Consider the following 57,671-nt stretch of genomic DNA (forward strand, 5'->3'; position numbering starts at 1 on the left):
CACTATTTTTGGTGACGACTATGACACTAAAGACGGTACTAATGTCCGCGACTATGTTCAAGTTGAAGACTTAATTGACGCTCACATCTTAGCACTTAAGCATGTAATGGAAACTAACAAGTCTGATGTCTTTAACTTAGGTACTGCTCAAGGTTACTCAAACTTAGAAATCCTTGAAGCTGCTAAGAAAGTTACTGGCATTGACATTCCTTACACTATTGGACCAAGAAGAGGTGGAGATCCTGATTCCTTAGTTGCTGACTCAAGCAAGGCTCGTAAAGTCTTAGGCTGGAAGCCAAAGCATGAAAATGTTGACGATGTAATCGCAACTGCTTGGAACTGGCACAAGAGCCACCCAAAGGGTTACGAAGATAAGTAAAGGTAATATTTTATAACACACATTTTTATTTTACATACACAAAAAGCTGTCTATCAATAAATTAACGATAGACAGCTTTTTTTTGATTTACTTTTCATTTAAGCCTTGGTAGTAATTATATACTTCTTGACCAGCAATACTTCCCTCACCAACTGCAGTTGCAATTTGACGAAGTTCTTTAGCACGAACATCACCTAAGGCAAAAATGCCCTTCACTTTAGTACGCATATTGTTATCTGTCAAAATCCAGCCTTGTTCATCTGTAATACCAAGATCTTTAAAAGCAGCAGTTTGTGGTTGAATACCAACATAGATAAACACCCCAGCAACCTTAACTTCTTTTTCTTCACCAGTTTCTTTATCTTTATATTTGACCGCAGTTACTTTATTACTATCGCCGACAATTTCTTCAGTTTGAGCATTCCAGATAAACTTCATTTTATCGTTTTCAAAAGCCTTCTTTTGCAATTCGGCCTTGGCACGAAGTTGATCACGACGATGAATAACAGTTACAGACTTAGCAGATTGAGCCAAATATAGTCCCTCTTGAATAGCTGAGTCACCACCGCCAATTACTGCAACATCTTCGTCTCTAAAGAAAGCAGCATCACAAACAGCACAATAAGATACGCCTTTTCCAGCATATTCTTCTTCTCCTGCAACGCCAAGATGCTTATGAACTGCTCCGGTTGCAATAACTACTGCAGCCGCTTCATATTCACCTGAATCAGTCTTAATAATCTTTTGATTACCATCCTGCTCAATTTTTTGTACATCGCCATAAGCAAATTCAGCCCCAGCGTTCATAGCAGTTTGATACATCTTCTCGCCTAATTCAGGACCTTGAATATCAACAAAACCAGGATAATTATCAATACCAGCTGTATTATTCATCTGACCGCCATAAATTCCGCGATCAAGAATGACAACTTTTAAGTTAGCCCGAGCAGCATATAATGCAGCAGTTAATCCACCAGGACCAGCTCCAATCACAATTACATCATAATTTTTTCTCTCAGACATATTTTCGCCTCTATTCTTACTTTTTGTAAGTATATATTACTATGAGAAAATAAAAATTGCAATCCTTTTGCTTAAAGTTGAATTTCAGGCTTTGGAGTTCTTCCCATCATTTGTTTAATCTCATCTTCAACATTTGCGTTTTCATATAGAACACGATAAATTGCTTCACTAATTGGCATATCAATATTCTTTTCTTGAGCTAATTCGTGAACAGCTTTAACAGTAGTAGCTCCTTCAACAACTTGTCCCATATTCTCTAAGACATAATCTAAGCTCTTACCTTCACCAATTTGCTTACCTGCACGCCAATTACGAGAGTTAACTGAAGTACAAGTAACGATCAAATCACCAATACCAGACAAACCTGAGAATGTCATTGGTTTTGCGCCAAAATAATTTACGCCTAAACGTGTGATTTCTGCTAAGCCACGTGTCATTAAAGCAGCCTTAGCATCATCTCCATAGCCTTGTCCAACTAAGATACCAGCAGCAATTGCGATAACATTCTTAACTGCTCCACCTACTTCAACACCTACTAAATCATCATTAGTGTAAAAACGAACATAGTTATTTGAGAATACTTCTTGGATCTTCTTAGCATTCTCTTCGCTAGTTGAAGCACAAGCAATTGCAGTCAAATCTTTTTGAGCAACATTTTCAGCATGACTAGGACCTGAAATAGCTACAATTTTTTCACTATCATTTGGATAAATTTCTTCAGTTAAAATATCTGAAATTAATTTTTTGCTTCCTGGCTCAATTCCCTTAGTTGCAGTTACTAATAAAGGAGTAGCACCACTTTTATCTAATACTTTTCGTACATTCTTAGCAACAATTCGAACTGCCTTAGTTGGTAAAACAAACAAAACAATCTCCGCACCGTCTAATGCTTTTTCTAAATCTCCAGTAGCTGGTACATTAGGATTAAGTTTCCAATTTTTCATATAATGAGTGTTTGTATGGTGCTCATTGATTTCCTGATTAACGCTATCAATATTTCCATACAACACTACATCATTTCCATTATCAGCTAACATTGAACCAAGAACTGAACCCCATGATCCATTACCTAAAACTGCAATTTTTGCCATTTTCTTACCCAAACTTTCTATAAAAAATATTTCTTTCAATCTCTATTATACGGGTATTTTAATCCACTACCAGCTAAATACCATTTAGGTTTTATAACCTTTCGGCGATAAACCCAAAGAATAATTGCTCCAAAGAATAAAATCAAGCTTAACGCTTGTGAAACTCGAATCGTATTAGCAATATATAAACTATCCGTTCTCATTCCTTCAACAAAGAAGCGGACAGCAGCATACCAAATCACATAACTAAAAAAAACTTCCCCCCGTTTAAACAAATGTTTTCTATGCCTTAAACTCAAAATCAAAATTAAACCAACTAAATTTAAAGCCGATTCATATAAATAAGTTGGTTGATAATATGAACCATCAATATACATTTGTTGAATAATGAAGTGCGGCAAATGTAAACTTTCTAAAAATGATAAGGTAGTTTTAGCACCATGTGCTTCCTGATTCATAAAATTCCCCCATCGTGCAATTACTTGCGCAGCCATCACACCAGGAGCAATAATATCAAGCATCAAAAACGGGGGAAGCATTCTTTGATGACAAAAAACTAATAACACGATTAAGCCAGCTATCAAACCGCCATAAATAGCAATTCCACCATTCCAAATAGCAATTATTTGATCGGGATGTTGTGAAAAATATCCCCACTCAAAAACTACATAATAGATTCGCGCACCAATAAAGCCAATTGGAACTGCCCAAAGAAGGAAATCAATGAAGTCATCAGGCATAATTTGTCTTTTTTTTCCTTCATTAATTGCCATTAAAGTAGCAACCAAAACCCCAGTAGCCATTAAAATGCCATACCACTTAACCTGAATGGGCCCTAAATTAAAAGCTACTGGATTTAAAGCTAAACTCATTTCTTACTTTCACCTTCGTCTTTTTTCGAATTATCTGAAATTAATTCAGTAAGATTTTGCTCAAATTTCTGACTTGCATCATAGCCCATTTTCTTAGCTCTAAAGTTCATCGCAGCAACTTCAATAATAATTGCTAGATTTCGTCCAACTTTAACAGGAACCGTTACTTGAGGTACGTCTACTTCAAAAATTTCACGTGTCTTTTCATTAAAGCCCAAGCGATCATAGTTAGCTTTTGGATCCCAATTTTGCAAGCAAATTATTAATTGTATCTCAGTACTATCCTTAACTGCACCAGCACCAAAAAGATTCATCACATCAATAATTCCAATTCCGCGAATTTCCATTAAATGTTTCAAAATCTTGGGAGCTTCACCAACTACAGTCTTATCATCTTTTTGGTAAACATCAACTCGATCGTCTGCAATTAAACGGTGTCCTCTTTTAACTAAGTCTAAGGCTGTTTCTGACTTACCAACACCAGAATTTCCAATAATCAAAACACCCATGCCGTAAATTTCTACTAAAACACCGTGAATACTCTTTCTTGGCGCTAATTTTTCATCTAAAAACTGGGTAATCACACTTGATAAATGCGTTGTAGCCATATTGCTAGAAAAAACAGGGATCTTTTCTTTTTCAGCAGCTTCAAGCATTTCGGAAGGAATTGGCAGACCACGAGACACAATAAAACAAGGAGTCTCAGGAGTAGCCATCTTATTAAAAACACGTTCACGTAAATCATGGTCTAACCGTGCACTATAAGAAATTTCAGTTCTTCCTAAAAGCTGAATCCGATTTTTAGGATAAAAGTCGAAATATCCTGTTAATTCTAACCCCGGACGTGAAATATCTGAAGTATCAATTAACTTTTGACTTAAATATTCTTTTCCTTCAATAATCTTAAGTGAAGGTACATCTTTTACTAATTCGCTAACTTTAACTGCTTCAACCATTTTTATTGTCCTCTTTATCTTCTACGTCTTTGACTGAAACATTTCGTGCTTTCTTTCGCTTTTGATTATTGTTAGTCGGCTGCACTGGATTATGAATACCAGAATCAGTTGAATCTTTTTTATTACCTGAAAACTTAGCTATTAACCAAATTATCAAAACAACGATTAGTGCGGCCGGTAAAAGTCCAATAAAGAACTTAAACACGGAAAATAAGATACTCAGAATAACTAATGCAGCTAATACCAATATTAAAATAGTTACAAATCCCATAAGCTTTTTTCCTTAACATTTAGTTTGGATTTTTTTGACTTAAAAGCCACTGTAAATACGCATAGATAAAATCATCTAATTTCCCATCCATTACGCCATTCACGTCACTTGTTTCAAAATTAGTTCGATGGTCCTTCACCATATTATAAGGATGAAAGACATATGAACGAATTTGAGAGCCAAAACCAATTTCTTTTTGATTACCTTTGAGTTCTTCTGTTTGTTTCTTCTTTTTTTCCTCTTCTAGCTGGAACAATTTTGCACGCAACATATTCATTGCAGTTTCTCTATTTTGCAATTGAGAACGTTGCGCTTGTGATGATGTAACAATTCCAGTAGGTAAGTGAGTAATTCTAACAGCACTTGAAGTCTTGTTAATATGTTGACCACCTGCACCGCTTGAACGATAAACATCAATCCTTAAATCATCTGGATTAATATCAACTTCAATGCTCTGATCAATCTCAGGTATAACCTCAACCGAAGCAAAAGATGTGTGTCGTCTTTTAGCGGAATCAAAGGGAGAGATTCTGACTAGCCGGTGGACACCATTTTCCGACTTAAGTAATCCAAAAGCATTCTTACCTTGAATTCTGACACTTACACTTTTAACTCCTGCTTCTTCACCAGGTTCATAATCTTCGATTTCAAATTTCAAATTATGATTAGCTGCATAGCGTTGATACATTCTTAAAAGCATGTCAGCCCAATCCATGGCTTCTGTACCACCTGCACCAGGGTGGATTTCCATTAAAGCATTATGTTGGTCATATTTATCTGATAACAATAATGATAATTCATAATCATGAAAACTTTGTGATAATGAAAACATTTCTTTAGATAGTTCTTCACTTAACTCGGGATCTGGATCAGCTTTAAGTAATTCTAAGGCTGTCTGAGCATCTTCAAACTTCTCTTCTAGTCGTTTAAAATTTTCACTCTTTTCTTTCATCCGATTAGTTTCATTAATTAAACTTTGTGCTTGTTCTTGATCATCCCAAAAACCAGGTTCTGCCATTTTCTGTTCATTGATTGCAATACCCTCGTTTAACGAATCAAAGTCAAAGAGACCTCCTAAAATGCTCTAACTTAGGATTTAATTCATTTAATTTTGCTTGGATTTCACTAATCTCCATTTTTATATTCCTCACATCATCTAAATCACTTTTACTTTAATAATAGCAAAAAAGAGAGACATTATCTGCCTCCCTTTATTTTATCGACTAATGTTTTGTCGTATTTGAGCCTTCATGAATAGACGGGTGGCATCAAATTCGATATCACTGATCATTTCTTCAAACATTCTATAGCCTGCTTCTTGATATTCAACTAATGGATTAAGTTGTCCATATCCTCTCAAACTAATAGATTGACGTAATTGATCCATCGCATCAATATGATCAGTCCAGCGTTCATCTACGACACGCAAAATAACAACTTTTTCAAATTCTAGCATTTGCTCAGGATCAGCCAGTTGTTTTTCTTTTTCGGCGTAATTATCTTCGGCAATCTTGTAAAGACGCTTTTTCAGTTCTTCAGCACCTAAGTGCTTAATATTAAGTTTCTTAGTAGTTTCTTCATCAGTAATGGCCGATGAAATAAAGTCTCTTAATTGATCGTTACGCCAATCCTTTTTATCACCTTGCGTGTACATATCAACTTGATGATCGATAGTTCGTTTAATCATTGGCATTAACACAGGTTTCAATGTTTTTTCTTCAGAAATAACCTGCATTCTTTCCCCATAGATAATTTCACGCTGAGTACGCATAACATCATCATACTGCAAGGTCTGCTTACGAGTATCATAGTTATTACCTTCAACACGTTTTTGCGCTGATTCAACTTGTTTAGTGATCATACGTGATTCAATTACTTTATCATCATCATTATCAGAAATTCGATCAAGGAATAATTTTACTCGATCCCCGCCAAAGCGCTTCATTAAATCGTCTTCTAGAGAAAGATAAAATCTTGTTACACCAGGATCACCCTGTCGACCAGATCTACCACGTAGCTGGTTATCAATACGACGAGATTCATGACGTTCAGTACCAATAACTGCCAAGCCACCTAACTCTTTTACACCAGGCCCTAACTTGATATCAGTACCACGACCTGCCATGTTAGTAGCAATAGTTACTGCTCCTCTTTGACCAGCATTCATAATAATTTCTGCTTCTTTAGCATGATTCTTGGCATTCAAAACAGCATGTGGAATACCAGCTTGATCAAGCATTTTACTTAAGCGCTCAGAACTTTCAATCGCCACAGTACCAACCAAAACAGGTTGTCCTTTAGCGTGTCGCTCCTTAATTTCCTTTACTACAGCTTCAAATTTAGAATCTAAAGTTGGATACAAAATATCAGGTAAATCTTTACGAGCAATTGGACGGTTAGTTGGAATAGTAATTACTTCCATGTTATAAATTTCACGGAATTCTTCTTCTTCTGTTTTAGCTGTACCTGTCATACCCGCAAGTTTTTTGTACATTCTAAAGAAGTTCTGGTAAGTAATGGTTGCTTGAGTCTTTGATTCTTCTTGAATCTTAACTCCTTCTTTAGCTTCGATTGCTTGGTGAAGTCCATCAGAATAGCGACGTCCTTCCATTACACGTCCAGTAAAGGAATCAACGATCATGACTTCGCCATTTTGAACTACATAGTCAATATCTTTTAACATAATGTAGTTAGCTCTTAACGCTTGGTCAATATGGTGAACTAAAACTTGATTGTCAATATCATATAAGTTCTTTAAGCCGAAATGTTCACAAGCCTTTTTAATTCCTTGATTGGTCAAATTAATAGTTTTAGTTGGCCAATCAATCTTGTAATCACCGTGATCTTCATCATCATCCGCATCATCATCACTTTTATCTTCAGTTAAAGTCTTAACAAAACGGTCTGCACGAATATATTCACTATTAGCTTGCTCAGCTTGTCCAGAAATAATTAAAGGTGTTCTAGCTTCATCGATTAAAATTGAGTCAACCTCATCGATAATCGCATAGTTAAGCGGACGTTGTACCATTTGATCCTTGTAGACAACCATGTTATCTCTTAAATAATCAAATCCTAACTCAGAGTTAGTGGAGTAAGTAACATCGCAGTTATAAGCGTCTCGCTTTTCATCAGCAGACATAGAATTAAGGTTTAAACCTACAGTCAAGCCAAGCCACTTATATAGTTGGCCCATTTCACTTTCGTCACGGCTTGATAAATATTCGTTAACCGTTACAACATGAACGCCTTTACCTGTTAAAGCATTTAAATAAACAGGTAAAGTAGCTGTTAGGGTTTTACCTTCACCAGTCATCATTTCTGCAATATTACCGTAGTGAAGTGCAATACCACCAATGATCTGAACACGGAAAGGATATAATCCTAAAACTCTCTTAGCTCCTTCACGTGCTGTTGCAAAAGCTTCTGGTAAAAGATCGTCTAACGTCTCGCCCTTTTCTAAACGCTTACGAAATTCAGGTGTCTTTGCTTGTAATTGTTCATCAGACAATTTCTCATATTCATCTGCTAAAGATTCTACCTTAGTTGCTAATTTTTCAAATTTTTTTAATTCTCTTCTGTCATTGTCATAAATTTTTTTAAGAATATTAGCCATTTAATCGGTCCTTAAGTTTAAATTTTGTGCACAAATCTAAAATAATACTATGTAATTTTAACATTAATTTGGAAAAATGAGAAACCTACTATTGCAAGAAAAAGCCTCTTAAGCTAATTCACTACTTAAGAGACTATCAATTGATAAGATTATTTTAATTATTCGTTAGTTTCAATTAAGCCATAACGACCATCATTTCTGCGATATACAATACTTGTACCGTTAGTATCTGCATCTTCAAAAACAAAGAAGTCATGCCCCAATAAATCCATTTGCAAAACTGCTTCTTCTGCATTCATTGGCTTCAAATCTAAGTGCTTGTTACGAACAATATCAAATTCCTTAGGAGTCTTCTTTTCTTCTTCTAAGTCTTCATAGAAGAAGTCCTTCAATCCCTTTTCACGGCTCTTTCTATTAATACGAGTCTTGTATTTTCTAATTTGACGCTCTAATTTTTCAGAAACAAAGTCAATACTCTTGTACATATCATCAGTTGTATCTTCAGCACGTAAAACTAAATATGGAAGTGGAATTGTCACTTCGACCTTAGCAGTGTGGTCTGGGTAAACTTTTAAATTGATATGAGCAATCACATCAGAATTAATTTCGAAGTACTTTTCGAGCTTATCCAATCTCTTTTGAACATAATCTCTTAAGGCATCAGTAACTTCGATATTTTCTCCACGAACATTGTATTTTAACATTGTAGATTCTCCTTCCAACGTCTTATGACGTTTTTCTTTACACATCTAGTATAGCAAATTGTAAGCGGTTTTACTAATCATTTATCTACTAATTGTAAAACTATTTATTTTACAATTAGGATAAGCTTCTAATAACGCATCCCGAGCATGATATAATGTCCGTCCCGTTGTATAAATATCGTCTAACAACAAAATCTTTCCTCGGACATTTTTGTTTCTAATTGCTGAAAATGTCTGCTTAGTTAACAACCGCTCTTGTCTATTCTTTTCACCTTGAGCCTTTTTAGTATCCGCCTTAACCAATAAATCTGTCAAAGGAACTAGATTTTGATAAACAGAAGAAATTGTTTCAAATCCTCTTTTTCGTAAATGGCTGGGAGAACTAGGAATCGGGACATAATAATCAGCTTTTGGCAAAGAATTAACTAATTCAGCCAGTACATGACTCAAGACATAGTCGCCATAGCGTTTATACTGTACCATCAAATCATGAAAAGCTTCATTATATTGATATATAGCTTTATTGTCTAATAAATTGCCTGAGTATTTTTGTTGCCATATAACACAATCAGAGCACAATTCTTTTTTATTTATTTCTTTATTACAGCCTGAACATACGAGACCTCTCTTTTTAGTAAACTTTTGTAAGCAATCAGAACAGGCAAACTTTTCTTTAGGTTTAGCAAATGAAAAAATTCTTTCGTAATTAATTTGTCTCCTAAAGTTAGAATTACACAGTAGACATTTGCTCATCTATTCATCATCCTAATCTGTTTCATCGCTTCTTGGATACTTTTAGTATATTTGTGATAACAAAATAAGACTAATCCATCTCGATCATCAGCACTTCTCCCCACTCTTCCTGCAATCTGAACTAAGCTCGGCGTATTATAAATTGGATCATCAGCAGCAATTACGATTACTTGAACATGCTTAAAAGTTACTCCTCGTTCTAAAATCGTTGTTGTCAACAAAATATCTGTTTCTCGCCTGCGAAAACTAGCAACTTTTGCTTGTCGATCCTTATCGCCGGCATATACACTAACAATTTTACTTGTTTTAAAAATTGAGCTTAAATACTTTTCGTAAGTTGACAATTCTTTAATTCGTGGGACAAATATTAAAAGTGGCTTTTTCATATCAAGGATTTTCTTAATTTGCTTAATCAAAGTCGGGTGAACTTTTCCCTTATTTGAAATATAAGACTTAAAAAAATATTTTTCTTTAGGTACTGGCAACAATCCTTGATGAAACCGCCTTTTAAGCAAAGAATAATTTATTGTTTTATTCTTCGCTTGTCTTAATAACTTGGAATCCGGCGTTGCTGTTAGAAAAAAAGTGCAACCCACTTTCTTTACTGCGTTTTCTGCCGCAAAATGCAACATCTTATTTTCATAAAAGGGAAAAGAATCTACCTCATCAATTACAATTAAGTCAAAAGCTTGATAAAACTTTAAAAGTTGGTGTGTTGTACAAATCACGAATTGCTCATCCCTCACTTCGTGATGTTCACGTCCATGATATTTGCCAATTTTCACGTTTTCAAAAGCTGCTTGAAAACGTGGAAACAATTCGTCAACTACGTCAATTCTTGGTGTAGCGATCGCTATTCGGAAACCACCTTTTAAAGCTTCTTCTACTACCTTAAATAACATTTCAGTCTTACCAGCCCCAGTTACTGCGTGAATTAAATGATTACGCCTTTCTTTAAAAGAATTTACTAATTCCCTGGAGATCAATTCTTGCTGTTCAGTTAATGTTTCCCTCCAGCTTAATGGCGTAAGTATTTTAGGATAATTACCATTCTCAACATTTCGCTCTAGTTCATCCCCTTCTGTTATTCTCCCTAGTCCAATACACTCTCGGCAATATCGTCGCCCATCTGGTAATTTTGATACTGCTTTGGTATTACACCGCTGACAAATTCCATTTATCATTGCAGGAACTTTTGTCGTTTCGCCGTTTATGTTATGGTTATTCTGATCAGATATCCACTGGCGTCCTTTTAATTTGGTCATCAATATCACCCTATGTTAATTACGCACTTGGAGGCGATTTTTTGTCATCAAAACAATTAAATTATTTAACAATTAGTAAAGCTGGTCAGCATGAACTAATTATTAAGAAAAGTAAATTTATTTGTTCTTTAGCCCGTACTAAAACGGTTGAAGAAGCTCAAGAATTTATTGAGCAAATTTCTAAAAAATATCATGATGCTACTCACAATACTTATGCTTATACTCTTGGATTAAACGATAACCAAGTTAAAGCAAGTGACAATGGTGAACCTTCAGGAACGGCTGGAATTCCAGAACTTAAGGCTCTACAACTGATGAAGTTAAAAAATGTAACAGCAGTTGTCACCCGATATTTTGGCGGAATTAAGCTAGGAGCCGGTGGCTTAATTCGCGCTTATTCTAATTCCGTAACTGAGGCTGCACAAAATATTGGTGTTGTTAAGTGCGTTATGCAGCAGCGAATTCAATTTTCAATTCCATATAATCGAATTGACGAAATCAATCATTATTTAGAAGAAAATCGAATTTCAATCGCTAACCAAGAATATACTACGAATGTCACTATTCAAATTTATCTAGACTTAGATCAAATTCAAAAAGTTGAAGATGACTTAATTAATCTATTATCTGGAAAAGTAGAATTTAATAAACTAGATCAAAGATTCAACGAAATTCCTGTTACTGATTTCAACTTTCATGAGCAATAAAAAAGATTTACGTTAATATCAACGTAAATCTTTTTTATCTGTATTCTTTCTGTTTAATCGTCTAACCTTTACTTCAGGGTCCGCACGTTCCATTTTATTAATAGTTCGTTGCAAGAAATGCAGAAGCGGCTTATATTTTTCACCCAATAATCCAATAGTCTCAACAAAAAGTTCAACTGCAAACAATAAGCCTAGAATTAATAACCAAATTCCCCATCTAGGTGAAACTAATGAAAGAAGTGACACAAAAGAAAAAATAAGTGAAATCCCATAAATGGCTAAGACTGTTTGACGGTGTGTCAATCCCATTCGCATTAACTGATGATGCAAATGGTGCTTATCAGCCTGAGAAATATTCTTCTTATTCAATTTTCTGCGGATCATTGCATACACTGTATCAGTAATTGGAACACCTAAAATAAGAATTGGCACTAATAACGATACAAAAGTTACATTCTTTAGTCCTTTTAAAGAAAAGACCGAAATCATAAAACCAATATACAGCGCACCTGTATCTCCTAAAAAAATCTTAGCAGGGTGGAAATTATATGGTAGAAATCCTAATAAGCAAGCTGCTAACATAATACACATAATTGGAACATAGTGCTGCCAACTTTTTAGAAAGAAAAAGCCTACAATTCCCATCGTTACAAGAGAAATCAAAGTAACGCCAGTAGCTAGGCCATCGAGACCATCAATTAGATTAACAGCATTAGTTAAAGCTAAAATCCAAAAAATCGTCAGGGGAAAACTCCACCAACCTAGTTGAAGATGACCCAATAATGGCAAGCTTAATTCTCTAACTTTAATTCCAGCTAAAAAGTACACAACTAGGGACGCTATAAAGATTCCAAACATTTTTTGTCTGGGTTTTAGTTCTAAAATATCGTCAATTAATCCAGTCAAAATGATGACACTAGATGCTAGTAATACGGAAAAAAGCTCGTGAGTGGGGAAATCTTTCCTCAGCAAAACGAACTCTCCAATATTAAAAGCTACAAAGATCGCTAACCCGCCAATAGTTGGCATTGGCTTCTTATTAATTCGGCGAGCATTTGGATTATCAACTGCACCTAATACGAAAGCTAATTTTCTAATAAAAGGAGTTATAGCAGCAGTAATAATTACTAATAAGAATATTTTTACAATTGTTTGAAACATAACAATCTACTTTCTTAAACTTCTTTTTCTCATTATACCTAGACCCCAATCTAAACACAATAAAGCAATAAACAAAAAAGACGAATCTTAAGATTCGTCTTTATTTTGCTATTGCAACAGCACGTTTTTCTCGAATAACTGTAACTTTAATGTTACCAGGATATTCCATATCTTGTTCAATTTGGTTTTTAATGTCATGAGCAAGAATAGTAGTTCGAGCATCCGAAATTTTATCAGGCTCGACCATCACTCTTATTTCACGACCTGCTTGAATTGCATATGCTTGCTTTACACCAATATGTCCTTTAGCTATTGTTTCCAGTTGCTCTAAACGACGAATATAATTTTCTAGGGATTCGCTTCTAGCGCCTGGACGAGCTGAAGAAATTGTATCAGCAGCCACAACTAGTTCTGCAATAAATGATAATTTAGGAACATCATCGTGGTGAGCAGCAATCGCATTCACAACCAAATCTGGTTCATGATACTTCCGTGCAAGTTCAACACCAATTTCTACATGGGATCCTTCAATTTCATGATCAATTGATTTCCCAATATCGTGTAATAATCCCGCGCGTACCGCTATTTTTTCGTCTAAACCAAGTTCAGCAGCCATAACACCAGTTAATTTACCCACCTCAATAGAATGAGATAAAACATTTTGTCCATAAGACGTACGATACTTTAAGCGTCCCAAAATTTTTACTAATTCTGGATGCATCTTATGAATTCCAAGCTCCATTAAAGCGCTCTCTCCAGCTTCGTAAATATCATCATTCACTTCTTTACGAGCTCGATCAACCATTTCTTCAATCCGTGCTGGGTGAATCCGGCCATCCTTAATCAAACGCTCTAATGCTCTTTTCGCAATTTCACGTCTAATTGGATCAAAACCACTTAAGACCACTACATCCGGTGTATCATCAATAATCACATCTACACCAGTTAAAGCCTCAAATGAGCGAATATTCCTACCTTCACGACCGATGATACGACCTTTCATATCATCGTTTGGTAAATTAACTACTGAAACAGTCTTTTCAGAAACTGTATCAGCTGCACTACTTTGAATTGCATCGACAATTACTTTACGAGCAAAATGATCTGCTTTTGCCTTAGCAAGTTGATTACTTTCTTCAATCATTTCTGCTCTCTCTTTAACCAATTGGTCAGAAAGCTTATCTAAAACGATCTTTTTAGCATCTTCTTGACTTAACTCTGCAACTTCATAGAGCTTCTGCTCTCGCTCGGTCACTAATTGATCAGCTCTTTTTTCTTTTTCTAAAACTTGAGCCTGCAATTTTTTAATTTGGTTTTCCTTTTGTGTGAGTTGTGAATCTTTTTGATCCAACAAACTATCTTTATGATCAATAGCATCTTCACGTTGCAGTAAGCGATTTTCTTGTCGAGAAACTTCTTGTCGCCGCTCATTCAATTCATTATCTACTCTTTCACGATAATGATGAATTTCTTCTTGGGCTTCCAAGATTTTCTCTTTTTTCGCATCAGCTGCGGCTTTCTTCATTGCTTCTTGTTGAGAAGCAAGATCAGCCTCTACAGCTTTAGCCTTACTTTCTGCATCTGCCAAGATGTGTTTTGCATCATGGGCTGCATTCTGAGCTTGAGTCTCCCATTTATTCTTACGAAGACTATAACCCGCACAACCTCCAACTAAGACAGAAACAATAGCGACAGCAACAGGAACTAAAATTGTATTTATCATATCTTTTACTATCGCCTTTTTTATAGAATTATTTCACACATTATTAATAATAAAAGTATCCGGAAGTGATGTCAATCATACAAAAAACCTTGACTTTTAAAAGCCAAGGTTTAATTGTATTTGTTTACTAGTTTTTTTTGCTTTTCTCATTGGAAGCATCATCTTTTGCGGCTGCTGCTTCCTTCTCCTGCTTTATTTTTTCGGGGTTTTCACGTTCTTCAATAGCTTTAGCATCAATTCCATATGCTTTACGTACTTTTTCTTTCACTTCATCGTACACATCTGGGTGCTCTTCAAGATACTGCTTAGCATTCTCACGCCCTTGACCAATTCGATCATCACCATATGAATACCAAGAACCAGCTTTCTTAATGATATCCTTGTCAGCAGCCATATCAATCAATTCACCAGTTTGAGAAATTCCTTTACCGTACATGATATCAACTTCTGCCACTTTAAATGGTGGAGCAACCTTGTTCTTAACAACCTTTAGCTTAACGCGGTTACCAATTACATCAGATCCTTGCTTGATCTGTTCCGCACGACGAACTTCTAATCGAATAGTAGAATAGAACTTTAAAGCACGACCACCAGGGGTAGTTTCTGGATTTCCAAACATAACACCAACTTTTTCACGAATTTGGTTAATGAAAACAGCAATTGTCTTCGTTTTAGAAATATTTCCAGAAAGTTTACGCAAGGCCTGACTCATTAATCTTGCCTGTAAACCAACATGAGAGTCTCCCATATCTCCATCAATTTCAGCCCGTGGTACCAAAGCAGCAACTGAATCCACAACCAAAATATCAATTGCACCACTGGCAATCAAAGTATCTGCAATTTGCAAACCTTCTTCACCAGTATTTGGTTGAGATAAAATTAATGAATCAATATCTACACCTAACGCCTCAGCATAAGCTGGATCCATAGCATTTTCAGCATCAATGTATGCAGCTGTTCCTCCACGTTTTTGGACTTCTGCAACAGCGTGAAGTGCTACAGTGGTTTTACCAGAACTTTCTGGTCCATATACTTCAATAATTCGTCCACGTGGATAACCACCAACTCCAAGAGCAGCATCCAAAGCTAGTGAACCGGAAGGAATAGTGGAAATTTGAGTGTCTACTTTTTCACCCATACGCATAACTGCGCCTTTTCCAAAGTCTTTTTCAATCTTCTTTAAGGCAATATCTAAGGCCTTCTTTTTATCATCTTTAGCCAAATCTCTTCCTCCTTATTCATTTACAATAATTATACTTGGTTTGACTACCTAAAAGCAAGAGAAATACGAACTGACGTTCAATTATTATATTCCTCTAATTTTTATTACGCAAAGTAACTTTATTTTTTTCAAAAAAAAGAAGCATCTCTGCTTCTTTTCGTTTTAAATTTCGCCTTTAAATACATCGCCACTTTGCTTAAAGTAATCATAACCTGAATAGATTGTAAAGATTAAGCAAATATACAATAAAATAGTACCGATGAAGTAAACATCACCAAGCAATAGGAAAATAATAGACAACATTTGCGTAGTTGTTTTAATCTTACCTGGCATTTTAGCTGCTAAAACTTGACCTTTATTCTCAGCCAAAATCAAGCGCAAACCAGTAACAGCTAACTCGCGGCAAACAATAATAGCCACTACCCATGCAGGAGCTAGATTTAAAGAAATTAAAAATACAAAAGCAGTCATTGTTAGCATCTTATCTGCTAATGGGTCAGCAAATTTTCCAAAATTGGTAACCAAATTTCTAGAACGAGCGATATGTCCATCTAAAAAGTCAGTTATTGATGCCACTGCAAAAATCACTGCAGCTAATACATGAGACCAGTAAATATGTGCACCTAAAATAGTTGCACCACCAGCAGGCCAGTTAAAGATTAAAACTAGCATAAAAACTGGAATCATAAAAATTCTAAACATAGTTAATTTATTTGGTAAATTCATTAACGGTTACTTTGACCTCCATTATTTTGATTGGTATTCGTTTGCCCTTGAGTGTTTTGAGTGTTTTGAGTACCTTGTCTATTTTGCGTATTTTGATTTTGTTGTGTTTGTGTATTCACATTATTAGTAGAACTTTGGCTAGTAGAACTACTTTGCTGAGTATTAGTACTTTGACTATTTTGTCCAGTAAAAGTAAATCTTATAGTCATTGGTGAAGCAGGATTAGTCGAATTACGTGCATTCACCTTCTTACCAGCTAAAGTTAAAGTAGTCGAAACGCTATTACCCATTTGTACAGAAACATTATTTACATTCTGCGGTAATTGAATTGAATGCTTACCACTTGCCTTTAATGTTCCTTGCCAAACTGAAGAACCATTAACTAAAATTTGTGCCCAAACTTCATTCTTAGTCGTTCCTAAAGTTAAAGTACGGTCATTCTTCATTCCGCTAACTCGATAACTATTATTACCTAAACTAACAATTTTAACTTCTGAAGTCTTAGCTTTTGGAGTTGATTTCTTCTTTGATGAAGTTTTAGATTTTGAAGATTTAATACGAGAAGAAGAAACAGTTACATTCTCAGCTTGATTTGCTGATTGTTGATTAGTTCCAGTAAAGAAACGAGTATAAACAATATAAACTACTAAAATTACTAAAACAACACCAACTACGGTTGCAATCTGAGGCAAGTAACTACGCCACATCCCTTTACGACTATTTGTAGTTTCTTTAATTTTTTCACTTTTATTGTCGATGGAATTTTCAACGTATTCTTCAGGCTTTGCTTCAGGAACCTCTGATTTATAGTCCGCTAATAGTTCTTTACCATTAAGACCAACTACATCGGCAAATTGTCTAATAAAGGCTCTAACATAAAAATCTCCTGGCAATTGATCAAAATCATTATTTTCAATTGCTGTAAGATATCTACGCTGGATCTTTGTTATTTTTTCAACATCTTCAATTGACATGCCCTTTGCCTTACGAGCACTGCGTAATTTATCTCCAATATCTGCCATAATATCCTCTCAACTTTTTGCAATAATTCAAATATGAGTATACCAAACTAATCAACCATTAAACAAGCCAGCCACCATCAACATAAATAGTTTGACCAGTCAAATAATCTGACCGTTCATCAAGTAAGCTTTCTACCCAAAAGACGATATCTCTAGGTTTAGCTAATCTCCCGGCAGGAATTTCATTTTTTACTTCGTTTAAAGTTTCTGCGTCAAAAATTGCGTTCATTGGTGTATCAACTGCCCCAGGAGCAATTACATTTACTGTTAAATGAGCTGATGCAACTTCTCGTGCATATCCTTGCGCAAAGCTAGATAAACCACCCTTGCTGGCACTATACACGCTCTCTAACGCACTTGCTTGGCCACCATATACCGAACCAATAAAGATGATACGTCCATGTTTTCTTTTTAAAAGCTGTGATTCTAAAAGAGAAGTGATCTTTATTGGCGCTAATAAATTAATTTGCATAATTTTTTCTATTTGAGTTAATTCTTGACTACCAAGGAATTGGTAATTAGTTATTCCTTGAGTAAAAATAGCAGCACTTATTGGTAAAAGGCTTGCAATGGTAGTTTTAATTACTTTATCTTCAGCCAAGAAATCTAACTTTAAAGGAAAAAATTCTTGATTTGGATACTTATCAATAAATTCTGCTACCATTTTTTCAGCTTCTTGACTGCTATGATTAAAGTGGATGTATAAAGACCAACCTTTTGCAGCAAGGTGGGCTGCAATGGCCTTGCCAATTCCTCCTGTTGCGCCAAAAACTATTGCACGTTTCATTTAATTAGCTTCCTCTTTACCTTTTAAAATTGTAGTAAATATATCACTTTTAGCCAAAATATTATCAATTGCTGTATAAAATTCACTAAAACTTAAGGATTGAATTACGTAAGCAGCAGTATTGAAGTCTTCATTTTCTAGGCCATATTCAGCTTCTTCAATTGCCACTGTGCTTAAATCATCAAATTCTCTGATTGTCTGCGCTAAAGCCTCTTTCTTTTGAAATACAAATGCCTCTTTTGTTATTGGAACTTCGAGAAGCTGACTCTTGATATTTTCTAAAAATAAATCCGGTTTATTTGAAGCACCGATAATCGTAGCGAAATTTCCTTCAGTAGTATAAGAAACTTGAAGCTCCATTGGAGAATTTAAAATTCCTTGTTTTTGCATTCTTTCAAACCAGGGACTGGTTACTCCCAACTTAGCTTGAAGCATCATTTCAAAAATTGTTTGTGCTGTACTATTTTTTAGATCGACTTTTTCAAAGTCAGGCAGTCTGATCCCTATACCAACACGTGAAGTAGCCAAATCAGATTCAATAATAGTATTATGCTGCTTTTGTGGACTCACCAAAGTTAATTTCTTGGGTGCAACTTTTTTAGAAATCAAATATTTGCTCTCAAGTTTTCCTACTTCACGCAGAACTTCTTTTGTTTGATTTTCACTAAATCCACCACATGCGACGAATTCCATTCGACCACTAATATAATTATTGTCATAAATTTCTTGTAAAATTTCTGGCGTCATCTTTTTTAAACTAGCTTTGGTACCAGTTAAATCCTCCGCCAAATTTGTCTTAGGGAACATCATCTGCATCAGTTCATAATTTACTTGCCAATTCGGATCGTCCTGATACATCGCTAATTCTTGAGCAATAATCTTGGCTTCTTTAGTAACATTGCTTTTAGTAAAATGTGTCGTCCCTACCAATTCAAAAATCAGTGGCAATACTTGTCGCCAATGTTCAGTAAAGCTGGCATAAAACATCGTTTCGTTATACGTAGTAAACGCATTAGTAGAAGCACCAACCGCCTCAAAGCGCTGCGATATGTCTCCATTCTTTTTGGTAAATAATTTATGTTCCAAAAAATGAGCTCCACCGCACAATTTCTGAGGATCACTTCCACCAAAATCCACAATGATTCCCATAAATTTTTGTGCAAATAATGGCCTTCTAATTACTTTTGCTCGAAATCCAGACTTATATTCTCTGGTAGTTACATCTAATTTTTTCATTTTAAACAATAGCTTTCATTAAAGTACAATTTTTGACTAAACTCGATTAACTTATCCATTTTAAATTGCTTAACGTCATTAATTCGTTGTTCAAAAGTATAATCGCGACCTCTTAAAGCATTTGCCAGCATTTGAATTAAAATTAAATCTTGTCGATCAGCACTTATTTGATAATTACGCTTCAAAGCAGCTTTAGCTTTATTAAAGACATCTTCATCTACTTTTCCTGCTTGAACTGCTCCTACGCCACTTTTAATTGCCTTAGAAGCGACTGCAATTTTATCTTTAGAAATTCCTGTACTAATTAAAAAAAGCGAATTATTAACATAATTAGTTGCATCAATTGCATACGCTGCTCCTAGTTTTTTTCTAACCTCAGTAAACAGTTTAGATGACTCATCCCCAGCAAGATATTCTCCTAAAAATAAACCACCAAATTGCTTGAAATACACCGGCAACGACTGATCATAGCCGTAACCAATCAAAAGTTGTGCCTGCTCACTCTTAAATTGCACTTCTTTTTCTATTGGATCTTCTATAGTTGATAGAGACAAGGTTGGCACAACGAAATCGTCAAAATAACCAGGCCAATCAATTCGATTTTGAACTAAATCAGTTAAACTGTCAGGATCTTGTGCTTGCCCCAAACAAAAAGCAGGCGCATTTTTTAGTGTATTAAAGAATGACTTAATTTCTTCTAAACTAACATTTTTTAATGTTTTTTCATCGCCAAAAACACTATCTTGATAATTAGGAGTATTTCGATACCAAGTATTGAAAAAGCCATTTAAAGCAAAGTTTGCAGGTAGTTCATAATATTGTTTTCTTTCCTGTTCAAGCTGTCTTTTGGCTAACTCTAATAATTGACCATCAAAAAGTGGTTCCTTTACCACCTTAAAAAAGGCATCCATTACTATCTGATAATTATAATCTGGGTCAAGAATTTCACGAGGCTCAACAAAATTTATAGTGTAAAAAACTACAATTTGATTTCCAAATACTTCAGGAAAAATTTGTAAACTCGCATTATATAGATTAGAAAAAGTCCTTGCCTGAATATTTATCCCTGGAAAACTTTTACTAGCATTACTCTGCATACAGGCTAAAATATTCGCCAAAGCTAATGTTTTCTTATCTAAAGGCAAACGCAAAAAACAGCCTAAAGTGGCTGTTTTAAATTTTAAATTATGGTCAATTCTAATATTCGTCATAATTACTGATCATCGTCCTTTTCTGGTGGAATAAGTACTTGTCTCGGTTTAGATCCTTCCGAAGGCCCTACAATCCCTTTTGCTTCCATTGCATCCACAATTCTTGCAGCTCGATTATAACCAATTCTAAATCGACGCTGAAGCATTGATACGCTCGCTGACTGCTGTTTTCTAACTAAGGCTACTGCTTGATCATAGAATTCATCCTCAGGCTCATCTTCACCATCAGTTTGACTTTCAGAATCATTCTTTGAAGGAATCATGTCTTCGTTATATACCGCTTCTTGTTGCTCTTTTACCCACGATACTATTTTTTCTACTTCATTTACGGAAATAAAGGCTCCTTGAACACGTTCAGGTTTAGCTGCTCCAATTGGTAAGAAAAGCATATCTCCACGTCCTAAAAGCTTTTCAGCCCCAACTTGATCTAAAATAGTTCGTGAATCTACCCCACTAGAGACAGCAAATGAAATTCGAGATGGAACATTTGCCTTAATTAAACCAGTAATAACGTCAACGCTCGGTCTTTGCGTTGCCAAAATCATGTGAATACCAGCCGCACGCGCCATTTGCGCTAAACGAACAATTGCGTCTTCTACATCATGACCAGCAACCATCATCAAATCGCTTAATTCATCTACAATTACTACAATGTAAGGCAATTTTTCCATTACCGAATTAGTCTTATCAGCATTGTTTTCAGCTACCTTTTGATTATATTCAGTAATATTACGAACTCCTCCAGCTGCGAAAAGTTGATAACGTCTTTCCATTTCTTTAACAGTTTTACGTAAGGCATTTGTAGCCAACTTAGCATCAGTAACAACTGGAATTAATAAGTGGGGAATCCCGTTATATACAGAAAGTTCAACCATCTTAGGATCAATTAAAACTAGCTTGACATCCTCTGGATAAGACTTCATTAAAATACTAGTAATAATTGTATTAATTGCTACTGATTTACCAGATCCAGTAGAACCAGCAATTAATAAGTGTGGCATCTTGCGTAAATCTGCCGAAATTACTTTTCCTTCAACGTCTTTACCTAAAGGTACATCAAGAGAAATATCTTTTGCTTTTGAATCTTGATGAAGCATTACGTCTTTGAAAGAAACAGCTGAGGTGGTTCGATTAGGTACTTCAATTCCAATTAAAGGCTTTCCTGGGATCGGGGCTTCAATACGAATATCCTTGGCAGCTAAGGCTAAAGCTAGATCATCTGCTAAGTTTACAATCTTGCTTACCTTAACTCCAACTGCTGGTTGTACTTCATAACGAGTAACAGTAGGTCCTAAGACAGCTTTTTTGACAATGACATGTACACCAAAACTCTTAAAAGTAGATTCTAAGACTTCAGTATTTTTCTGAATTAAAGACTTATCTTGACTTTGATCAACGCTTTTTATCGGTGCTAACAAATTAATTGGAGGTTTCTGATAATTAGCATTTTTTGTTTGAGCGTGTTGCTTAGTCTCTAAATCACCATGATCAACATCCTGAAGTTCCTGCTTCATCTTCTGATCTTCTTCCGCATAAGAATGTGAAATTGGCAAATCATCAGCCGAATTATCTCCAACTTCTGCGTCTGAAGCAGCGGTACTTTCTTGAGAAACCTCGATTGGAGGATCAAAACGAGGTGTTTCTTCAACATCTTCAGTTTTATTTGAAGTAGATGCGTCTTCTGTGAAATCAGCTGTACTTGGGAAAGTATCATCATGATCATCCAAAGGATCAGTCAATTTTTCTCGATTATTTAATTTCTCTTGCTTATTTTGCTCATGCTTTTCGACTAAATCATTATATTTACTCTTTAAAGCATCACCAGCATCTTTATTTTTCTCAATTACTAATTGCGAGCCCTTTTGAAAACCAGACAACAAAGTAGCAAACTTCACATTGCAGATCATCAAGACTCCTACTAACATCATTAGTAAAGATATTACTTCTGAACCTACGGTACCCAAAATTGGAAAAATAAGTTGATAAAACATACTTCCAATAAAGCCACCACCAACTTTGGTCGTAATCTGAGCACGAGAAAATTCTTCACCAATTGATGTTAAAAAGGCATTGACAAATCCTTGATGGATCATCATTTGATTGAAGACACGAGAACTTTCCCAAAGGAGTAAACCTAAATAAAAAATTCCTAGGCCGCTTCCTCTTTTTAAACTAAAACGAGGTGGCTGGTTATAAATCACCATAACCAAGCCAAATAAGCCTAAAACAAGACTGGCTAAATAGTGACTATCTCCAACAAAAAAGCGAATTAAATTAATTAGTTGTTGGCTAAACAAACCGAAATGAACGCAACTTAAAACTGCTATTAAAACAAGTACGATTCCAGTAATGACCCATTCCATACTTTGTTTTTTCTTTTTAGTAGTTGTCTTTCTCTTTGTCCTGCGTTTTCGCTTTTTAGCCATCAAGACACCTTCTCAATCTTTTTACTTATCATTTTTGCCCTTTTGGTTATCTCGGTTTAATTCATTAAAGTTTGATTTAAAACTAAGGTTAACTGGGTGATCTAAAGTTAATTGGGTAATTTCATAAGTTAAAGTTTCAATTTGTTCAACTAATGGTCTAGAAAGTAACTGGTAATCTGATGGTTCTAAATCGGTCCCATCGCCAAAATAATCAACAAATTGAACAACTCTCGTAATTACACCACTAACGGTAAAATCGCCGGGTGCGGGAGAAACCTCGAATGGAACAGCAATTTCAAAATACTTACCAGTTTTCCCTTCATCTTGGCTACCGTCGTCTAAGTCTTGATAAACTTGTCTTAATGACACATTAACTTCATTTTTTACTTTTTGTTCATCATTTAAATCATAATGAAAAGAACGAACAATAATTGGAGTCATATTTTTAAAATCCATTTTAATTCTCTCCTAAATTTCTTTCATAACGTTCAGGACGATTATAATTATCCTTTAACTTATCATTTTCATAATGATGGCTCGTTTCCATATTTGGAAAACCTTGCTGTCTCAAAGCTTCTAAAAGAACCATCGCTACTGAATTTGATAAATTATAGCAACGAATATTATCTGACATAGGAATCCTAAGATTACGATCATAATATTCTCGCATAAAAGTTTCTGGTAAACCAGTTGTTTCCTTTCCGAAAACAAAATAATAATCTTTATTAGGATCAGTATAGTCTACTTGAGCATAATTTTTTGAAGAAAATTTTGAAATTAAATACATTTCATCATTTGGACCAAGAGTCTTTAAAAAGGCATCTAAGTCATCATGCATTCTTATGTCTACTTTATCCCAATAATCTAATCCTGCACGTTTCATTTTTTTATTATCAATTTGAAAGCCGAGCGGTTCAATAAGATCTAAGATTGTATTAGTACCCGCACAAGTTCGAGCAATATTTCCTGTATTTGCAGGCATTAATGGCTCATAAAGTACAACGTGATTTGTCATAAAAAAGCTCCTCTTGTAAAAAAAGCGTAGCACCTGTAATGAGGCAAGTACCACGTTTAATTCTATACTCAATTCTACTCTTTAGACTTTAGATTCGCATCATCTGATCCCGATATCTCATCATAAAGAGTTGAAATCTTACGATAATAATTAAATAGTCTAGTCACAATAATCTTAATTACAGCATAAACTGGAATCGCAAAAATTACGCCCCATAAGCCGGCAACAGCACTTGCACCAATTAATAGCAAAATAGTAGTAACTGGATTCATGTTCATCTTATTCCCCATTACCAATGGTGAAATAACACGTCCCTCAAGCGTTTGTTCAATTGCAAAGACAATTAAAACCTTTACAAGCATCATAGGTGAGCTAATTAGCCCCAAAATAATTGCTGGAATAAAGGCGATAAAGGTTCCGAAATAAGGAATCATGTTTAATACACCAGCTAGAACAGCTAATGTTATTCCATAATTTAGACCAATTACCGAATAACCAATCGCAAACATTACTCCAACCCAAAAAGCAACTGTAATTTGTCCTCTAATGTATGATGCTACAGCTCCATTAATATCACTAAGTAAACTTGAAAAACTAGGCTGTAGTCTTTGTGGAGCAAATTTGGTCACATAGGGATTTAAACGATGACCATCTTTTAACATAAAGAATAAAACAAAAGGCGCTGTTAATAACGTCATAAAAATCATTGTAATAACATTAACAGCCGACGACAAATTACTCAAAGCTAAGTTAAAACTGTCTTGCCCAGTTTTAAACATCTTTGTCTGAGCGTCAGAAACGGCCTGATTGATTCCACCACGAACTCCATTTAAACGGGGATCTCGGATCATCTTTTCAAAGCCCTTTTGCGCATCTTGCCAATAAGCTGGCCAGTTCTTAATTAAAGAATCAGTTTGATGCTGAATAATTGGGATCAAAGTATTAATGATCCAAATTAATCCTCCCAAAACAATTACAAATAGCAAAATAATTGTAATTATGCGTGGTACTTTTAATTTCTTTTCCATCCAGTCAACTACCGGATCCATTAAGTAATATTGAATTGATGCCACCAAAATTGGTGGCAAAATTGCATTAAAGAATGTCCAAAAAGGATTTAACACAAAAGAAATTTGGTTAAACACCCAAATAATTAAGAAGAACAATAAAATATTAAGTAATACTATGCTAAAGCGATTATTTAAAAACCATTTAACAAAGAAATTATTCTTCTGATGATGTTTTTCTACATCCATAGCTTCCCCTCTTATCTATGTTCGTAGGTGATCCAGTCCCCCACTTTAAATTTAGGCATTTCTTCTTTAGGATCTTTTTCTAAATAAATTGCATTAGTCATTGGCTTTTTCGGAACTTCATTAGTAAATACTAAAGTTGCATGTCCAATAGCTTGCATATTCATTTGAACCATTGGGCCAACATATAAAGCTAAATAAGTAGTTCCGTCAATCGTAATTGAATCGTCTTTTTTAAAAATAAATTTTTCTACTGGAGTTGCTTCATCAAATTTTTGTAAAACAGCAACATCTCGCAACTTATCAGTTGCTTTGTTATCAAATAAAATTACGATATTATCATTTGGATCTAACGCTTCTGATCCAATAGCAGTAATTGTAGAATTCCACTTCATTTTTATCAACCTCTTTACTAAATTTTACCATATCACTTTGCCTAGCTGATAACACTTAATAACAATTGCCTATTCTTGTCAAAAGGTAGAGAATAAATATGTTACGGAAAGCTTTTATCAGGAGGTAAAACTATGAAAGTTTGGTTTGGTGGCTATACTAGCCATGACTCAAAAGGAATTTATACTGCTAATGTAGAAAATAATGAAGATGATATTAAACTAGTTGATGTTAAAAATATTGTTGAAATTGATCGTCCAACTTATTTTCAACTAGTTGGTGATTTACTATTTACCATCATTCAAAATGGTGACCAAAGCGGAATCGCTACTTATCGCATCAAGGATGGAAAAGCAAAACAGTTAGATACCTATTTCCATGAAGGAGCAGCGCCTTGTTATATTAGTGTCGACTCACAAAAGCACCTAGTCTTTACTGCCAACTATCACTTAGCAACTATTAACGTTTTTTCTTATGATGAAAATGGAAAATTAACTTTTATTACTAACGATACTCATGAAGGTCACGGACCAAGAGCAGAACAAGATCAAGCCCACCCACATTTCTTCGATGAAACTCCAGCCGGTAATCTAGTTTCATGTGATCTAGGAATTGACGCTGTTGATTTTTATAAATTAGATGGAGATAAATTAAAACACTTAGCTCGTTATCAAATGGAAAGCGGCTTTGGTACTCGCCACCTTGTCTTCTCACCTGATGGAAAAACTATGTATATCGTTGGTGAATTATCAAGTCAAGTTAACGTTGCTCGCTTAAATGAAAATACTTGGGAATTTGAAGATATTGCAACCTATAAGACTATTCCTGACGACTTCAGTGATCACAACGGTGCCGCAGCTATTAGAATTTCCAAAGATGGTAAATTTATTTATATTTCTAATCGCGGTCACGATTCAATCGCTGTTTTCAAAGTCCTAAACGATGGAAAACTAGAATTAGTACAAAGAATTTCCGTCTTTGGATCATTCCCACGTGACTTTAACTGGGATAAGGACGAAAAATATCTTGTTGTAGCTAACCAAAATACTAATAATGCTACTTTATACCGTCGTAATTCCGAAACAGGTAACTTAACTCCTATCCAAAAAGATATTCCTGTACCAGAAGCTACACGTGTCTTATTCGAAGAAGATTAGTCTGATAATAGTTATCACAGATTATTAAACTCCCATTTTGCCATGATTTTCATGGCTTTTATTTTATCTTACTTAGAAAGCAAATATTTACATGCAAAATAATGCTACTGATAAACTATCACCATTAAAAAAGTTAACCGCTGAGCAAGAAGCATTGGTTAATCAAATTATTAACTTTACCAATCAGCACCTTAACAACAATTTTCCTGCCACTTTTACTATTTATGGTGACGCTGGAACTGGAAAAAGCGTAGTCCTTTCTGCACTTTTTGATCAAATACAAAAATTACGTCAAACTAAAAATAGCAATTTTTATCAAACTAATAATTATTTCTTAGTTAACCATCCAGAAATCCTTAAAGTCTATAAGCAAATTGCCGGTCCGCTTCCAGAATTATTAAAGAAGAATTTTCAAAGACCAACTAGCTTTATTAATCAGTTAGACAAAAAGCAAAAAGAAGCTGATATTGTCATTATTGATGAAGCACACTTACTTCTCTCAAAACCTGACCACTACAATAATTTCTATCATGATAATCAATTAGTTGAGATTATTAAACGAAGTAAGGTAGTTATTCTAGTTTTCGATCCCTATCAAGTATTAAAAATGAAAACTCTTTGGACTAAAGAGCGACTAGAAAGAATTACGCATCTTTATCCACATAAAGAATATTACTTAAAGCATCAATTTCGAATGAATGCATCTTCAGATCTGATTGATTGGTTCAATTCTTTTACTGAAAATAAAATTATCAAGCCAATCCCAGATAATGCAACAAAGAATTATGACTTTCGGATTTTCAATGATGCGGAAGAAATGCGGAAAGAAATTGTTAAACGTAACAATGAAGTAGGCTTAAGTAGAATTCTTTCTACGTCTGGTTATCCTTCAACATTAGATGGTGGCAAGCACTATATTCAAGAAGGTAAATTTAAAATGCCATGGGATCAGTATAATTACACCTCAACACCTTGGGCAGAAATACCTGAAACGATTAATGAAGTAGGGTCAATATATACTTGCCAAGGTTTTGATCTAAACTATACAGGCATCATTATTGGACCGCCAATTAGTCAGATTCCTGGTCAAAATAAAATTCAAGTCAATTTAGACAAAATCACCGATATTGAAATGTTTAAAAAAAGAAAAGATTTAACTGATCCAATTGAAATTAAAAAACTAGAAGAAAGAATGGTACTTAATTCTTTAAATGTACTCTTTAAAAGAGGAATTATGGGAACTTATCTTTATGCACATGATCCTTTACTTAGAAAAACGCTAGTTTCGCTGTTTAAAAAATAGCAAAATAATAATAAAAATAGGCGCTGGTTTTTTACCCATCGCCTATTTTTTTAATTCTCATTTAAATAAATTGTTACAATCTTAAATCAGGTTTGCTTCTTCAAGCAATTCTTCAATCCATGTTCCCTTAATCTTCTTCATCCCTGCTTTAACGGCAAGCTTTTCAGGAAGTGGCATTTCTTGATCTGCCAGCTTCTTCTTATCAGCCATGTAGTACATTGCACGAAGTAATTCACGAATGTCATAAACAGAATCCCAAACTTCTGGTACTCCGCGATCTACATTAAGCAAGGTGTAAACTGACTCCATCGCAGTTCTAACTGAATATTCAGTAGTAAAGACAGTATCTCTAGTAGGACTTTCAGCAAAGTTACCAATAAAGGCTAAATTCTTTGAACCTTCTGGTACAACAGCTGGACGGTCGCCATCATGACGCGGCATGAAGTAACTAGTTATATAAGGCATATATACTGGAACAGTATTCATATTTTCTTCTGAAGAAAGTTCTTTAATTTCACTTTCTGGAACACCTAAATGATACAGCATTTCTTCAGCGATTTCTTGTCCGGTACAGTCAACAACCTTCTTTTTAATGTAATTTCCTTCAGTATCTGAATATAAAGCATAGATCCAAACGACGATTTCATTTGGTTTTTGCGTTGGGAAGTGTGGTTGACGGTGAATGGTAAAACTTAAGCCCCAGTTAGAATCAGTTACTGTGATAATACCACCAGTATTTACTTTGCCATCATATAAACTGCGTTTAGTCAATCTTTCAAAGTAAGGTGCTACTTTCTTATTTTTCAAGGTTGTAGTTGCAGAAACAAACCATGATCTCTCTGGCAAGTTTTCACTAAAGACATCAGGATGACCAAATGCTGGGTCTTGCTTAGCTAGATTCTCCCATAATCTCCATGAACCACCTTTAGCATGAGTAATTGGTGCTGGTGTAGTTTGGTTACCATAAGTTGAGCTTTCAGTAATTGAACCGTTAGTCACAAAGACAAGATCATTTTCAGTTAAGTCAATATCTTCTTGCTTACCATCTTTCTTCATGACAATCTTTTTAGCAACTTTTTCGTTTCCTTCATGATCAACTAGAACATTTTCTACTTGAACACCATACTCAAACTTAACGCCATGATCCTTTAAGTACTTAAGTAGTGGTTTTACCATTGAATCATATTGGTCATATTTGTTGAACTTTAAAGCTGTAAAGTCTGGTAAACCATCAATATGGTGAATAAACCGCATGCAGTAGCGTCTCATTTCTGCAAGAGAATGCCATTTTTCAAAAGCGAACATCGTTGACCAATAAGTCCAGAAATTAGACTTAAAGAATTCTGGAGAGAACCATTCTTCAATAGTCTTTCCTTGAATTTCAGATTCCGGTGTCAAAACTAATTTAACTATTTCACTAGCATGTGAACCTAGTTGATATAAACCATCAGTTGGCAATTCATTACCACGTTTATGAATTAACCGGCAATTTGATGAGTTAGGATCTTCTTTGTCGAGCCAATAATACTCATCTAAGTAGGATGCCCCTGGTATTCTCAACGAAGGAACAGAACGGTACATATCCCACATACATTCAAAGTGGTCTTCCATTTCACGACCACCACGAACTACAAAACCAGCATTGGGACGCTTAGTTCCGTCTAAAGAGCCTCCAGCAACATCTAATTCTTCTAAAATATGAATCTTGTCACCAGCCATTTTAGCATCTCTAACTAAGAAGAATGCTGTTGAAAGACCAGCTAATCCACTACCAATAATATAAGCAGATTTTTTGTCTACATCTGCTGGCTTTTTTGTGTCTGCAAAAGCTTCATAATTTCCCTTTGAATAATACATACAAGTGATCCTCTTTTCTATATTAGGATAGTATTAACACTTCTTATATTCAATTCTATGTAAAGCGGTTACAATAGTCAATGTATTTGACTATTATATTTATAATTTATTACTTATTAGGCTTTGCCACAAACATTTCATATCAACTGGTTCTGAAATAGTAATTTCCTGCTTAAGTTCAGAAAAAGGATCATCAAACTTAAGATAAAAACAATTCAAAGCTTGTCGCTTAAAATTATCTTTAATCCCATACAATGGATCACCATACAAGGGATGTCCAAGGTATTGCATGTGAACTCTAATTTGATGGGTTCGGCCAGTTAGTAACTGTAATTCAACTAAGCTCGCACCATTAACTTGCTCTAAAACACGGTATTTTGTAATTGAGCGTTGACCATTAGCTACTATTCCGCGTTTAACGCCAGCATCTAGTTTACCGATTGGCGCATCAATAGTCCCTGTTTCTTGCTCTTTACTAAAATTGCCATGCACAATTGCATGGTACTTCTTAATAAAACAATCCTTTCCCATCTCACTAAATCGAGCATGAGCAACTGCATTTTTTCCAACTAAAACTAATCCTGATGTATCACGATCAAGTCTTGTAATAACATGTGGCTTCAGATCTTTCTGCCCATTTTTTTGAAAATAATATATTAATCTGTTGACTACTGCATCATTATCTTCATAGCGAGATGGGATTGACAAAACGCCAGCTTCTTTATTTACGACTAAATAATCATGCTGTTCAAAAACAATATTAAGTTGATTAGTAGATGGTTTTAGCCATTGATTTTTCTTCTCTTCACCTAAGATAAAGATTACTTCATCCCCTGGATGTAAAAGATAGCTAGTATAACGGCGATGATGATTTACTAAAATCATTCCCCCATTATGCTGGCTATTAGTTAAAGCTCTTTTAGAAAAACCATTTCTTAACAAAAAACGCCCCAATTTTTGAGGTGTTTTATTTTCAAATTTTAATTTAAAATATTGCATGATTATTTATTCTTAGGTTGCCCAATAAAGGCATCTTCTACCCGATTCCAAAAGTGAGTATGTTGATATTTATCAAATCGAATAACATGTTGAGAAATCCGATACTCAATTTTCTTAATGTGCTTATGATTGAATTCATATCCATCATAGGTTACTACGTAGTGATCATCACTTTCTGGTTTAATAGTTATCCATTCATCTGGAGCAATAACTATTGGGGACGATAAGGTTCTGAATACACGGTTATTAATCGAGGCTATTTCAGTCATTTGCAGGGCTTTTAAACGGGGATGGATAACTGCGCCGCCTAATGATTTACTGTAAGCAGTAGACCCTGTAGGCGTTGAAACACATAAACCGTCTCCTTTAAAGCTTTCAAAGAATTGGTCTCTAATATAAACATCAGCCTTTAAAGTCTTAGAAACTCGTTTAATTGTTGCTTCATTTAAAGCAAGTAACTTTTTCTTTTCACCTGAGCCAGTAGTAATAATTAATTCTAGCAGCGGATAAGAAGCGGAAGATGGTTGTTTTTTAGTTAAATTATCAACCATCTTTCCAATTTCGAAATTACGCCAATCAGTATAAAAACCCAAGTGTCCCGTGTGTACACCAATAAACCTTATCTGATCAACTAAATTTTGATATTTGTGAAAGCCAGAAATTAAAGTTCCGTCTCCTCCAATTGTGATTACCACATCAGGATTTTCAGGATCAATTTCGATCTTTCTAGAATCAAGCAATTTTTCTAATGCCTTAACTACTGCCAAGGTTTCAACTTTTTCATTATAAACGAGTGCGACTTTCATTATTGTTCTTTTCCTTTAGATTTAGTAAAAATTCTCTGTGCTTCCTGCACTTCATCTTTGATTGATGACATTTCTTCATCTAACTTATAAGCAGCTTCGGCTGTTGATTTAAGTCGCTTAGAAATATCTTCTGGGTACTTCCCTTGATATTTATAATTTAATGTATGTTCTACCGTTGCCCAAAAATTCATTGCTAAGGTCCGAATTTGAATTTCGGCAATTATTTTTTTAGGTCCATCTGGTAAAAAAACAGAATATTCAATTACCATATGATAAGAACGGTATCCAGATGGCTTAGCATTTTGAATATAGTCCCTTTCTTCAATTACCTGCATATCTTGACGCTGGTGAATTAGATCAACTACTCGATAAATATCATCAACAAATTGACACATAATTCGGATGCCAGCTATATCTTGCATATCATTTTCAATGACATCAGGAGCAATAACTCGCCGCGTCATTTTTTCTTTAATTGAATCGACTGTTTTTACGCGTCCGACCACGAATTCAATCGGCGAATGCTCACCCTTGTTTAAAAAACTTTGTCTAAGTGATCGAAATTTAACTTTTAATTCAGATACAGCCTGTTGATAAGGCCATAAAAATAAATCCCAATCTTTCATGTATAAATCCTTTCCGTTTCAAACAAAATTATTCTACCATAGAGAGGGATAACATTAACTAGTGAAAGGATAAAATTATGAGTAAAAATTTAGAAATTGAATCAAAAACACTCCTAGATAAAGATACCTACGAAAAAATGCGTGACGCATTTACTGCTAAATCAGATTTTATTCAAAAAAACTACTACTTTGATACACCTGATTTTGACTTAAAAAACAGTGATGCTAGTTTAAGAATCAGAATTTTGGTTGATCATGCTGAACAAACTATTAAAGTTAAGGAAACCAATCCTAAAGAAAATAAATATAGTGAAAGAGTAGAAATTAATGATCTTCTATCAGTAGCTCAAGCCGAGCAAATGGCTCAAAGTGCCTACGAGGGTACTTTCTTCTTATTTGGTGGTGATGTTGGTAATTATTTACAAAAACATTATTCTAATAAAGCCATTCACTCCTTAAAACTAATTTCTTGGAGCCAAACACGTAGAATATTAGCTGCGGGACCAGAGAATTGTGAATTAACTCTTGATTTAACAGAATTTCCAGATGGTTATTATGACTTTGAATTAGAAATTGAAAACGATGATCCAGCAACTATAAAAAAGGTACTTGCTGAATTAGAAAAACAGTTTAATTTCAAAGCTGACAAGGAAAATACTAACCAAAGCAAAGTAAAACGTGCCTGGGAACATAAAAAATAAAACAAATTTTTTTCCATTTCGTTCATTTTCTGATACAGTATTCATGAACTTGGACGGAGGAAATAACAAAATGTTTGAAATATTTTTCTTTGTTAATCCGATTGGGATTAACTGTTATCAAAATGAACAGGAAATAATTGCTGCAGTCAGTGGTTATCAACAAAATATTTCTTACCACTTTATTCCCATGACTACTATGAACACAATTCGTAGCGATATCAGAGCAAGACATCTTTCATCAAGTAATATCGAAATTTTCAACACTTTTAGTCAAAGCGCTTATAACGCAACCAAAGATTATCACACTCTAAAATTAATAGCTGGCAACAAAAAAGCTAGACAATATATCATCAAATTGCAACATGCTATTAATGATATGGGCAAAGTTTATTCTACAGAGCTTGTTAATGAAATTTTGAGTTCTCTAGATGTTTCAATTAAGAACTTCAAGAAGAACCGAGAATCAAATTATATTAAGCTTTCAATGGATAAAGATTTAAAACTTGCCGATGACCTGAATGTTGTAACTACTCCAACTACGATTATTTTTAATTATGATAATGATCGTGGTGATTCAGGGATGATGATTGAAGGTTGTGCGAATCGCGAAGAAATTGAGTCCGCAATCACCGGGGATAGACAAACTAGTAGTGACAATAGTTTGCGCTTATTATAATTTAGTGGGCTAGTTGACTTTTGAGTCAGCTAGTTTTTTTTGCAGAAAAATTAATATTGGACTCTTTTCTTTAGGCTCCCGTAATTTTAAGAAGAGTTCATCTGGGATATCTGCCACAGAATAATGTAGTTGATATAATAGCGAAGCAATTTCTAATCCGAGTTTACTCTTTTGAGTAATTTGTTTTTGTAAATATACTTTTTGATCTTGAATATAACTCAGTTTATTTCTTCTAGTAGATGGAATGAAAGTAAACAAACTAGCTACTCCTTTTTCATCTAATGAAAAAGTTTTTATATCATAGCTTAGTTCTGAACTAAGTGCTGCCATTAAAATATTATATTTTAACGTAATTACACAACTAAATGGATTAATTTCCAAATAGTACCATTGCCATTTTGCACTATATCTTAGAAAGATTTTTTGAGAATGGTTAATTTTATTTTTTAAATAATGCCTTTTTCCAACAATCCAAATATCTTTAATCTGCAACTTTTTATATAAGGCATGACGATGGGCAAATTCTGCCTCACTTAACGGTGCGCATTGTACTTCAAAAGATAAGTTGTTTTCTACTAATATGTCTGCTCTTAATTGCTGATCTAAAAGCGGAACTTCAACATCTGCTCGAATTCCATTTGCTTTTAGTGCAGTACACAACAACTGCTTTGCCTGTAAATGCTCCTCCTTTTCTCCGGTTCCCCTTACCTGATAAAAATGTTTAAAAAATGGCTTTTTTTCTTCTGATAAGATCAAAATCATTCGATGCTTGCAAGATGGGCAAAGATAAGATTCTTGATTTAACTTTTTTAATCCTTTACTAACTTGTTCTGCTTCATTAATTGCTAAGACTAACTTTTGATTTAAAATAGCAGCATACATTTTATCGCCCATTATTATATACGCAAAAAGGAGATGATTTTTTTCATCTCCTTTATTTTTAATCAAAATATTGTCTTAGGTTTCCCAGAGCATCTTGTCTAATCAAGCACTTAGCATTTTTCTTTATTTTTTGGAATTGCTTTTCTGTCATTCCATTTCCATATTCATTAGCTATTACCCAAGTATCTTCTGGCTTCAGTTCAACATAATTGTCATCTAAGTAGGCTAAGTCTAAATAATATTCATGATGATATGTATATAGACTAGATGCTAAACCATCAACCTTTAATGCATCTGCTAGGGCAGCAACTAAATCAATACTATCAATCTTAAAGACTCTACGATTATCGCTAATTAGTTTATCTTGATCATTAATTTCTGTTTTACGATCATCATTATCTGATCCAGCCCCCAATCCCTTTAACAGGTCACGTAATTGATCATTGGGATTATCACTGACATCTTCATCACTGTCCGGTACTTTGGAAATAAGTAACTCTAATCCAGAACTACTTGGCATAACTTGAAAAGTAACTGGATCGCCTTTAGCAAAAGTATGATCTGTATCGACTTCACTTAAAATTTGATAGAAAAAATGTTGAATTTGACTTTTATTTCCTAATAAATCGAGCATTGTTATACCACGCTCTTTAAGTTCATCCGCATCCATTGTTACACGAATGGTATTCTCACTTATTCTATGTACTTCCACTTGTTATCACCTCGAAGTCTCTTGTCTTTAATACATTGTAACCTATTTTCTTGTTCATACAAAAACGCTAGCTTAAAAAGGCTAACGTTTTTACAATTTTTAATTAAAGATCAGCTGTCATTGCTTGGATTTCTTCAAGTTCCAAACGACGAACCTTTCGAGGAAGAAATCTTCTAATTTCATCTTCGTTATATCCTACTTGTAAACGTCTGTCATCCATAATGATTGGACGTCTTAATAAACTTGGATTTTTTTCAACAAGATCAATCAATTGATCAATTGATAAGTCATCTAAATTGATTTTTAAGTTTTGGAAAGTACGAGAACGAGTAGAAATTATTTCTTCCGTTCCATTCTCGGTCATACGCAAAACTTGCATGATTTCTTCTTTATTCAATGGATTAGCAAAAATATTTCTCTCCTTAAAAGAAATATCATGCTCTTTTAACCATGCTTTTGCCTTACGACATGAAGTACAACTTGGTGATGTATATAAATTTAACACTTAACTCCACACTCCTTTGCGTGTAGAAAAATAACTACCGTTTCACTTACAACTATCATTGTATCACAAATACTTGTTTTTTGTAAGTTGTAATTAGATTTCTTTTTATTAGCTTACAAGTATTACTTTATCAGTAAATAATGAAGTTTGTGTGAAGTTTTGACAGAAAAAAAGAGTACTTTCGTACTCTCTTTCTATTAGTCATTAATGTTAAGCTTCTTCATAGTTTCTTCAACTAGCTTCTTATTTTCATCAGCAGTTTCTGAAACAAAACAAGCTTTATTAGCTAATTCTTTAATATCTTCAGTATTGATCTTCTTCATCAAACTTCTGATACGTAAGATTGAAGTTGCACTCATTGAATATTCATCAAGTCCCATTGATAAAAGAATTGGGAACATAATGTCATCACCAGCAGCTTCACCACACATACCACACCAAATACCATTTTCATGAGCACCATCAATAGTATGCTTAATCAAACGTAAAACAGATGGGTTATATGGTTGGTAAAGATAAGAAACGTTATCATTACCACGATCGGCAGCCATAGTATATTGGATTAAATCGTTAGTTCCAATTGAGAAGAAATCAACTTCTTTAGCAAATTGGTCAGCTAACACTGCAGCAGCTGGAACTTCGATCATCATACCAACTTGTAAGTCGTCACCGACCTTAACGCCTTCTTTAACAAGCTTATCTTTTTCTTCAGCTAAGATTTGCTTTGCTTCACGTAATTCTGCCAAAGTACCAATCATTGGGAACATAATTCCTAATGGACCATATGCAGATGCACGAAGTAAAGCTCTTAATTGAGTTCTAAAGATATCCTTGTATTGCATTGAAAGACGAATAGCACGAACACCTAGGAATGGGTTCATTTCTTCTGGAAGATCCCAGTAATCTAAGTGCTTGTCACCACCGATATCACAAGTTCTAATGATAGTTTGCTTACCATCCATATCTTCGATAACTTCTTTATAAGCATCGAATTGAGCTTCTTCAGATGGGAAGTCTTTTGAATTCATGTATAAGAATTCAGTTCTGTACAAACCAATTGCTTCAGCACCGTTTTCTTTTACACCCTTCATGTCATTAGGAGTACCAATGTTAGCAGCAATGATGAACTTCTTACCGTCTGCAGTTACAGAAGGTTCATTCTTTAACTTCTTCCATTCTTCTTTTTGCTTAGCAAAGGCTTCACCCTTTTTGGTGTATTCTTCAACTTGAGCATCAGTTGGGTTAACAATAGCATCACCGTCTAAACCGTCAGCAATAAGCATATCGCCATCTTTAACGTCTTTAGTAATGCTTTCAGTACCCACAACAGCTGGAATTTCTAATGAACGAGCCATGATTGCTGAGTGAGCAGTTCTACCACCAATATCAGTTACAAATCCCTTAACATACTTTTTGTTAAGTTGAGCTGTATCACTTGGTGTCAAATCATAAGCCACCACAACAACTTCATGGTCAATAGCTGCAGGATCTGGTAATTTCTTACCAAGAAGGTGTGCCATAATACGCTTTGAAACATCACGTACGTCAGCTGCACGTTCTTGCATATATGCATTATCAGTCATGCCTTCAAAGATGGTAATAAACTTTTGAGCAGTTTCATCTAATGCAGCTTCAGCATTAACTTTTTGATCTTTGATTTCTGTTTCAATGGCACCAGTAAATTCTGGGTCACTTAAGAAGAGAAGGTGAGCATCAAAAACTTGAGCTTCTTCTGCTCCTAAACTTTCCTTAGCCTTATCACGAACTTTTTCTAATTCTTTAGTTGATTCTTCAACAACTTTTTTAAAACGAGCTACTTCAGCATCAACATCGCTAACTGATGTTTTAGAAAACGAAAGGTCAGGTTCTACCAAAAGGTAGGCTGGTGCAACTGCAATACCATCACTGGCAGCAATTCCCTTTAAAGTTTTCGACATTATTCAGCTAAACCTTCCTTTTTCATAGTGTCAGCAATAGCTTCGATTGCTTCTTTAGCATCGTCACCATCAGCAGTAATAGTTACGTCTGCACCTTGGCCAACACCTAAAGACATAACACCCATGATTGACTTCAAGTTTACTGATTTACCATTGTATTCCAAGTTAATATCTGAGTTAAACTTAGATGCAGCTTGTACCAACAAAGTAGCTGGACGTGCATGAATACCAGTTTCAGCAACAATATGAAATTCGCGTTTTTCCATTTTAAATTATCTCCTTTAAAATCAAAAATAATCGGGAGTTTTATACCCACTCGTTTATTAGGTTATCATGTTTTTAACATGAAAACAATACAAATGTAAATGTTTACATTATAAGTTGCTTAATTTTCATTATCAGATAAGGTATAAATTATATCCCCACCACGCTGAGCAATTCCAGTTATACTTTGCCTTTTACCATAGCTTCTAAGTGCTAATTGAAATTGAAAAGCATCTTTAGGACTTACTCTATATTCTTTTAATTCGCCACTCACGATCTGATCTAGTATTTTTTTATAATCCATATCTTATGAATCTCACTCCTTAAATTTTACTAGCTTAGTAAGAAATTAATTCTTTTCCTATTGTAGCAATTATTTAGCAAAAATCTAATCTAACTACTTGCAATTAGTAAGTATCCGTACTATGATATTAGCAAGTTAGCACTTAAACATCAAGAGTGCTAAAATAAAAATATAGCCTGTATATTATAAGAAAGGCGGAAATATTAATGCTATGCGATAACTGTCATGAACGTCCTGCCTCAATTCATCTTTATACAAATGTTAATGGGCAAGATCGTGAAATATCATTATGCCAACAATGTTATCAAGAATTAAAAAATCAACAAGGACAAATTAATAATATGAATAATAACAATGCTTTTTTTGGTGATTTTGATGATTTATTAAACGCCTTAAATAATAGTAATAATGAGCAAAATAATTCTCAAGACCGTGATCCCCGAATGAGAATGGGCGGTGGACGTCGCGGTGGCAATAATGGTGGTCAAAAATCACTATTAGACCAATACGGAACTGATTTAACTAATCTAGCAAAAAAAGGAAAGATTGATCCAGTTATTGGACGTGATAAGGAAATTGCTAGAGTCATTGAGATCTTAAACAGACGCACCAAAAACAATCCAGTTCTTATTGGAGAAGCCGGTGTTGGTAAAACGGCTGTTGTTGAAGGTTTAGCACAACAAATTGTTGACGGATCTGTTCCTGCTAAGCTACAAAATAAACGTATTATTTCACTAAATATGGTTTCGATGGTTCAAGGCACTGGTATTCGTGGTCAATTTGAACAAAGAATGCAACAGCTAATCAAAGAACTTGAACAAAATGACAACATCATTCTATTTATCGATGAAATTCATGAATTAGTTGGTACAGGTAATGCTGAAGGTGGTATGGATGCTGGCAACATTATTAAACCAGCATTAGCTCGTGGAGACTTCCAACTAATCGGTGCAACTACCATTAAAGAATATCGAAATATTGAAAAAGATTCTGCTTTAGCACGTAGATTTCAACCAGTTGAGGTTAAAGAACCAACTACTGAAGAAACAGTTAAAATTCTCCAAGGTATTCGTAAACGCTACGAAGATTATCACCATGTTCACTATACTGATGAAGCAATTCAAGCTGCCGTCGCCCTTTCCTCTCGTTATATTCAAGATCGCTTCTTACCTGATAAAGCCATCGATCTTTTAGATGAAGCTGGTTCAAGAATGAACCTTACTATTCCATATGTCGATAGTGAAAAAATTAAGGAAAGACTAGATGCAGCTGAAAATTTAAAGCAAGAAGCTTTGAAGAATGAAGACTATGAAAAAGCAGCTTACTATCGTGATCAAATTGAAAAATATGAAAAATTAAAAGATCAAAAAGTAGATCCAGATCAAACACCTAAAATTACTGAAAAGATCATGAATAAGATTGTTGAAGAAAAAACTAATATTCCTGTTGGCGACTTACAAAAACAAGAAGAAACTCAATTAAAGAACTTATCCACTGATCTTAAAAATAATGTAATTGGTCAAAATAAGGCTGTTGAAACTGTTGCTCGCGCAATTCGCCGTAACCGAGTTGGTTTCAACAAATCTGGTCGTCCAATTGGTTCATTCCTATTTGTAGGACCAACTGGTGTTGGTAAAACAGAATTAGCTAAGCAACTAGCTAAGCAAATCTTTGGTACTGAAGATGCGATGATTCGTTTTGACATGAGTGAATATATGGAACAATATTCAGTCTCTAAGTTAATTGGTTCTGCTCCAGGTTATGTAGGATATGAAGAAGCAGGTCAATTGACAGAAAGAGTACGTCATAATCCTTATAGCTTAATCTTATTTGATGAAATCGAAAAAGCTCATCCAGATGTACTTCACCTCTTCTTACAAATTCTTGATGATGGTCGTTTAACTGATTCACAAGGTCGTACAGTTTCATTTAAAGACACAATTATTATTATGACTTCTAATGCTGGTCAAGGAATTAAAGAGGCGAACGTTGGCTTTGCTGCTGAAAACAGTCATCAAGAACAATTTAAGAATGCTCTTGGTCAATATTTCAAGCCTGAATTCTTAAATAGATTAGATGATATTGTCGAATTTAATTCACTTGATAAGAAAGACTTAATTAAGATTGTCGACTTAATGCTTGCTAATACTAACAATATGGTCAAAGATCAAGGTCTTCATATTGAAGTCACTCCAGAAGCAAAGGAACTACTTGTAGAAAAAGGTTATGATCCATCTATGGGCGCTCGTCCACTTCGTCGTACAATTCAAGAAGAAATCGAGGACAAAGTTGCAGATTACAAGTTAGACAATCCAGCTGCTAAAGACTTAAAAGCTGATGTAGTAGATAACGCGATTGTAATCAGCGAAAATTAAGTATTCAAATACTAAAGAGAGCCACATAAATGTGACTCTTTTTTTATTTATTTTTATAAATCTTCTAAAAAAGGTTATACTTAAGTTGGGATTTTAAAGACACATTTATATATCGAGGTTATAAATATGATGCATTTAATTGATGTTACAAATAGCTACCGTGATTTAGTTCAAAGACAGCTAGCAGCTACAAATAGTCAATTCGTAAAAGTTTACTCTTTAGGTAATACTACAGTAGTATACAGCGAAACCGCTGATAAAATTGAAATCGTAATGGAAAATCATAAACGTCCTATCAGACAAGACGAAGTAGAGTTTGTTATTAAGCGTTTAATTCATGAAGATCGAATTTACGATATAACAGTTGATAAGAGTAGAAAGATTATTTCTATTACTTGTGATCGATAAAATTGCATTTAAAAAGCCGTGGAAAATTCCATGGCTTTTTATTTTTGACTCAATTACAATCTTGAAGTTAATTCAACATCTGGATATTTGTCTTTGAACCATCTTTCTGCAAAAGCATTTTCAAATAAAAATAGTGGCTCACCATCTCTATCTTTTACTAACAAATTACGAGAAGATGACATCTTTGGATCTAACTGATCTGGATTAATCCAGCGCGCTACACGGTTACCTAAAGTATGAAGCTCTACTTCTGAATTATATTCGTTCTTCATTCTAAAAGAAAAGACTTCAAACTGTAATTGACCAACTGCACCCAGGATATAATCATCAGTTGAATAACCACGATAAAGCTGAATTGCACCTTCTTGAACTAATTGGTTCATCCCTTTATGGAACGACTTTTGCTTCATAACATTTTTAGCAGTTACACGCATGAAAATTTCTGGTGTAAATTGCGGTAAAGCTGGATAAACAATTTTCTTCTTACCGGCGTAAATTGAGTCTCCAATTTGGAAGTTTCCTGTATCATATAGACCAACTATATCGCCAGCAACCGCATCAGAAACTTGAACTCGTTCACTAGACATAAATTCAGTTGCATTATTTAATCTGACTGGCTTTCCAGTTCTAGCTAGAGTTACGTCAATCCCCTTTTTAAATTCACCGCTACCGATTCTTACAAATGCAATTCGATCACGATGGTTAGGATTCATATTAGCCTGAATCTTAAATACAAAACCAGAGAATTCAGGATCGTCTGCAGCTAATTTTTCATCACCATTAACAATATGTTCTTGAGGAGCTGGCGCTAAATTAACAAAACTATCTAAGAAAGTCTCAACACCAAAATTAGTTAAAGCTGAACCAAAGAAGACGGGAGTTTGATCTCCTTTTAAGATTTTTTCTTTATCAAAAGTATTTCCGGCTTCTTTCAACAAGTCAATATCATCTAGAGTTGATTGATACAAGCTATCTTGCGCTAAAGGTTCATCTTCTGCCAATTTTCCATTTTTATCCAGCGGTAAATAGCGGTCATCATCATCTTTTCGATAAAGTTCAACACGATTATTTGCAATATCGTATAATCCCTTTAATTGCTTCCCCATACCGATTGGCCAGTTCATGGCTACGCCTTCAATACCAAGTAAATCTTCTAATTCAGCAATTAAATCTAGCGGTTCACGTCCGTCACGATCAAGCTTGTTCATAAAGGTAAAGATAGGAATGCCACGCTTCTTTACAACCTTAAATAATTTTTTGGTTTGAGGTTCGATACCTTTAGCAGAGTCAATAACCATTACCGCAGCATCAACTGCCATTAAAGTCCGGTAAGTATCTTCGGAGAAATCTTGGTGTCCTGGCGTATCAAGAATGTTGATTCTCTTACCCTGATATTCAAATTGCATTACTGAACTAGTAACTGAAATACCACGCTTTTTTTCAATTGCCATCCAGTCACTAGTTGCATAATGTCCACTTTTACGTGCTTTAACTGTACCTGCACTTCTAATCACTCCACCAAAAAGAAGCATTTGCTCAGTAATTGTTGTCTTACCCGCATCAGGGTGAGAAATAATTGCAAACGTGCGTCTTTTTTTCACTTCATCAGTTAACTTTGTCATTAATCTTTAGCTTCTTCCTTTTCTTGTTTTTCTGGAATTGTAAGTAACAGCGTTAATAAACGCGACCCCTTCATTCGTCTAGTCGTTAAAATCATTCCATTATCAAGTTTGACGCTTAGTTTTTCTCCTTTAGCCGGAATCATTCCTAATTTAGTGATTACGTAACCAGCAACCGTATCCACATCTTCCATTGCTAAATCAGTTCCAAATTCTTCATTAAAATCAGCTAAAGGCATCTTCCCATAAATTACATATTCTCTTGGCCCAATTTTTGAAAATAGGACCTCAGCCTTATCAACCTCATCATCAATGTCGCCAACAATCTCTTCAATTAAATCTTCAATTGTTGTCAGTCCTACAACACCACCATATTCATCAGTTAAAATTGCAAGCTGTCTTTGAGTTTGCTGCATTTCAACTAATAATTCACCTAATTCAATTGTTTCAGGTGCAAATAAAGGCTTAAACATTACCTGATCGTAATCTAACTTATCAAAGCCAATCTTATGGGCTTTCCGTAAAACCGTCCTAATATGAATAACACCAACAATCTTATCCTTATCACCATCATAGACAGGTACTCTTGAATAAGGTTCTTTCAAGATTTGATCTAAGTTTTCTTGAAAATTATCATTGATATCGACCATAAAGGCATCTGTTCTAGGAACCATTACTTCTCGAGCCATTTTTTCTTCAAACTCAAGAATACCCTCCATCATTGAAAACTCACGATCACTAATCTCTTTTTGCTCATGTAATTTATTTAAAATTTTATTTAGCTTACGTTGGCCATCAATATCTTCATCGCCGCGAAATTTAGCTCTTAATTTGCTAAATATATCACCCGCACCGGGATCACTACTCATCTTAATTTCTCTCTTTCTATTACTGCCTTAATCCCACTTTAATCATAATTATCGGTAATTATATCATATGGTAATCTATGATAAAATAAGGAACAAGAAATGGGGTCTTATAGATGAAAAAACAAAATATCTACTTGGTATTTACATTCTTATTATTAATTCCGTATCTTTGCAGTTTAACTTTAATCGGCATCTGCTACAATGCTTTAGTTAGACACTCTAGCGATCTTTTTCGAAGCTTTATTGGCGCCTTGGTTGGAACAATTATCATGTTTGCTATTAAGGCAACCATTCAGAGACCACTTGATTTAGTCTCTGCTAAAGTACCAGATAACTTCTTTAAACAAATTCTACGTTTTTACAGTATTCGCAGACGTAAACTTTTCTTAGTTGGTAACTGCTTAGTTGATTTCGTGCTTTGCTGGCTTGCGATGGATCTCGTGAGAAGATGCTTCTCATTATCCTTCATTATTGGAAACTCGGTTGGCATTGTCTTATTAATCATGCTGATTTCAACATGTATTGGTGCTTATATCGAATATGACAACCTATCTATTGACCCCAAACAGAAGTAATTATTATTTAGCATTATCTTCAGAACTGGCATCCAGATATAAAATCTGTGCCAGTTCTTTTGTTTCTAAGTTCAACTTCGCTAAAACATACGGTTTTTCACTGTCTCCCAGATTTTCATACATTGTAATACCATCTTTTGATAATTTATCTAAAAAAGTTGGAATTACAAAATTTAAAGGTTGACTAAAGAAAGCTAAATTACTATTAGGAGTATCAATTTCCGCAATTTCTGAAGTAGGCAGTTCAAATTTATTTAATCCAGCAACAGGCATTTGTTTATCATCAGCTAAAACACCATACCAAAACATAAAGTTCTCCGGTCCAAATACCACCAAACTGGCACGCTCATTCTCATAGCCATTATCTTCAATAAACTTTTGAAAAATTGGATCATTTTCCATTTCTTGAATAGCTGCTGTATAAGTTTTATTTTCATCAATTTGGTTTGGCATAAAAACCTTACCAATAAAATTATGTGCCGAGTATTTTTCTTTCTTCATTTTCTCTCCCCTTAAAAAAACTACGATCTAAATCAGGGCGTAATTGGTTATATCTTTCATACCAAATTTGCGCGAATTTTTTGGCAAATGGACCCTTCTTTTGATCAATCCAATCTAACAATTCAAAACTAGCACTACGCAAAATACTATCAATCTCTTCGCTGTAATGCCAGCGTTTTTTGTTCATTGCATACTCGTCCGCATCTAGTAATCTAGTCTCCCCATCAGGAAACACCTTAATATCTAAATCATAGTCAATATATTTCAGCGCTTCTCGATCTAATATAAAAGGACTGGCTAAATTAGCATAATATGCGACTCCATCAGGTCTGAGCATTGCAATCACATTAAACCAAAGTTTACGATGAAAATAAACAATTGCTGGTTCACGGCTAATCCATTTTCTACCGTCTTCTTCTGTAATCAAAGTTCGATCATTAACGCCGATAATAATATTCTGCTCTGTTTTAACCACCATAGTGTCACGCCAATTTCGATGTAACGTGCCATTATGCTTATAACTTTGTATTGCGATATAATCGCCTTCACGAGGCATTTCCATAATGTGCGCCTCCTCACTAAACATTATACCAGCAAATTAATATTCATCTATTTCTTCTAAATCTACTATTTCACCATTTAAGAAACTATCAATTTCACCACTTGAAAAGCCGTGTTGAAACAAGTATCTTTTAACTTTCTGCTTTCTTTTAAAATCTTCGTCTTTGCGGTAGCGACGCCAAGCCTTGCTTCCTTGCTTTTTTAAAGCTTCTATTTGTTCATCTTCATCCTTCTCTAAATCTAATTTTTCAAGAACTAGTTCACTTAGCTCTTGATCAAATCCATGAGCTCTCAGTTTAGTCCACGCCTTTTGCTTAATCTCCTTATATGAAAGTTTACCCGCTTGATGAATAAGCGAATGTACTACGCGAAGCCCTGCATCGACCCATTCTTCATCTTCAATCTCATAAAGTGCTTCTTGAATAATATCAGCTGCAAGACCTTTTTGCTTTAATTTTCTATCAACAGTTCTTGGTCCATCTTTTCCAACTCGAAGATTATTTTTAATAAACAAACGAGCGAAATTATTATCATTTAAATAATTCAACTCAATCAAATTCTGAACGGCAGCTTGACTAGCATCCTGACTAATTTCGTGTTTATTTAAATACTCTAAAACTTCATACACACTACGTGGTTGATAGCTTAAATAAGACATCGCTAGCTGAATAGCATGACTATCTGCTTCAGCCTTTTTAATTTCTTCAATGTCTTCATTGCTTAACTCGGTTCCCTTTAGAAGTCTCCTCTCAGCTAGAGTTCTTTCACTTACGCTAAAAGCATACTCATTGTCTATAAAAATGTTATAGCGTCCCTTACGCTTCTGCGTACTTATCTTAGTTATAATTGGCATTATCGCACCTTCTTCATTTTTTGGTTTCTTTTCTATATTATAATAAATTAAATACTTGTATCACTTGAACATAACGCTTATGCTTATTGTGACACTTTTTTCATGAATCAATCGAAATGAGGGCCTTATTTTGACAAAATTTACTAAAAATAAATCAGAAAAAGATATTATCATCACTATTAAACGGCTAGGTATTAATGGTGAAGGGATCGGGTACTATAAAAAGAAAATTATTTTTATTCCTGGTGCTCTTCCAGGTGAGGTTGTTGTTGCAAAGATCATTGATAGGCACCCACATTATTTAGAGGGTGAGTTAGTTCGAATTAAGGAAAAGTCCCCAGATAGAGTGGCTTTTCCGAAGGGAGTCGATCCTGCAGTTGGCGGCTTAGAGCTTGCCCATCTTTCTTATCCAAAACAACTTGAGTTTAAGCAACATCTAATTCTAGAATCTCTCAGAAAATATCATCCAAGAGACTACATTAAATACAAAGTTAAAAAAACTATTCCGGCACCAAATGACTGGCACTATCGCAATAAAGCTCAATACCAAATTGAATTTAATAAAGGAAAGAGTAAACTCGGCCTGTATGCTCCTAACTCACGTCGTTTAATTGATCTTCCTGAGATGCCAACCCAAACAAAAGAAACGCAAAAAACAGAGCGTGAAATTAAAAAGCTAATTGATAAACTTCATATTCGGATTGCTGACTTTAGACGTCATAATGATGGTATTAAAACCATTGTAGTTCGTCAAAGCCAAGCTACTGGGGAAATCCAAGTAACTTTAATTACAATTGGCAAAAAAATTAGAGACCTTAAGTTATTAGCTAGCCAAATTATGAAACTTCCCAATGTAGTTTCTGTCTTTCAAAACGAAACTCAATGGCAAAACCCTCAAGTTTGGGGCAACAAAACAATTAAATTACTTGGAAAATCACATATTATCGAAGAAATGTTAGGTAAGAAATTTAAACTCTCACCCCGTGCATTTTTCCAGTTAAATCCAGAACAAACTAGCACACTCTATTCAGAAGCACTTAAATACTTAGATTTAACTCCAGATCAAACTTTAATTGATGCTTATGCTGGTGTTGGTACTCTAGGAATCCTAGCTAGTGATCAAGTTCGACAAGTCATTGGAATTGAATCTATTCCTGAAGCTGTAATTGATGCCCAAGAGAACTGTCACTTGAATCATGTGAGAAATGCAGAATATATTCAAGGAAATGTTGAAAAATTACTTCCTGAATTGAAAAATCAAGGTGTCCCAATTGATGCTTTAATCGTCGATCCTCCACGAACAGGATTAAGCAAAAAGTTAATTAAGACTCTCCTTGAAGTAAAACCTGAAACCTTCGTTTACGTTTCTTGTAACCCAGCTACACTTGCAAAAGATTTAGTTCTTTTAAGTGAAGCTTATGACGTTCGCGTTATTCAACCAGTTGATATGATGCCTCAAACTCCGCGCTGGGAAGGCGTTACAAAATTAGTTTTAAGGAAAAATAAATATGTAAAATAATATTAATCTAATTTTTAGCAGTCCGACTGACTGCTTTTTTTGCTTATAAAAAAGGTTGTAGACTGCCTGGTCTACAACCTTTTTTCAAGTGGATGAGGTAAATACTATCTAGCGCCATAACATCAGTATCTGGGTTCAATATTATGACTTGATCAACATCACTTGTTTGCATCTGTATTGAATAACGACTATTTGATCTTACTAAGAGAATCTTGTCTTTAAAACACTACAATCTGGAGATAAAAACTTTTTACAATATTATTCTACCTCTCCACATATCTTATTATAGCAACTATGTAAGCGAATACAAGCTATTTAACTCTATATTGACGAATATCGTCACAAATTCCAGCAAAATAGTATCTGCCTTTTTTTTCATCGCTAGTAAGTTCAACATTATTTTGAGGATCTACTAAACTTGCTGAAAAGATTTTCTCATATTCAGGAACACTTAACTTTCTTCTTTTATCTAATAGTGCCTCGTCAGCCGCCTTATCAAGCTCATTCTCATATCCTTCAACCACATTTGCTGAATAAAATTCGGCCATAGCCCCTGAGCCATAAGAAAATAATCCAATTAAATCGCCAGCCTTTAAGCCACCATTCTCAAGTAAACTAAGTAAACTTAAGTATAAGGATCCAGTATAAATATTACCGACATTGGCATTTAATTCTTTAGACGCAGTAAAACTATCCATTAAACGAGCATTTGTTTCTTCATCTACTCCCTCAATAGCTAAACGATTAGCCTTCAACCCCATCTTAGTAAAAGGCAAATGATATGCAATAGCAGCAAAGTCTTTTGTCTCAAGTCCTTTTTGTCTCTTATAATCAGAAAAAGTATGTTTAAAAAAGTCCAAATAAACTTGAGTTGAATATTTTCCATCAACTTTAGCAGTTTTTGAATAGTTGGGGCGCCAAAAATCATTAATATCTTCACTATAGGCGCTATGACCTTCATTAAGCTCTAGAATTCTTGGATTGCTAGAAACTAATAAACTAACACTTCCTGCTCCTTGAGTAACTTCACCAGCCGTATTGATCCCATAGCGAGCAATATCACTACCGATAACAATTGCAGTTTGATCAGGATGAAGTCGTACAAAGTCTTGAGCAATCATTAATCCTGCTGTTAACCCAAAGCAAGCTTCTTTAACTTCAAAAGCCCTAACAGCTGGATCAAGTTTTAAAGCTGATTTTACAAATAAAGAACCTGATTTAGATTGGTCAACACTGCTTTCAGTACCAAAAATTAAAAGACCTACCTTTGATTGGTCAATTTTATCTATATACCGTAGTGTTGCATTAATTCCCATTGAAACTGCATCTTGAGTTGGATCAGCCACGCTCATCTTTTTTTGACCAATTCCAATTAAAAATTTATTTGGATCTTGGTTTCGTGCATGAGCCAAATCTACCATGTCTACATACTTATTTGGAGTAAAATATCCGATTTGATCAATTCCAACCTTCATTTAATTCTTTTCCTTTCTTATTTCATTTAAAAATCTTACGGCGGCTTCTTGAGTGTATTGTCTACTTTCTTGTAGCTTTTCTAAAACTTTTGCTTTTTCACCTTCATTAGCCCTCAAAGTAGCTACTAAGTTTCTTGCCTGTAATTTCATATGCCCAGCCTGAATTCCCTTAGTAGAAATTGCTAACAATGCTGAAAAATTATTGGCTAAACCAGTTGCAGCAATAATCTCAGCCAGCTGCTTAGCAGACACCTTACCTAGTAAACTAAAACTCTGCTGAATATCTTTACGAGCCTTAATGGAGCCACCCACTACGCCAATTGCTAAAGGAATCGTTACTGTTCCAATTAGTCTATTATTTTTGATTTTCCACTTACTAAGTGAAGTATAGCTACCACCTTTATTTGCCCATACAGCAGTTGCTGCTTCTACTCCTCGGTAATCATTACCTGTTGCTACTAAGACACTATCAACACCATTCATTATTCCTTTATTGTTCGTTACAGCTCGATAAATATCCATTTGACCAATTTCACTAAGTAAAGCTATTTTTTTAGCTACTTTTGGTCCGCCAACGCTATTGACCTCCAAACTTACTTTAGCTGTAGTTAATTGGGTCGGATAATTAGACAAAATCGCATACATAGTTTGTTCAACATTTGTCTGTTTCTCTAACCTATTTCCTAAAAATTCTAAAATGGCATTCGTTTTATTTGCTCCCATTGCTTCTGCGGGATCAACTAATACCTTAAGAAAAACTAAATTATCTTTTCTAGAAGCTTCAATTTTTCGGACACCGCCACCATGCTTAACCAAGCTAGCAAATTTTCGGTTAGCTAGGTCAATTAACTTCGGAAATTCTTTAGTAAATTCAACCAAATCAAAATTCTGAGCCACTTCTAAAACGATTTGTCCGTAGATACCATTTCTAATGCTAACTGCTTCTACTCCACCATTTTGATTAAAAATTTTACTTGCATGATTAGCTGCTGCAACAACTGATGGCTCTTCCACTGCCATTGGTACACAGTAACTTTTTTCATTAACAATTAACTTCGGTAAAATTCCCAAAGGAAGGCGAATTTGACCAATTACATTTTCACTAAGTGTATTCAATCTTGTTAAAGTATCAGAATCTATGTTGCTTAATTCGATCCCTTTTTCCTCAAGAAAGTTTCTTCTCTCTTCCGGCAACCACTGATAAAATTTCTTTTTAGATAATTCTTCTGGTTTCATATGCAATTCCTTGACCGCCACCAATACATAAAGAAACAATTGCTCTTCGACCATTGATCTTACGCAAACTATTTACTGCACTTATTACTAAACGCGTACCTGTCGCACCTAACGGATGGCCTAAACTGATTGCCCCGCCAGCAATATTTAGTTTTTCTTTTGGAATGTCCAAATCACGAGCTACTGCATAAGCTTGCGCCGCAAATGCTTCATTAATTTCGACTAAATCATAATCATCAATTGTACTGTTGGTTTCTTTTAGCAATTTTTCAATTGCAAAATATGGTGCATACCCCATATAAGCAGGATCACAGCCAATTTCCGCATAAGCACCTAAATAAGCTAATGGCGTTAAGTCCAAATCATCTAACTTTTGTTGGTTGGCAAGAAGTACCATGCTTGCTCCGTCAGTTAATGGGGATGAGTTTCCGGCTGTAACACGGCCATTTTCTTTAAATACAGGTTTGAGTTGTCCCAAAGCATCTAAACTAGTATCTGGTCGAATTGTCTCATCATGGTCAAGAACTTTCTCGTTTAACTTAACAGGGGTATACTCCTCTTCAAACCAATTATTCTCTTGAGCAGCATAAGCCTTAGCATGAGAATCACGAGCAAATTCGTCCATATCTTGACGAGTAACTTGGTATTTATCAGCAACGTTTTCAGCAGTAATTCCCATTGGTTTTTCAGAATAGGCATCCCCAATTCCATCTATCATTAAACTATCTCGATATACTGGATTTTCATCATGCTTATTACTCTTATTAAGTAAAAGAGGAGCATTTGTCATACTTTCAGCTCCACCAACGACAGCAATTTCAGAATCACCAAGTAACATTTGCCCTTGTGCCAACCGTAAAGCTTTTAAACTAGACCCACAAACATCATCAACACTTGTAGCAACAACAGATTCAGGTAATCCTGATTTTAAAGCAATTTGACGTGCAACATTTTGGCCTAAACCAGCACTTAAAACATTTCCAATTAAGATATTATCGATTTTATCTTGCGCTACAATATTCTTTTTCAATAAGCCTTTCAGTGCTAAGACACCCAAATCGACAGCATTTTCATCCTTATAAAATCCGCGATATTTGCCAAAAGGAATTCGATTCATTCCCACAATATAAACATCTTGTAACACGCTTCCACCTCTTAGTAAAAATTATTACAATACCTATGATAGCTCACAAATCTAAGCAGAAACAAAAAGCGCTATATTTTTAATTAATTCTAAAAAAAGACTGCTAATCAATCTTAGCAATCTTCTACAAATATCTATTTAAAAAATCTTTGACTTTTTTCTGATACTGAGCAGGCCTGGTTGCAAATGATTTTGCATGTTTAGCACCTGGTACAACCCATAGTTCTTTTTTACCTTTAGCTGCTTGGTAATTCTTATATACCATTTGGGTTGGAACAAAGGTATCTTTTTCTCCATGAATAAAGAATATTGGTCGCCTATTTTTTGCAACTTGTTTGATACTACTACCATCCCCTAAAAAGTATCCAGCTCTCAGTCTAGTAATTCCGCTTAACACTTCGACTAATGGAAAACGTGGAAAGGCTGGTAAATGGTACAAGTCCACCGCTTCATGTTCAACCTCGTCTTTAACATTAGTATAACCACAATCTTCAATATAGGCTTTGACTTGTTTGGGCATTGCCAGTCCACTTGCCATCATGGTTGTTGCTCCTCCCATACTGACACCGAAGATGACGATTTTACTGTCAGAGCCATTTTTTTGAATAACTTCTTTAGCCCATTTTTTAATGTCTACTTTTTCACGCCAGCCATATCCAATATAGTTTCCTTCACTTTGTCCATGCCCACGAGCATCAGGTAACAAAGTATTATAGCCCAGCTTATGAAACATGGCTGCATAAGATCCCATTGTGTCTTTATTATTCATAAAGCCATGTAAAATAATTACCGTCTTTTTAGAATTTGCTACCGGAATATAATTTGCATCTAGCTTTAAATTATCATCAGCTGATTTCATTACCCATTTTTGTTTATGAGCATTTTGATACCATTTTTTCTCCTTGTAAAGCGGATCAGTCTTTACTAACTTTGTATCATTATTAATAAACGACTTATGACCTGGAACAACAGCAACCTGATAAAAATATAGACCTGCAATTATAAAAATACTACAAACTGCTAAAATAGAGATAATAATAATTTTTATTTTCTTACTTTTTATCTTCATTGGGAGACCTCTGTTTCAAAAATATAATCTATATTATCTCTAGTAAATATAGAAATCAAGAGTTGGTGAAATATTATGTATCTAGATGATCTTTTAACTATAATTTCTGATCTTCATCCAAGCTTGGAGTTTTTTTATCAAACCAGTAAATCTGGTCCCTCATACCCTATCAGTAAAATTCAAGTCGAAGGCGATCAATGTTTATTATTTACCGGAAAAAAGGCCAAAACAATTGCCCAAATCATGCAACTGCTCGGTAAATTGAAGTCTGCTCATATTCCCGTATATGTTTATTTAAATAATTCAAATAAAAAAGCCAAAGTTTTTGGTGTGCAAATTAATTTAGAAAAGGGACAAGCATATACACTATAAGGCTATGAAAAAAGAATGAGGCCACCATGACCTCATTCTTTTAATTTTTATCCAGATATTTATTTAAGACCTGCAATACACCATTATCGTTATTGCTAGGAGCAAGATATCTGGCATGTTCTTTCGCAATTTCCATGCCATTTTCCATCGCATAACTATACTTAGCAAAATCAAGCATTGCAATATCATTACCACTATCACCAAAAGCAATCAAATCTTCACTGGTCAAATTAAAACGAGCAAGCAGATTTTTTAATCCAGTAGCCTTATTAATTCCATATTTAACTGCATCTATGGCTACTGGATTAGAAGCAAACGTAGTGACAAGATTTCCATATTGCTCATTAAAATCTCGCTCAATAGTTTTTGCAATTTTACTATCATAGTGAAAAGTTAACTCAATAAAAACGTCATCGGGTAAATCCTGCCAGTCACTGATTTCAGTACTTTTTTTAGCAAAATATTGCAAAAACTCTTTATCCTTTGCAGGCGCTTCAGTTCCAATATAGGCTTTTTTTCTACCGTAAGCCATTGTTGCCATACTGCCATATTTATCATGGACAAAATTAATTAAATCGATAGCTTGTTGTTTACTTAATCCTTCAACAGCAACTTCTTTTCCTTCGACAATTAATCTAGAACCATTAGCAGTTACAAAATCCATTCGATCAATAAATTCTGGAAAATCATTTTTTAGACGAGCAAATGGTCTTCCACTAGCTACAATAAACCTAATATCATGTTTTTCGAGTTTAGTTAAAACTTGATCAAATAATTGATGATCATAACTTCTCTGATCATTCAAAAAAGTTCCATCCATATCAACAGCAACAGCTTTAAAAGGAATTTTCATTTTTTCTCCTTACTAACGACGGCTCAGGGCACTATTCAATTTCTTACGATAGACAAAATAAATAATTAAAATTATTGGCACAATCACTAATAAGACAGGATAAAAGTAATCTGGAGCTAAATTTTGAGCGGTCACGCCTCCGATCATTGGACCAGTTGCCATTCCAATATCAAGTCCAAGATAAAATGTCGAACTAGCTAAGCCTTGTTCTTCAATTGGGGCTAACATCAAAGCCGTTGATTGATTAACCGAATAAATAACTCCATAACCAATTGAAAGCATGATAGCAGCTAAGCCCATTAACCAGTTATTAACCATAAAACTAGCAATAATTAAAAATAAAATCATTGCTATTAGGCTTAGCCAAAACCAAAATCCAAAGCGAATTAAATCGAAATATTTTTTCAAACCAATTCTAATCAAGAGTAAAGCAATTGCATAAATAACAAAAAAATAACCTACCGCAATTGAAAAATGTTGTCTTTCAACATAAACGACAATATCAGCTTGAGTAATAAAATATGGAATTGCAAAGAAAGTAGTTAACAAAGCAATAGGAATAGCATCTTTTTGAATAATCTTAATTTTTCTTTTCTTACTACTATTAACCTTAGGCTTAGCATGGTTTCCAACAAATTGGATAGAAATAATCATTAAGATTGCAGCAACTACAGCAAGCCAAAGGGCAGACTTATAACCAATAACTTTATATAGATTAATCGCTAAAGCAGGCGCAAGAGCCATCGCTAAAGCATTCATCAAACCATAAAAGCCCATTGCTTCCCCAACATGACTACGCGGAACTAGAAATGCTAGCCAAGTTGTCATACAAACAGTTGCTAAAACAAAGCCAGTACCGTTAATTAATCTAAAAATTAGCAACCAATTACCTGAAGGTGAGAAGCAATAACCTGCAACCCCAATCAAAATTAATACTCCGCCAATAAACGATAAGCTATACTTTGAAAAGCGATCAGTTAAGTTACCAGCTACTGGACGTAAAAACATTGACACTACACTCATAATTCCGGTTATAATGCCAGCAAATACTGCACTGGCACCTAAACTGATTGCATAGCCATTAATTAGCGGCGTTACAAACATTACTGAAAACATAAAAAAGAAAGACGCTGCCATAACTAAAATAACGTCTTTAGTATAAATCGATTGCTTCTTTTCCAATCGCTTAACCCCTCTCTAACATACCTCTTAACTTTATCACATTTTTCATCCAATCAAAAAAGCCAGTTGAAATTACTCAACTGGCTCAATTATCTTTTTTAGTTAATTAATATCCCATGTAACGGTCTCTTTCCCAATCAGAAACTGATTGATTATATTTAGACCATTCAAGATTCTTAGAATCAATAAAACTTTGAGTTAAATGTTCACCTAAAGCTTTTTGAATTAGTGGATCAGCTTTAAATGCCTTAACAGCATTATGCAAAGTAGATGGAAGTGGCTTAATACCACGTTCAGCTCTTTCTTCTTCAGACATTTCAAAGACGTTAGAAGTAATAGGTGCCATTGGTTTCTTTGCTTCCTTAATACCATTTAAACCAGCACTTAAGCATGCTGCTAGCAAAAGATATGGGTTAGCTGTTGGGTCAGCTGAACGCATTTCAAGACGAGTATTAATTTCTTCAGCATCCGGAATTCTAACAAGTGGCGAACGGTTCTTTGAAGCCCATGAAATATAAACAGGTGCTTCAAAGCCAGGAATAAGACGCTTATATGAGTTAACAGTTGGATTACCAATTGCTGTAATTGCGCGAGCATGTTCCAAAATACCGTTTAAGAAGTAAAGAGCAGTATCTGATAAGTGGAATTCACCATCTTTATCATAGAAGACATTCTTACCGTCCTTAAACAAAGACATGTTAGTGTGCATTCCGTTTCCTGCTTGACCTTCTACTGGCTTAGCCATAAATGTGGCATATAAACCATGCTTTCTTGCTACTTCACGTACAACCATCTTGAAAGTTTGAACACGGTCAGCAGTAGTCAAGGCATCATCAAATCTGAAGTCAATTTCTTGTTGACCGTCTCCTACTTCATGGTGAGCTGCTTCAACTTCAAAACCAATGCTCTCTAATGTTTCAACAATATCACGACGGCATCTTGCACCCTCATCATCAGAAGTCATATCAAAGTATGAAGCATGATCAGGAACTTCAGTAGTCCAATTACCATCTTCACCTAACTTAAATAAATGGAATTCTGCTTCAAAACCAATATCAAAATCAGTAAAGCCCATGTCATTCATTTCTTTAAGGATACGCTTCAAGTTATTTCTTGGATCGCCTTCAAATGGTTCACCATTAGTCTTATGAACAGAACATACTAAACGACCAATCTTTCCTCCCTTTTCATCTCCCCAAGGCAAAACTGCCCAAGTTGAAAAGTCAGGGTATAAAACCATGTCACTTTCTTCTAGACGAACAAAGCCATCAATTGAAGAGCCATCAAAACGGATATCGTTAGTTAAAACTTTATCTAATTGACTAGTTGGAACTTCAACAGCCTTAGAAGTTCCATTAATATCAGTAAAAGCTAATCTTAAGAAACGAACATCGTTATCTTTAACACTCTTTTTAATATCTTCTGCAGTAATAGTTTTACTCATTGTACACACCTATTCTAAAGGATTACACCTGTTCCAAGCGATTGGTATAGTCCTTAAAAATCTATTAACTACTTGTGCTAATGCACACTGAAAACAATAACAAACTAGATTGGTCTCGTCAATCAGTATTAATATTTTTTTAGATATATTTTAAACTGTTTGTTATGAATATACCAGTAATATCCTATCATAACCATAACTTTTTTATTTATTTAAAAAACTTTTTATTTCATTTAAAGCTCTCTCTGACACCTCTTTATCTTGTAAAGGATCTAACCAGACAACAGATAATTGATGCTTAAAATATGTCAGCTGACGTTTAGCATACTTTCGTGATGCTTGTTTTAGTTTATTTACACATTCATCAAGCGTTTTTTCACCCGAGAAATATGGAAAAAACTCTTTATAGCCGATCGCTTGAATTGCTTGATGCTCACGAGCACGGTTGTCATAAACAAATTTTGCTTCTTTAAGTAAGCCAGCATTCATCATTTTATCGACACGTTTATTGATTCGCTGATAGACTTCTTCTCGATTACTATTTAAACCAATAATCAAGGCATCGTATCTAGGAGAAATTTGGGCTTGCTGCTGACTAAATAACTTACCTGTTCGACTAATTACAGTTAATGCTCTAAGAGTTCGACGACTATTTTGTGGAGCTATTTTTTTAGCAGCAACAGGATCCTTTTCATCAAGAAGTTGCCATAATTTTTCTGCACCATTGTCTTTTAAATATTTTTCCCACTTAGAATCCACACTTGTTTGATAATCACCAGGCTCACCTAATTGAAGCTTGTTTACCAAGGCATTAATATAAAAACCAGTTCCGCCAACGACTAGTGGAATAGATCCCTTAGCTGCAATTTGATTAACAGCTTTTTTACCTTCAGCAACAAAATCTTTAACAGAATATTCATCAAAAATAGAGCGCTGATTAACCAAATAATGTTTTACTTGTCTAAGTTCTTCAGCCGTCGGCTTAGCAGTACCGATACTTACTTCTTGATAAATCTGCATTGAATCTCCAGAAATGATTTCTGCATTAATTTTCGGAGCAAGTTTCAATGCTAAT

Annotated in this window: 57 protein-coding genes (2 of these 57 only partly in view); 11 read left to right on the top strand and 46 right to left on the bottom strand. The window is 34.7% G+C overall.

The genetic code is table 11. The features are described from left to right. Positions 1-379, top strand: partial view of a UDP-glucose 4-epimerase GalE gene (gene galE / locus LGAS_RS06500; protein ID WP_003646820.1) — the 3' end only. 614 nt of this gene lie to the left of the window's left edge; only the last 379 of its 993 coding nucleotides appear in the window; its start codon lies off the left edge, out of view; it ends in the stop codon at positions 377-379. Positions 380-466: 87 nt separating this feature from the next. Here the strand turns inward: galE and trxB are convergent, their stop codons facing one another. From trxB to LGAS_RS06550, 10 genes are all read right to left on the bottom strand, one after another. Beyond that, entirely contained in the window at positions 467-1,402 is a 936-nt protein-coding gene (gene trxB, locus LGAS_RS06505) for a thioredoxin-disulfide reductase (RefSeq protein WP_003646998.1), read from the bottom strand. Between the two features lie 71 nt (positions 1,403-1,473). Continuing rightward, positions 1,474-2,493 (bottom strand): NAD(P)H-dependent glycerol-3-phosphate dehydrogenase, encoded by a 1,020-nt coding sequence (locus LGAS_RS06510; RefSeq protein WP_003646997.1) that lies wholly within the window; start codon positions 2,491-2,493, stop codon positions 1,474-1,476. Positions 2,494-2,528: 35 nt separating this feature from the next. Further along, complete coding sequence (lgt, locus tag LGAS_RS06515; protein WP_003646996.1) at positions 2,529-3,365, bottom strand: prolipoprotein diacylglyceryl transferase; 837 nt, start codon at positions 3,363-3,365, stop codon at positions 2,529-2,531. Then, complete coding sequence (gene hprK / locus LGAS_RS06520) at positions 3,362-4,321, bottom strand: HPr(Ser) kinase/phosphatase (RefSeq protein ID WP_003646995.1); 960 nt, start codon at positions 4,319-4,321, stop codon at positions 3,362-3,364. Before hprK ends, lgt begins: the two co-directional genes overlap by 4 nt. Continuing rightward, positions 4,314-4,592: a hypothetical protein gene (locus LGAS_RS06525; RefSeq protein ID WP_003646994.1), complete on the bottom strand. Its 279-nt coding sequence runs from the start codon at positions 4,590-4,592 to the stop codon at positions 4,314-4,316. The genes hprK and LGAS_RS06525 overlap by 8 nt, the downstream gene beginning before the upstream one ends. 19 nt (positions 4,593-4,611) lie before the next feature. After that, a protein-coding gene (prfB, locus tag LGAS_RS06530) for a peptide chain release factor 2 (protein ID WP_115245365.1) occupies positions 4,612-5,728 on the bottom strand; the annotation gives its coding sequence in 2 pieces (ribosomal slippage) (positions 4,612-5,655 and positions 5,657-5,728; 1,116 coding nt in all). Positions 5,729-5,808: 80 nt separating this feature from the next. Continuing rightward, complete coding sequence (gene secA / locus LGAS_RS06535) at positions 5,809-8,208, bottom strand: preprotein translocase subunit SecA (RefSeq protein ID WP_003646991.1); 2,400 nt, start codon at positions 8,206-8,208, stop codon at positions 5,809-5,811. Between the two features lie 158 nt (positions 8,209-8,366). Beyond that, positions 8,367-8,912 (bottom strand): ribosome hibernation-promoting factor, HPF/YfiA family, encoded by a 546-nt coding sequence (gene hpf, locus LGAS_RS06540; protein WP_003646990.1) that lies wholly within the window; start codon positions 8,910-8,912, stop codon positions 8,367-8,369. An 81-nt stretch (positions 8,913-8,993) separates the two neighbouring features. Then, positions 8,994-9,665 carry a ComF family protein gene (locus LGAS_RS06545; protein WP_003646989.1) on the bottom strand — a complete coding sequence of 224 codons (672 nt, stop codon included), beginning with the start codon at positions 9,663-9,665 and terminating at the stop codon, positions 8,994-8,996. Then, positions 9,662-10,930: a helicase-related protein gene (locus LGAS_RS06550; protein ID WP_003652668.1), complete on the bottom strand. Its 1,269-nt coding sequence runs from the start codon at positions 10,928-10,930 to the stop codon at positions 9,662-9,664. The genes LGAS_RS06545 and LGAS_RS06550 overlap by 4 nt, the downstream gene beginning before the upstream one ends. A 41-nt stretch (positions 10,931-10,971) precedes the next feature. Here LGAS_RS06550 and LGAS_RS06555 point away from each other — a divergent pair, with 41 nt between their 5' ends. After that, the gene (locus tag LGAS_RS06555; RefSeq protein WP_003646987.1) at positions 10,972-11,637 is read left to right on the top strand and encodes a YigZ family protein; all 666 of its coding nucleotides are present in this window, start codon (positions 10,972-10,974) and stop codon (positions 11,635-11,637) included. Between the two features lie 18 nt (positions 11,638-11,655). Here the strand turns inward: LGAS_RS06555 and LGAS_RS06560 are convergent, their stop codons facing one another. From LGAS_RS06560 to LGAS_RS06620, 13 genes are all read right to left on the bottom strand, one after another. Further along, positions 11,656-12,798 carry a glycosyltransferase family 4 protein gene (locus LGAS_RS06560; protein ID WP_003646986.1) on the bottom strand — a complete coding sequence of 381 codons (1,143 nt, stop codon included), beginning with the start codon at positions 12,796-12,798 and terminating at the stop codon, positions 11,656-11,658. Between the two features lie 100 nt (positions 12,799-12,898). Further along, positions 12,899-14,521, bottom strand: a complete 1,623-nt coding sequence (gene rny / locus LGAS_RS06565; protein ID WP_003646985.1) for a ribonuclease Y — start codon at positions 14,519-14,521, stop codon at positions 12,899-12,901. Between the two features lie 127 nt (positions 14,522-14,648). Then, positions 14,649-15,743 (bottom strand): recombinase RecA, encoded by a 1,095-nt coding sequence (gene recA, locus LGAS_RS06570; protein ID WP_003652664.1) that lies wholly within the window; start codon positions 15,741-15,743, stop codon positions 14,649-14,651. 162 nt (positions 15,744-15,905) lie between these two features. After that, positions 15,906-16,469, bottom strand: a complete 564-nt coding sequence (pgsA, locus tag LGAS_RS06575; protein ID WP_003646983.1) for a CDP-diacylglycerol--glycerol-3-phosphate 3-phosphatidyltransferase — start codon at positions 16,467-16,469, stop codon at positions 15,906-15,908. Further along, positions 16,469-17,491: a helix-turn-helix domain-containing protein gene (locus LGAS_RS06580; protein ID WP_003646982.1), complete on the bottom strand. Its 1,023-nt coding sequence runs from the start codon at positions 17,489-17,491 to the stop codon at positions 16,469-16,471. The genes pgsA and LGAS_RS06580 overlap by 1 nt, the downstream gene beginning before the upstream one ends. A gap of 58 nt (positions 17,492-17,549) precedes the next feature. After that, the gene (ymfI, locus tag LGAS_RS06585) at positions 17,550-18,278 is read right to left on the bottom strand and encodes an elongation factor P 5-aminopentanone reductase (RefSeq protein ID WP_003646981.1); all 729 of its coding nucleotides are present in this window, start codon (positions 18,276-18,278) and stop codon (positions 17,550-17,552) included. Next, the gene (locus tag LGAS_RS06590) at positions 18,279-19,514 is read right to left on the bottom strand and encodes a M16 family metallopeptidase (RefSeq protein ID WP_003652660.1); all 1,236 of its coding nucleotides are present in this window, start codon (positions 19,512-19,514) and stop codon (positions 18,279-18,281) included. It abuts the gene before it with no gap. Continuing rightward, positions 19,511-20,725 carry a M16 family metallopeptidase gene (locus LGAS_RS06595; protein ID WP_003646979.1) on the bottom strand — a complete coding sequence of 405 codons (1,215 nt, stop codon included), beginning with the start codon at positions 20,723-20,725 and terminating at the stop codon, positions 19,511-19,513. The genes LGAS_RS06590 and LGAS_RS06595 overlap by 4 nt, the downstream gene beginning before the upstream one ends. 2 nt (positions 20,726-20,727) lie before the next feature. Beyond that, positions 20,728-23,151, bottom strand: a complete 2,424-nt coding sequence (locus LGAS_RS06600) for an FtsK/SpoIIIE family DNA translocase (RefSeq protein ID WP_003654089.1) — start codon at positions 23,149-23,151, stop codon at positions 20,728-20,730. Positions 23,152-23,172: 21 nt separating this feature from the next. Then, complete coding sequence (locus LGAS_RS06605) at positions 23,173-23,607, bottom strand: DUF1149 family protein (protein WP_003646977.1); 435 nt, start codon at positions 23,605-23,607, stop codon at positions 23,173-23,175. A gap of 1 nt (position 23,608) precedes the next feature. Then, on the bottom strand, positions 23,609-24,166 hold the full coding sequence (locus tag LGAS_RS06610) for a tRNA (uridine(34)/cytosine(34)/5-carboxymethylaminomethyluridine(34)-2'-O)-methyltransferase TrmL (protein ID WP_003646976.1): 558 nt from the start codon (positions 24,164-24,166) through the stop codon (positions 23,609-23,611). A 74-nt stretch (positions 24,167-24,240) separates the two neighbouring features. Continuing rightward, positions 24,241-25,422 (bottom strand): AI-2E family transporter, encoded by a 1,182-nt coding sequence (locus tag LGAS_RS06615; protein WP_003646975.1) that lies wholly within the window; start codon positions 25,420-25,422, stop codon positions 24,241-24,243. 11 nt (positions 25,423-25,433) lie between these two features. Further along, entirely contained in the window at positions 25,434-25,814 is a 381-nt protein-coding gene (locus LGAS_RS06620) for a PTS glucitol/sorbitol transporter subunit IIA (RefSeq protein WP_003646974.1), read from the bottom strand. 132 nt (positions 25,815-25,946) lie between these two features. Here LGAS_RS06620 and LGAS_RS06625 point away from each other — a divergent pair, with 132 nt between their 5' ends. Beyond that, the gene (locus LGAS_RS06625) at positions 25,947-26,969 is read left to right on the top strand and encodes a lactonase family protein (RefSeq protein ID WP_003646973.1); all 1,023 of its coding nucleotides are present in this window, start codon (positions 25,947-25,949) and stop codon (positions 26,967-26,969) included. Between the two features lie 91 nt (positions 26,970-27,060). Then, positions 27,061-28,272, top strand: a complete 1,212-nt coding sequence (locus LGAS_RS06630; RefSeq protein ID WP_003646972.1) for a DUF2075 domain-containing protein — start codon at positions 27,061-27,063, stop codon at positions 28,270-28,272. Positions 28,273-28,353: 81 nt separating this feature from the next. On the opposite strand, the gene LGAS_RS06635 is transcribed toward LGAS_RS06630, so the two are convergent. From LGAS_RS06635 to yjbM, 4 genes are all read right to left on the bottom strand, one after another. Continuing rightward, positions 28,354-30,129: an oleate hydratase gene (locus LGAS_RS06635; protein ID WP_003654076.1), complete on the bottom strand. Its 1,776-nt coding sequence runs from the start codon at positions 30,127-30,129 to the stop codon at positions 28,354-28,356. 99 nt (positions 30,130-30,228) lie between these two features. Next, positions 30,229-31,128: an RluA family pseudouridine synthase gene (locus LGAS_RS06640; RefSeq protein ID WP_003646971.1), complete on the bottom strand. Its 900-nt coding sequence runs from the start codon at positions 31,126-31,128 to the stop codon at positions 30,229-30,231. 2 nt (positions 31,129-31,130) lie between these two features. Continuing rightward, positions 31,131-31,934: an NAD kinase gene (locus LGAS_RS06645; protein WP_003646970.1), complete on the bottom strand. Its 804-nt coding sequence runs from the start codon at positions 31,932-31,934 to the stop codon at positions 31,131-31,133. Continuing rightward, positions 31,934-32,560 (bottom strand): GTP diphosphokinase, encoded by a 627-nt coding sequence (gene yjbM, locus LGAS_RS06650; protein WP_003646968.1) that lies wholly within the window; start codon positions 32,558-32,560, stop codon positions 31,934-31,936. Before yjbM ends, LGAS_RS06645 begins: the two co-directional genes overlap by 1 nt. A gap of 77 nt (positions 32,561-32,637) precedes the next feature. On the opposite strand from yjbM, the gene LGAS_RS06655 reads away from it, so the two are divergent. Then, positions 32,638-33,261 carry a CYTH domain-containing protein gene (locus tag LGAS_RS06655; RefSeq protein ID WP_003646967.1) on the top strand — a complete coding sequence of 208 codons (624 nt, stop codon included), beginning with the start codon at positions 32,638-32,640 and terminating at the stop codon, positions 33,259-33,261. A 70-nt stretch (positions 33,262-33,331) separates the two neighbouring features. Then, the gene (locus LGAS_RS06660; RefSeq protein WP_003651930.1) at positions 33,332-33,937 is read left to right on the top strand and encodes a DsbA family protein; all 606 of its coding nucleotides are present in this window, start codon (positions 33,332-33,334) and stop codon (positions 33,935-33,937) included. 9 nt (positions 33,938-33,946) lie between these two features. Here the strand turns inward: LGAS_RS06660 and LGAS_RS06665 are convergent, their stop codons facing one another. The 6 genes from LGAS_RS06665 to LGAS_RS06690 all read right to left on the bottom strand — a co-directional run bounded on the left by LGAS_RS06665 (position 33,947) and on the right by LGAS_RS06690 (position 38,541). Then, complete coding sequence (locus LGAS_RS06665; RefSeq protein ID WP_025012216.1) at positions 33,947-34,819, bottom strand: competence protein CoiA; 873 nt, start codon at positions 34,817-34,819, stop codon at positions 33,947-33,949. 58 nt (positions 34,820-34,877) lie between these two features. Beyond that, positions 34,878-35,531 carry an adaptor protein MecA gene (locus tag LGAS_RS06670; protein WP_003646964.1) on the bottom strand — a complete coding sequence of 218 codons (654 nt, stop codon included), beginning with the start codon at positions 35,529-35,531 and terminating at the stop codon, positions 34,878-34,880. A 103-nt stretch (positions 35,532-35,634) separates the two neighbouring features. Further along, on the bottom strand, positions 35,635-36,036 hold the full coding sequence (spxA, locus tag LGAS_RS06675; RefSeq protein ID WP_003646963.1) for a transcriptional regulator SpxA: 402 nt from the start codon (positions 36,034-36,036) through the stop codon (positions 35,635-35,637). Between the two features lie 197 nt (positions 36,037-36,233). Continuing rightward, positions 36,234-37,973: a phosphoenolpyruvate--protein phosphotransferase gene (gene ptsP / locus LGAS_RS06680; protein WP_003646962.1), complete on the bottom strand. Its 1,740-nt coding sequence runs from the start codon at positions 37,971-37,973 to the stop codon at positions 36,234-36,236. Continuing rightward, entirely contained in the window at positions 37,973-38,239 is a 267-nt protein-coding gene (locus LGAS_RS06685; protein WP_003646961.1) for a phosphocarrier protein HPr, read from the bottom strand. Before LGAS_RS06685 ends, ptsP begins: the two co-directional genes overlap by 1 nt. A 119-nt stretch (positions 38,240-38,358) precedes the next feature. After that, positions 38,359-38,541 (bottom strand): hypothetical protein, encoded by a 183-nt coding sequence (locus LGAS_RS06690; RefSeq protein ID WP_003646960.1) that lies wholly within the window; start codon positions 38,539-38,541, stop codon positions 38,359-38,361. Between the two features lie 206 nt (positions 38,542-38,747). Between LGAS_RS06690 and LGAS_RS06695 the strand changes: the two genes are divergently transcribed. Both LGAS_RS06695 and LGAS_RS06700 read left to right on the top strand, forming a co-directional pair. After that, positions 38,748-40,916, top strand: a complete 2,169-nt coding sequence (locus LGAS_RS06695) for an ATP-dependent Clp protease ATP-binding subunit (RefSeq protein ID WP_003652268.1) — start codon at positions 38,748-38,750, stop codon at positions 40,914-40,916. A 129-nt stretch (positions 40,917-41,045) separates the two neighbouring features. Further along, complete coding sequence (locus LGAS_RS06700) at positions 41,046-41,324, top strand: DUF1827 family protein (protein ID WP_034525186.1); 279 nt, start codon at positions 41,046-41,048, stop codon at positions 41,322-41,324. 53 nt (positions 41,325-41,377) lie between these two features. On the opposite strand, the gene LGAS_RS06705 is transcribed toward LGAS_RS06700, so the two are convergent. Together LGAS_RS06705 and LGAS_RS06710 are read right to left on the bottom strand one after the other, a co-directional pair. Continuing rightward, positions 41,378-42,946 carry a peptide chain release factor 3 gene (locus LGAS_RS06705; protein WP_003646957.1) on the bottom strand — a complete coding sequence of 523 codons (1,569 nt, stop codon included), beginning with the start codon at positions 42,944-42,946 and terminating at the stop codon, positions 41,378-41,380. Continuing rightward, the gene (locus LGAS_RS06710; protein WP_003646956.1) at positions 42,946-43,812 is read right to left on the bottom strand and encodes a hemolysin family protein; all 867 of its coding nucleotides are present in this window, start codon (positions 43,810-43,812) and stop codon (positions 42,946-42,948) included. Before LGAS_RS06710 ends, LGAS_RS06705 begins: the two co-directional genes overlap by 1 nt. 113 nt (positions 43,813-43,925) lie before the next feature. On the opposite strand from LGAS_RS06710, the gene LGAS_RS06715 reads away from it, so the two are divergent. After that, a complete protein-coding gene (locus LGAS_RS06715) occupies positions 43,926-44,387 on the top strand; it encodes a hypothetical protein (protein ID WP_003646955.1) in 462 nt (153 codons plus the stop codon). A gap of 3 nt (positions 44,388-44,390) precedes the next feature. Here the strand turns inward: LGAS_RS06715 and LGAS_RS06720 are convergent, their stop codons facing one another. The 3 genes from LGAS_RS06720 to recX are packed head-to-tail and all read right to left on the bottom strand — an operon-like array spanning position 44,391 to position 46,302. Then, positions 44,391-44,888, bottom strand: coding sequence for a hypothetical protein (locus LGAS_RS06720; protein WP_003646954.1), 498 nt, complete (start codon positions 44,886-44,888; stop codon positions 44,391-44,393). Continuing rightward, positions 44,860-45,450 carry a DUF402 domain-containing protein gene (locus LGAS_RS06725; RefSeq protein WP_003646953.1) on the bottom strand — a complete coding sequence of 197 codons (591 nt, stop codon included), beginning with the start codon at positions 45,448-45,450 and terminating at the stop codon, positions 44,860-44,862. The genes LGAS_RS06720 and LGAS_RS06725 overlap by 29 nt, the downstream gene beginning before the upstream one ends. 36 nt (positions 45,451-45,486) lie before the next feature. Beyond that, complete coding sequence (gene recX / locus LGAS_RS06730) at positions 45,487-46,302, bottom strand: recombination regulator RecX (RefSeq protein ID WP_003646952.1); 816 nt, start codon at positions 46,300-46,302, stop codon at positions 45,487-45,489. A 130-nt stretch (positions 46,303-46,432) separates the two neighbouring features. On the opposite strand from recX, the gene rlmD reads away from it, so the two are divergent. Next, positions 46,433-47,821, top strand: a complete 1,389-nt coding sequence (gene rlmD / locus LGAS_RS06735; RefSeq protein ID WP_003646951.1) for a 23S rRNA (uracil(1939)-C(5))-methyltransferase RlmD — start codon at positions 46,433-46,435, stop codon at positions 47,819-47,821. Between the two features lie 311 nt (positions 47,822-48,132). On the opposite strand, the gene LGAS_RS06740 is transcribed toward rlmD, so the two are convergent. The 4 genes from LGAS_RS06740 to LGAS_RS06755 form a co-directional block, all read right to left on the bottom strand. Beyond that, a complete protein-coding gene (locus tag LGAS_RS06740) occupies positions 48,133-49,296 on the bottom strand; it encodes a hydroxymethylglutaryl-CoA synthase (RefSeq protein ID WP_003646950.1) in 1,164 nt (387 codons plus the stop codon). Then, complete coding sequence (locus LGAS_RS06745) at positions 49,297-50,532, bottom strand: hydroxymethylglutaryl-CoA reductase, degradative (protein ID WP_025012217.1); 1,236 nt, start codon at positions 50,530-50,532, stop codon at positions 49,297-49,299. Then, positions 50,510-51,676: a thiolase family protein gene (locus LGAS_RS06750; RefSeq protein WP_003646948.1), complete on the bottom strand. Its 1,167-nt coding sequence runs from the start codon at positions 51,674-51,676 to the stop codon at positions 50,510-50,512. Before LGAS_RS06750 ends, LGAS_RS06745 begins: the two co-directional genes overlap by 23 nt. A 124-nt stretch (positions 51,677-51,800) precedes the next feature. Continuing rightward, positions 51,801-52,745, bottom strand: a complete 945-nt coding sequence (locus tag LGAS_RS06755) for an alpha/beta hydrolase (RefSeq protein ID WP_003646947.1) — start codon at positions 52,743-52,745, stop codon at positions 51,801-51,803. Between the two features lie 75 nt (positions 52,746-52,820). Here LGAS_RS06755 and LGAS_RS06760 point away from each other — a divergent pair, with 75 nt between their 5' ends. Beyond that, positions 52,821-53,117 (top strand): hypothetical protein, encoded by a 297-nt coding sequence (locus LGAS_RS06760; protein ID WP_003646946.1) that lies wholly within the window; start codon positions 52,821-52,823, stop codon positions 53,115-53,117. A gap of 40 nt (positions 53,118-53,157) precedes the next feature. On the opposite strand, the gene LGAS_RS06765 is transcribed toward LGAS_RS06760, so the two are convergent. The 4 genes from LGAS_RS06765 to miaA all read right to left on the bottom strand — a co-directional run. Then, entirely contained in the window at positions 53,158-53,970 is an 813-nt protein-coding gene (locus LGAS_RS06765; protein WP_003646945.1) for a Cof-type HAD-IIB family hydrolase, read from the bottom strand. Between the two features lie 12 nt (positions 53,971-53,982). Then, positions 53,983-55,152, bottom strand: coding sequence for an MFS transporter (locus tag LGAS_RS06770; protein ID WP_003656709.1), 1,170 nt, complete (start codon positions 55,150-55,152; stop codon positions 53,983-53,985). Positions 55,153-55,258: 106 nt separating this feature from the next. After that, a complete protein-coding gene (gene glnA, locus LGAS_RS06775) occupies positions 55,259-56,596 on the bottom strand; it encodes a type I glutamate--ammonia ligase (RefSeq protein ID WP_003646944.1) in 1,338 nt (445 codons plus the stop codon). A 204-nt stretch (positions 56,597-56,800) separates the two neighbouring features. After that, positions 56,801-57,671, bottom strand: partial view of a tRNA (adenosine(37)-N6)-dimethylallyltransferase MiaA gene (gene miaA, locus LGAS_RS06780; RefSeq protein ID WP_025012218.1) — the 3' portion only. It continues 50 nt past the right edge of the window; 871 of the gene's 921 nt are visible here — the last part of the coding sequence; its start codon lies beyond the right edge, outside the window; it ends in the stop codon at positions 56,801-56,803.

This window comes from Lactobacillus gasseri ATCC 33323 = JCM 1131 (genome assembly GCF_000014425.1).
Classification (GTDB): Bacteria; Bacillota; Bacilli; order Lactobacillales; family Lactobacillaceae; genus Lactobacillus; species Lactobacillus gasseri.

Excerpts from the sequence above, each read along its gene's own strand:
- hprK (WP_003646995.1), bottom strand. The coding sequence starts at position 4,321 with ATGGTTGAAGCAGTTAAAGTTAGCGAATTAGTAAAAGATGTACCTTCA.
- LGAS_RS06765 (WP_003646945.1), bottom strand. The coding sequence starts at position 53,970 with ATGAAAATTCCTTTTAAAGCTGTTGCTGTTGATATGGATGGAACTTTT.
- trxB (WP_003646998.1), bottom strand. The coding sequence starts at position 1,402 with ATGTCTGAGAGAAAAAATTATGATGTAATTGTGATTGGAGCTGGTCCT.
- LGAS_RS06740 (WP_003646950.1), bottom strand. The coding sequence starts at position 49,296 with ATGAAGGTTGGAATTGATCAAATCGGATATTTTACTCCAAATAAGTAT.
- LGAS_RS06525 (WP_003646994.1), bottom strand. The coding sequence starts at position 4,592 with ATGGGATTTGTAACTATTTTAATATTGGTATTAGCTGCATTAGTTATT.
- LGAS_RS06630 (WP_003646972.1), top strand. The coding sequence starts at position 27,061 with ATGCAAAATAATGCTACTGATAAACTATCACCATTAAAAAAGTTAACC.
- LGAS_RS06690 (WP_003646960.1), bottom strand. The coding sequence starts at position 38,541 with ATGGATTATAAAAAAATACTAGATCAGATCGTGAGTGGCGAATTAAAA.
- LGAS_RS06695 (WP_003652268.1), top strand. The coding sequence starts at position 38,748 with ATGCTATGCGATAACTGTCATGAACGTCCTGCCTCAATTCATCTTTAT.
- LGAS_RS06560 (WP_003646986.1), bottom strand. The coding sequence starts at position 12,798 with ATGTTTCAAACAATTGTAAAAATATTCTTATTAGTAATTATTACTGCT.
- LGAS_RS06625 (WP_003646973.1), top strand. The coding sequence starts at position 25,947 with ATGAAAGTTTGGTTTGGTGGCTATACTAGCCATGACTCAAAAGGAATT.
- LGAS_RS06595 (WP_003646979.1), bottom strand. The coding sequence starts at position 20,725 with ATGACGAATATTAGAATTGACCATAATTTAAAATTTAAAACAGCCACT.
- rny (WP_003646985.1), bottom strand. The coding sequence starts at position 14,521 with ATGATAAATACAATTTTAGTTCCTGTTGCTGTCGCTATTGTTTCTGTC.
- LGAS_RS06760 (WP_003646946.1), top strand. The coding sequence starts at position 52,821 with ATGTATCTAGATGATCTTTTAACTATAATTTCTGATCTTCATCCAAGC.
- LGAS_RS06665 (WP_025012216.1), bottom strand. The coding sequence starts at position 34,819 with ATGTATGCTGCTATTTTAAATCAAAAGTTAGTCTTAGCAATTAATGAA.
- LGAS_RS06705 (WP_003646957.1), bottom strand. The coding sequence starts at position 42,946 with ATGACAAAGTTAACTGATGAAGTGAAAAAAAGACGCACGTTTGCAATT.
- recX (WP_003646952.1), bottom strand. The coding sequence starts at position 46,302 with ATGCCAATTATAACTAAGATAAGTACGCAGAAGCGTAAGGGACGCTAT.
- LGAS_RS06615 (WP_003646975.1), bottom strand. The coding sequence starts at position 25,422 with ATGGATGTAGAAAAACATCATCAGAAGAATAATTTCTTTGTTAAATGG.
- LGAS_RS06620 (WP_003646974.1), bottom strand. The coding sequence starts at position 25,814 with ATGAAGTGGAATTCTACAATTACTGCTATTGGATCAGAAGCGTTAGAT.
- hpf (WP_003646990.1), bottom strand. The coding sequence starts at position 8,912 with ATGTTAAAATACAATGTTCGTGGAGAAAATATCGAAGTTACTGATGCC.
- LGAS_RS06600 (WP_003654089.1), bottom strand. The coding sequence starts at position 23,151 with ATGGCTAAAAAGCGAAAACGCAGGACAAAGAGAAAGACAACTACTAAA.
- lgt (WP_003646996.1), bottom strand. The coding sequence starts at position 3,365 with ATGAGTTTAGCTTTAAATCCAGTAGCTTTTAATTTAGGGCCCATTCAG.
- pgsA (WP_003646983.1), bottom strand. The coding sequence starts at position 16,469 with ATGAATTTACCAAATAAATTAACTATGTTTAGAATTTTTATGATTCCA.
- glnA (WP_003646944.1), bottom strand. The coding sequence starts at position 56,596 with ATGAGTAAAACTATTACTGCAGAAGATATTAAAAAGAGTGTTAAAGAT.
- LGAS_RS06590 (WP_003652660.1), bottom strand. The coding sequence starts at position 19,514 with ATGAAAAAATTAGATGTAACTACCAGAGAATATAAGTCTGGATTTCGA.
- LGAS_RS06545 (WP_003646989.1), bottom strand. The coding sequence starts at position 9,665 with ATGAGCAAATGTCTACTGTGTAATTCTAACTTTAGGAGACAAATTAAT.
- LGAS_RS06510 (WP_003646997.1), bottom strand. The coding sequence starts at position 2,493 with ATGGCAAAAATTGCAGTTTTAGGTAATGGATCATGGGGTTCAGTTCTT.
- LGAS_RS06710 (WP_003646956.1), bottom strand. The coding sequence starts at position 43,812 with ATGAGTAGTGATCCCGGTGCGGGTGATATATTTAGCAAATTAAGAGCT.
- LGAS_RS06685 (WP_003646961.1), bottom strand. The coding sequence starts at position 38,239 with ATGGAAAAACGCGAATTTCATATTGTTGCTGAAACTGGTATTCATGCA.
- LGAS_RS06580 (WP_003646982.1), bottom strand. The coding sequence starts at position 17,491 with ATGGCAGATATTGGAGATAAATTACGCAGTGCTCGTAAGGCAAAGGGC.
- LGAS_RS06715 (WP_003646955.1), top strand. The coding sequence starts at position 43,926 with ATGAAAAAACAAAATATCTACTTGGTATTTACATTCTTATTATTAATT.
- LGAS_RS06720 (WP_003646954.1), bottom strand. The coding sequence starts at position 44,888 with ATGAAGAAAGAAAAATACTCGGCACATAATTTTATTGGTAAGGTTTTT.
- LGAS_RS06550 (WP_003652668.1), bottom strand. The coding sequence starts at position 10,930 with ATGACCAAATTAAAAGGACGCCAGTGGATATCTGATCAGAATAACCAT.
- LGAS_RS06745 (WP_025012217.1), bottom strand. The coding sequence starts at position 50,532 with ATGAAACCAGAAGAATTATCTAAAAAGAAATTTTATCAGTGGTTGCCG.
- secA (WP_003646991.1), bottom strand. The coding sequence starts at position 8,208 with ATGGCTAATATTCTTAAAAAAATTTATGACAATGACAGAAGAGAATTA.
- LGAS_RS06725 (WP_003646953.1), bottom strand. The coding sequence starts at position 45,450 with ATGGAAATGCCTCGTGAAGGCGATTATATCGCAATACAAAGTTATAAG.
- ymfI (WP_003646981.1), bottom strand. The coding sequence starts at position 18,278 with ATGAAACGTGCAATAGTTTTTGGCGCAACAGGAGGAATTGGCAAGGCC.
- LGAS_RS06640 (WP_003646971.1), bottom strand. The coding sequence starts at position 31,128 with ATGCAATATTTTAAATTAAAATTTGAAAATAAAACACCTCAAAAATTG.
- LGAS_RS06610 (WP_003646976.1), bottom strand. The coding sequence starts at position 24,166 with ATGACAAATCACGTTGTACTTTATGAGCCATTAATGCCTGCAAATACA.
- LGAS_RS06660 (WP_003651930.1), top strand. The coding sequence starts at position 33,332 with ATGTTTGAAATATTTTTCTTTGTTAATCCGATTGGGATTAACTGTTAT.
- yjbM (WP_003646968.1), bottom strand. The coding sequence starts at position 32,560 with ATGAAAGATTGGGATTTATTTTTATGGCCTTATCAACAGGCTGTATCT.
- ptsP (WP_003646962.1), bottom strand. The coding sequence starts at position 37,973 with ATGTCGAAAACTTTAAAGGGAATTGCTGCCAGTGATGGTATTGCAGTT.
- LGAS_RS06605 (WP_003646977.1), bottom strand. The coding sequence starts at position 23,607 with ATGGATTTTAAAAATATGACTCCAATTATTGTTCGTTCTTTTCATTAT.
- LGAS_RS06645 (WP_003646970.1), bottom strand. The coding sequence starts at position 31,934 with ATGAAAGTCGCACTCGTTTATAATGAAAAAGTTGAAACCTTGGCAGTA.
- LGAS_RS06635 (WP_003654076.1), bottom strand. The coding sequence starts at position 30,129 with ATGTATTATTCAAAGGGAAATTATGAAGCTTTTGCAGACACAAAAAAG.
- LGAS_RS06700 (WP_034525186.1), top strand. The coding sequence starts at position 41,046 with ATGCATTTAATTGATGTTACAAATAGCTACCGTGATTTAGTTCAAAGA.
- LGAS_RS06755 (WP_003646947.1), bottom strand. The coding sequence starts at position 52,745 with ATGAAGATAAAAAGTAAGAAAATAAAAATTATTATTATCTCTATTTTA.
- LGAS_RS06655 (WP_003646967.1), top strand. The coding sequence starts at position 32,638 with ATGAGTAAAAATTTAGAAATTGAATCAAAAACACTCCTAGATAAAGAT.